60 protein-coding genes and 2 tRNA genes (1 of these 62 running past the window's edge) are annotated in these 57,115 nt (G+C 41.3%); 30 read left to right on the top strand and 32 right to left on the bottom strand.

Annotation, left to right across the window (positions count from 1 at the left end; genetic code table 11):
* Positions 1–178 precede the first annotated feature (178 nt).
* From EHR06_RS12525 to EHR06_RS12485, 9 genes are all read left to right on the top strand, one after another.
* Positions 179–493 carry an STAS domain-containing protein gene (locus EHR06_RS12525; protein ID WP_020768055.1) on the top strand — a complete coding sequence of 105 codons (315 nt, stop codon included), beginning with the start codon at positions 179–181 and terminating at the stop codon, positions 491–493.
* A gap of 30 nt (positions 494–523) precedes the next feature.
* Complete coding sequence (locus EHR06_RS12520) at positions 524–1,339, top strand: hydroxyacylglutathione hydrolase (protein ID WP_135757308.1); 816 nt, start codon at positions 524–526, stop codon at positions 1,337–1,339.
* 221 nt (positions 1,340–1,560) lie between these two features.
* A complete protein-coding gene (locus EHR06_RS12515) occupies positions 1,561–2,940 on the top strand; it encodes a dihydrolipoyl dehydrogenase (protein WP_135757307.1) in 1,380 nt (459 codons plus the stop codon).
* Between the two features lie 62 nt (positions 2,941–3,002).
* Positions 3,003–3,920, top strand: a complete 918-nt coding sequence (locus EHR06_RS12510) for an ABC transporter ATP-binding protein (protein WP_135757306.1) — start codon at positions 3,003–3,005, stop codon at positions 3,918–3,920.
* The gene (locus EHR06_RS12505) at positions 3,917–4,690 is read left to right on the top strand and encodes an ABC transporter permease (protein ID WP_135757305.1); all 774 of its coding nucleotides are present in this window, start codon (positions 3,917–3,919) and stop codon (positions 4,688–4,690) included. Before EHR06_RS12510 ends, EHR06_RS12505 begins: the two co-directional genes overlap by 4 nt.
* A gap of 1 nt (position 4,691) precedes the next feature.
* Positions 4,692–4,964: a BolA family protein gene (locus EHR06_RS12500; protein WP_135757304.1), complete on the top strand. Its 273-nt coding sequence runs from the start codon at positions 4,692–4,694 to the stop codon at positions 4,962–4,964.
* A 65-nt stretch (positions 4,965–5,029) separates the two neighbouring features.
* The gene (locus tag EHR06_RS12495; RefSeq protein ID WP_135757303.1) at positions 5,030–5,254 is read left to right on the top strand and encodes a BolA/IbaG family iron-sulfur metabolism protein; all 225 of its coding nucleotides are present in this window, start codon (positions 5,030–5,032) and stop codon (positions 5,252–5,254) included.
* A gap of 94 nt (positions 5,255–5,348) precedes the next feature.
* On the top strand, positions 5,349–5,660 hold the full coding sequence (grxD, locus tag EHR06_RS12490) for a Grx4 family monothiol glutaredoxin (RefSeq protein ID WP_135757302.1): 312 nt from the start codon (positions 5,349–5,351) through the stop codon (positions 5,658–5,660).
* 1 nt (position 5,661) lies between these two features.
* Positions 5,662–5,922, top strand: coding sequence for a glutathione S-transferase N-terminal domain-containing protein (locus EHR06_RS12485; RefSeq protein ID WP_135757301.1), 261 nt, complete (start codon positions 5,662–5,664; stop codon positions 5,920–5,922).
* Here EHR06_RS12485 and gshAB read toward each other — a convergent pair.
* From gshAB to EHR06_RS12450, 7 genes are read right to left on the bottom strand one after another with little or no spacing between them, the layout of a single operon-like run.
* The gene (gshAB, locus tag EHR06_RS12480; RefSeq protein WP_135757300.1) at positions 5,905–6,936 is read right to left on the bottom strand and encodes a bifunctional glutamate--cysteine ligase GshA/glutathione synthetase GshB; all 1,032 of its coding nucleotides are present in this window, start codon (positions 6,934–6,936) and stop codon (positions 5,905–5,907) included. The two genes, EHR06_RS12485 and gshAB, sit on opposite strands and share 18 nt — an antisense overlap.
* Positions 6,933–8,474, bottom strand: a complete 1,542-nt coding sequence (gene gshA, locus EHR06_RS12475; protein WP_135757299.1) for a glutamate--cysteine ligase — start codon at positions 8,472–8,474, stop codon at positions 6,933–6,935. The genes gshAB and gshA overlap by 4 nt, the downstream gene beginning before the upstream one ends.
* A 28-nt stretch (positions 8,475–8,502) precedes the next feature.
* Complete coding sequence (gene ggt / locus EHR06_RS12470; RefSeq protein WP_135757298.1) at positions 8,503–10,266, bottom strand: gamma-glutamyltransferase; 1,764 nt, start codon at positions 10,264–10,266, stop codon at positions 8,503–8,505.
* On the bottom strand, positions 10,266–12,509 hold the full coding sequence (gene clpA, locus EHR06_RS12465; RefSeq protein WP_135757297.1) for an ATP-dependent Clp protease ATP-binding subunit ClpA: 2,244 nt from the start codon (positions 12,507–12,509) through the stop codon (positions 10,266–10,268). Before clpA ends, ggt begins: the two co-directional genes overlap by 1 nt.
* On the bottom strand, positions 12,506–12,829 hold the full coding sequence (clpS, locus tag EHR06_RS12460; RefSeq protein WP_008590347.1) for an ATP-dependent Clp protease adapter ClpS: 324 nt from the start codon (positions 12,827–12,829) through the stop codon (positions 12,506–12,508). Before clpS ends, clpA begins: the two co-directional genes overlap by 4 nt.
* Positions 12,826–13,998: a GNAT family N-acetyltransferase gene (locus EHR06_RS12455; protein ID WP_135757296.1), complete on the bottom strand. Its 1,173-nt coding sequence runs from the start codon at positions 13,996–13,998 to the stop codon at positions 12,826–12,828. Before EHR06_RS12455 ends, clpS begins: the two co-directional genes overlap by 4 nt.
* A gap of 3 nt (positions 13,999–14,001) precedes the next feature.
* Complete coding sequence (locus EHR06_RS12450) at positions 14,002–14,589, bottom strand: RNA polymerase sigma factor (protein WP_135757295.1); 588 nt, start codon at positions 14,587–14,589, stop codon at positions 14,002–14,004.
* 123 nt (positions 14,590–14,712) lie between these two features.
* On the opposite strand from EHR06_RS12450, the gene EHR06_RS12445 reads away from it, so the two are divergent.
* Entirely contained in the window at positions 14,713–15,339 is a 627-nt protein-coding gene (locus EHR06_RS12445; protein ID WP_244288585.1) for an NrsF family protein, read from the top strand.
* A 3-nt stretch (positions 15,340–15,342) separates the two neighbouring features.
* Here the strand turns inward: EHR06_RS12445 and EHR06_RS12440 are convergent, their stop codons facing one another.
* From EHR06_RS12440 to EHR06_RS12400, 9 genes are all read right to left on the bottom strand, one after another.
* Complete coding sequence (locus EHR06_RS12440) at positions 15,343–17,226, bottom strand: AAA domain-containing protein (RefSeq protein WP_135757293.1); 1,884 nt, start codon at positions 17,224–17,226, stop codon at positions 15,343–15,345.
* 5 nt (positions 17,227–17,231) lie between these two features.
* Positions 17,232–18,233: a PLP-dependent cysteine synthase family protein gene (locus EHR06_RS12435; protein WP_135613478.1), complete on the bottom strand. Its 1,002-nt coding sequence runs from the start codon at positions 18,231–18,233 to the stop codon at positions 17,232–17,234.
* Positions 18,234–18,264: 31 nt separating this feature from the next.
* On the bottom strand, positions 18,265–18,891 hold the full coding sequence (gene leuD / locus EHR06_RS12430) for a 3-isopropylmalate dehydratase small subunit (RefSeq protein ID WP_135757292.1): 627 nt from the start codon (positions 18,889–18,891) through the stop codon (positions 18,265–18,267).
* A gap of 12 nt (positions 18,892–18,903) precedes the next feature.
* Complete coding sequence (gene leuC, locus EHR06_RS12425) at positions 18,904–20,301, bottom strand: 3-isopropylmalate dehydratase large subunit (protein WP_135757505.1); 1,398 nt, start codon at positions 20,299–20,301, stop codon at positions 18,904–18,906.
* A gap of 125 nt (positions 20,302–20,426) precedes the next feature.
* The gene (locus EHR06_RS12420; RefSeq protein WP_135757291.1) at positions 20,427–21,905 is read right to left on the bottom strand and encodes an FHA domain-containing protein; all 1,479 of its coding nucleotides are present in this window, start codon (positions 21,903–21,905) and stop codon (positions 20,427–20,429) included.
* Complete coding sequence (locus EHR06_RS12415) at positions 21,889–22,674, bottom strand: ATP-binding cassette domain-containing protein (protein WP_135757290.1); 786 nt, start codon at positions 22,672–22,674, stop codon at positions 21,889–21,891. Before EHR06_RS12415 ends, EHR06_RS12420 begins: the two co-directional genes overlap by 17 nt.
* A 3-nt stretch (positions 22,675–22,677) precedes the next feature.
* Complete coding sequence (gene gmhA / locus EHR06_RS12410; RefSeq protein ID WP_135757289.1) at positions 22,678–23,265, bottom strand: D-sedoheptulose 7-phosphate isomerase; 588 nt, start codon at positions 23,263–23,265, stop codon at positions 22,678–22,680.
* Between the two features lie 2 nt (positions 23,266–23,267).
* Complete coding sequence (locus EHR06_RS12405) at positions 23,268–24,047, bottom strand: LBBP_01157 family protein (RefSeq protein ID WP_135757288.1); 780 nt, start codon at positions 24,045–24,047, stop codon at positions 23,268–23,270.
* Between the two features lies 1 nt (position 24,048).
* Positions 24,049–24,948 (bottom strand): glycosyltransferase family 2 protein, encoded by a 900-nt coding sequence (locus tag EHR06_RS12400; RefSeq protein ID WP_135757287.1) that lies wholly within the window; start codon positions 24,946–24,948, stop codon positions 24,049–24,051.
* A 106-nt stretch (positions 24,949–25,054) separates the two neighbouring features.
* Here EHR06_RS12400 and EHR06_RS12395 point away from each other — a divergent pair, with 106 nt between their 5' ends.
* Entirely contained in the window at positions 25,055–27,025 is a 1,971-nt protein-coding gene (locus EHR06_RS12395) for an O-antigen ligase family protein (RefSeq protein ID WP_135757286.1), read from the top strand.
* Between the two features lie 2 nt (positions 27,026–27,027).
* Here the strand turns inward: EHR06_RS12395 and EHR06_RS12390 are convergent.
* Positions 27,028–27,114, bottom strand: a tRNA-Leu gene (locus tag EHR06_RS12390).
* A gap of 17 nt (positions 27,115–27,131) precedes the next feature.
* Positions 27,132–27,202: transfer RNA gene (locus EHR06_RS12385), tRNA-Cys, on the bottom strand.
* Positions 27,203–27,261: 59 nt separating this feature from the next.
* Between EHR06_RS12385 and EHR06_RS12380 the strand changes: the two genes are divergently transcribed.
* Positions 27,262–27,711, top strand: a complete 450-nt coding sequence (locus EHR06_RS12380) for a DUF4505 family protein (RefSeq protein ID WP_135757285.1) — start codon at positions 27,262–27,264, stop codon at positions 27,709–27,711.
* Positions 27,712–27,733: 22 nt separating this feature from the next.
* Here EHR06_RS12380 and guaA read toward each other — a convergent pair whose 3' ends face one another.
* Positions 27,734–29,545 carry a glutamine-hydrolyzing GMP synthase gene (guaA, locus tag EHR06_RS12375; RefSeq protein ID WP_135757284.1) on the bottom strand — a complete coding sequence of 604 codons (1,812 nt, stop codon included), beginning with the start codon at positions 29,543–29,545 and terminating at the stop codon, positions 27,734–27,736.
* A 90-nt stretch (positions 29,546–29,635) separates the two neighbouring features.
* Here guaA and queF point away from each other — a divergent pair, with 90 nt between their 5' ends.
* Positions 29,636–30,049 carry a preQ(1) synthase gene (queF, locus tag EHR06_RS12370; protein WP_135757283.1) on the top strand — a complete coding sequence of 138 codons (414 nt, stop codon included), beginning with the start codon at positions 29,636–29,638 and terminating at the stop codon, positions 30,047–30,049.
* Positions 30,049–30,312 (top strand): SemiSWEET transporter, encoded by a 264-nt coding sequence (locus EHR06_RS12365; RefSeq protein ID WP_167492300.1) that lies wholly within the window; start codon positions 30,049–30,051, stop codon positions 30,310–30,312. The genes queF and EHR06_RS12365 overlap by 1 nt, the downstream gene beginning before the upstream one ends.
* Positions 30,313–30,368: 56 nt before the next feature.
* Here the strand turns inward: EHR06_RS12365 and lsa33 are convergent, their stop codons facing one another.
* Positions 30,369–31,298, bottom strand: coding sequence for a surface adhesin Lsa33 (lsa33, locus tag EHR06_RS12360; protein WP_135757281.1), 930 nt, complete (start codon positions 31,296–31,298; stop codon positions 30,369–30,371).
* A 255-nt stretch (positions 31,299–31,553) separates the two neighbouring features.
* On the opposite strand from lsa33, the gene EHR06_RS12355 reads away from it, so the two are divergent.
* Positions 31,554–31,772 (top strand): ferredoxin, encoded by a 219-nt coding sequence (locus EHR06_RS12355; protein WP_086448887.1) that lies wholly within the window; start codon positions 31,554–31,556, stop codon positions 31,770–31,772.
* 114 nt (positions 31,773–31,886) lie between these two features.
* Here EHR06_RS12355 and fliM read toward each other — a convergent pair whose 3' ends face one another.
* The 6 genes from fliM to EHR06_RS12325 all read right to left on the bottom strand — a co-directional run bounded on the left by fliM (position 31,887) and on the right by EHR06_RS12325 (position 37,366).
* Positions 31,887–32,912: a flagellar motor switch protein FliM gene (gene fliM / locus EHR06_RS12350; protein ID WP_020768525.1), complete on the bottom strand. Its 1,026-nt coding sequence runs from the start codon at positions 32,910–32,912 to the stop codon at positions 31,887–31,889.
* Positions 32,909–33,892, bottom strand: coding sequence for a hypothetical protein (locus EHR06_RS12345; protein WP_135757280.1), 984 nt, complete (start codon positions 33,890–33,892; stop codon positions 32,909–32,911). Before EHR06_RS12345 ends, fliM begins: the two co-directional genes overlap by 4 nt.
* 113 nt (positions 33,893–34,005) lie before the next feature.
* Complete coding sequence (locus tag EHR06_RS12340; protein ID WP_135757279.1) at positions 34,006–34,614, bottom strand: hypothetical protein; 609 nt, start codon at positions 34,612–34,614, stop codon at positions 34,006–34,008.
* Positions 34,614–35,492, bottom strand: coding sequence for a peptidylprolyl isomerase (locus tag EHR06_RS12335; RefSeq protein WP_135757278.1), 879 nt, complete (start codon positions 35,490–35,492; stop codon positions 34,614–34,616). The genes EHR06_RS12340 and EHR06_RS12335 overlap by 1 nt, the downstream gene beginning before the upstream one ends.
* Positions 35,489–36,910 (bottom strand): argininosuccinate lyase, encoded by a 1,422-nt coding sequence (argH, locus tag EHR06_RS12330; RefSeq protein ID WP_135757277.1) that lies wholly within the window; start codon positions 36,908–36,910, stop codon positions 35,489–35,491. Before argH ends, EHR06_RS12335 begins: the two co-directional genes overlap by 4 nt.
* An 18-nt stretch (positions 36,911–36,928) precedes the next feature.
* Complete coding sequence (locus EHR06_RS12325; protein WP_135757276.1) at positions 36,929–37,366, bottom strand: heme-binding domain-containing protein; 438 nt, start codon at positions 37,364–37,366, stop codon at positions 36,929–36,931.
* A gap of 71 nt (positions 37,367–37,437) precedes the next feature.
* On the opposite strand from EHR06_RS12325, the gene EHR06_RS12320 reads away from it, so the two are divergent.
* From EHR06_RS12320 to EHR06_RS12310, 3 genes are read left to right on the top strand one after another with little or no spacing between them, the layout of a single operon-like run.
* The gene (locus EHR06_RS12320) at positions 37,438–37,908 is read left to right on the top strand and encodes an NfeD family protein (RefSeq protein ID WP_208757791.1); all 471 of its coding nucleotides are present in this window, start codon (positions 37,438–37,440) and stop codon (positions 37,906–37,908) included.
* Positions 37,909–37,940: 32 nt separating this feature from the next.
* Positions 37,941–38,876, top strand: a complete 936-nt coding sequence (locus tag EHR06_RS12315) for an SPFH domain-containing protein (protein ID WP_135757274.1) — start codon at positions 37,941–37,943, stop codon at positions 38,874–38,876.
* A gap of 7 nt (positions 38,877–38,883) precedes the next feature.
* On the top strand, positions 38,884–39,810 hold the full coding sequence (locus EHR06_RS12310) for an SPFH domain-containing protein (protein ID WP_135757273.1): 927 nt from the start codon (positions 38,884–38,886) through the stop codon (positions 39,808–39,810).
* Between the two features lie 47 nt (positions 39,811–39,857).
* On the opposite strand, the gene fliN is transcribed toward EHR06_RS12310, so the two are convergent.
* Positions 39,858–40,373, bottom strand: a complete 516-nt coding sequence (fliN, locus tag EHR06_RS12305) for a flagellar motor switch protein FliN (protein ID WP_135757272.1) — start codon at positions 40,371–40,373, stop codon at positions 39,858–39,860.
* Between the two features lie 81 nt (positions 40,374–40,454).
* Between fliN and EHR06_RS12300 the strand changes: the two genes are divergently transcribed.
* The 4 genes from EHR06_RS12300 (at position 40,455) to EHR06_RS12285 (ending at position 44,003) form a co-directional block, all read left to right on the top strand.
* A complete protein-coding gene (locus EHR06_RS12300) occupies positions 40,455–41,750 on the top strand; it encodes an AAA family ATPase (protein ID WP_208757786.1) in 1,296 nt (431 codons plus the stop codon).
* A 126-nt stretch (positions 41,751–41,876) separates the two neighbouring features.
* Positions 41,877–42,701, top strand: a complete 825-nt coding sequence (fcpB, locus tag EHR06_RS12295) for a flagellar-coiling protein FcpB (RefSeq protein WP_135757270.1) — start codon at positions 41,877–41,879, stop codon at positions 42,699–42,701.
* A gap of 5 nt (positions 42,702–42,706) precedes the next feature.
* A complete protein-coding gene (locus EHR06_RS12290) occupies positions 42,707–43,222 on the top strand; it encodes a zinc ribbon domain-containing protein (protein ID WP_425269497.1) in 516 nt (171 codons plus the stop codon).
* A gap of 4 nt (positions 43,223–43,226) precedes the next feature.
* Complete coding sequence (locus EHR06_RS12285) at positions 43,227–44,003, top strand: RsmE family RNA methyltransferase (RefSeq protein ID WP_135757269.1); 777 nt, start codon at positions 43,227–43,229, stop codon at positions 44,001–44,003.
* On the opposite strand, the gene impL63 is transcribed toward EHR06_RS12285, so the two are convergent.
* Positions 43,977–45,653, bottom strand: a complete 1,677-nt coding sequence (gene impL63, locus EHR06_RS12280) for a cytoplasmic membrane protein ImpL63 (protein WP_135757268.1) — start codon at positions 45,651–45,653, stop codon at positions 43,977–43,979. The two genes, EHR06_RS12285 and impL63, sit on opposite strands and share 27 nt — an antisense overlap.
* 334 nt (positions 45,654–45,987) lie before the next feature.
* On the opposite strand from impL63, the gene EHR06_RS12275 reads away from it, so the two are divergent.
* From EHR06_RS12275 to metW, 3 genes are all read left to right on the top strand, one after another.
* Entirely contained in the window at positions 45,988–47,292 is a 1,305-nt protein-coding gene (locus EHR06_RS12275; protein WP_135757267.1) for an O-acetylhomoserine aminocarboxypropyltransferase/cysteine synthase family protein, read from the top strand.
* Positions 47,293–47,409: 117 nt separating this feature from the next.
* A complete protein-coding gene (gene metX, locus EHR06_RS12270; protein ID WP_135757266.1) occupies positions 47,410–48,519 on the top strand; it encodes a homoserine O-acetyltransferase MetX in 1,110 nt (369 codons plus the stop codon).
* Entirely contained in the window at positions 48,516–49,127 is a 612-nt protein-coding gene (metW, locus tag EHR06_RS12265; RefSeq protein ID WP_100710025.1) for a methionine biosynthesis protein MetW, read from the top strand. Before metX ends, metW begins: the two co-directional genes overlap by 4 nt.
* Before the next feature lie 176 nt (positions 49,128–49,303).
* Here metW and EHR06_RS12260 read toward each other — a convergent pair whose 3' ends face one another.
* Positions 49,304–50,365 (bottom strand): D-alanine--D-alanine ligase, encoded by a 1,062-nt coding sequence (locus EHR06_RS12260; RefSeq protein WP_135757265.1) that lies wholly within the window; start codon positions 50,363–50,365, stop codon positions 49,304–49,306.
* Positions 50,366–50,403: 38 nt separating this feature from the next.
* Here EHR06_RS12260 and EHR06_RS12255 point away from each other — a divergent pair, with 38 nt between their 5' ends.
* From EHR06_RS12255 to EHR06_RS12235, 5 genes are all read left to right on the top strand, one after another.
* The gene (locus tag EHR06_RS12255; RefSeq protein WP_135757264.1) at positions 50,404–51,804 is read left to right on the top strand and encodes a hypothetical protein; all 1,401 of its coding nucleotides are present in this window, start codon (positions 50,404–50,406) and stop codon (positions 51,802–51,804) included.
* Positions 51,805–51,809: 5 nt separating this feature from the next.
* On the top strand, positions 51,810–52,589 hold the full coding sequence (locus EHR06_RS12250) for an MlaE family ABC transporter permease (protein WP_100723388.1): 780 nt from the start codon (positions 51,810–51,812) through the stop codon (positions 52,587–52,589).
* Positions 52,590–52,591: 2 nt separating this feature from the next.
* Positions 52,592–53,359, top strand: coding sequence for an ABC transporter ATP-binding protein (locus tag EHR06_RS12245; RefSeq protein ID WP_135757263.1), 768 nt, complete (start codon positions 52,592–52,594; stop codon positions 53,357–53,359).
* Between the two features lie 68 nt (positions 53,360–53,427).
* The gene (gene mce, locus EHR06_RS12240; protein ID WP_135757262.1) at positions 53,428–54,177 is read left to right on the top strand and encodes a mammalian cell entry protein Mce; all 750 of its coding nucleotides are present in this window, start codon (positions 53,428–53,430) and stop codon (positions 54,175–54,177) included.
* 45 nt (positions 54,178–54,222) lie between these two features.
* Entirely contained in the window at positions 54,223–55,101 is an 879-nt protein-coding gene (locus tag EHR06_RS12235; protein WP_135757261.1) for an NAD(P)-dependent oxidoreductase, read from the top strand.
* Here EHR06_RS12235 and EHR06_RS12230 read toward each other — a convergent pair.
* The 3 genes from EHR06_RS12230 to EHR06_RS12220 form a co-directional block, all read right to left on the bottom strand.
* Positions 55,073–55,633, bottom strand: coding sequence for a GDYXXLXY domain-containing protein (locus EHR06_RS12230; RefSeq protein WP_135757260.1), 561 nt, complete (start codon positions 55,631–55,633; stop codon positions 55,073–55,075). The two genes, EHR06_RS12235 and EHR06_RS12230, sit on opposite strands and share 29 nt — an antisense overlap.
* Entirely contained in the window at positions 55,630–56,820 is a 1,191-nt protein-coding gene (locus EHR06_RS12225; protein ID WP_135757259.1) for a DUF2157 domain-containing protein, read from the bottom strand. Before EHR06_RS12225 ends, EHR06_RS12230 begins: the two co-directional genes overlap by 4 nt.
* A 90-nt stretch (positions 56,821–56,910) precedes the next feature.
* A protein-coding gene (locus EHR06_RS12220) for a M48 family metalloprotease (protein ID WP_135757258.1) crosses the window boundary here: on the bottom strand, positions 56,911–57,115 show its 3' portion. 659 nt of this gene lie beyond the right edge of the window; the window shows 205 of its 864 coding nt (coding positions 660–864); its start codon lies beyond the right edge, outside the window; it ends in the stop codon at positions 56,911–56,913.

Here is a 57,115-nt window from a genome sequence, read left to right as displayed (position 1 = left end):
TTGAAATAGATTTAGATCAGTTTTTGTTCTAAAAAAGAGTTTACCTCTTCTTTGCCACAAATTAGTCTATTGGATCGGGTTCCCTCCCGGTTTGGAAATTAATTCCGAGATTTCTTTCAGAGATCCGTTGTTTTCTTAACCCGAGGATAGTCAGAGAAATAGAGATCGGAGCCACTCATTGGAAGGTTTTCAAACAGACGTATCCCTAGAACAAGGGTCTTGTGTAGTTAAGATCCAGGGCAATGTAAGCCTAAAAAACGCATTTGCGTTAAAGGAACTCATCATTCGCCAGTTTGACGAAGGTCATAAGGATATCATCTTGGACTTCGAGGGGGACGTATACTTGGACTCTTCCGGGATCGGTGCCATCTTCAATACCCAAAAATACGTCACCGAAAGACACGGACATCTGAAGCTCAGAAATCTTAGCAGAGACGTGATGACCATTTTAAGGATCGCGAATTTAGACAAACATCTGGATATTATCCAATAACGAACCTTCTTCTTAGCCTGTCTAAAATCCATGTTAGATATTCTCAGGATCTATACGGACAGTCCTCTCCGAAATTTTACCTACCTAGTCAGAGAACCGAATTCTAAAAAAACACTTTCTATAGATCCATACGACCCGGACCAGATCTCTCAAGTTTTGAAGAAGAAGTCCTGGAACCTGGATTATATCCTAAACACTCACGAGCATAATGATCATACCTGTGGGAACGACGGTCTTGTTTCCAAATATAAAGCAAAGGTACTGGCCCATCCCGCCGGGATCGGAAAAATTCCGCATGCTTCTCATTCGTTAGAAGAAGGAGAAAAAATTCTCGAAAGTCCTGACGGAAATTCTTATCTAAAAGTCATTTATACTCCGGGACATACATTCGCTCATGTTTGTCTTTTGCAGATAGAGGACGGCTCCCCTTATGCAGTGTTTACAGGAGATACTATCTTTAATTCAGGCGTAGGAAATTGTACAAGAGGTGGAGATCCTAAAACTCTTTACGAAACTGTTCTGAAAGAATTCCAAAATCTTCCCGGAAACGTTAGATTGTATCCGGGACATGATTATCTCAAAAATAATCTAAAATTCAGCCTTTCTATAGATCCAAAAAATGAGGCGGCTACCAAAGCATTAGCAAAAGCGGAAGGTATGAAAGAAGACCAAGAATTTTGGACTACGAACTTCTCCGAAGAAAGGACATTCAATCCATTTTTCCTTATATTTGATCCAAAAGAAAATCTGGTATCCGGCATACGGAACAAGATACAAGATCAATCCTTAGCTTCGGATCCTCAAACTCTGTTTATTGCACTAAGATCTCTAAGGGATAAATGGTAGAAGGAGCCGAATCTTCTTTTTTTATTCCCCCAAAACCAGTACAAACAATATCTAATATTTTATAACAGCTTGTACTAGGAAAAGGACCAGACCTTTGGAGCCAGTGTGGCGGACTATGAGTAAAAGTAAATACTCAGATAAATTTTTGAGATTTATCTGAGGCTCTCTCCAAAAGAATCCTTTTCGTTTAGAAGGTTCTCATTCTCCATTGAATTAACCGCATGAAAAAGTATGATATTCTCGTAATAGGCTCCGGAGGAGGAACTAAGCTAGTCACACCTCCTTCTAAACTTGGTTATAAGGTAGCAATTTTAGAAAAAGATCGTTTAGGAGGGACCTGCTTGAACAGAGGTTGTATTCCTTCTAAGATGCTCATCCATCCCGCGGAAATTTTAGCACAAGCAAAAGATGCCTCTAAATTTCAGTTAGGAATTCCAGGTCCATTCTCCGTAGATTTTAAAACTTTGGTGGAAAGAGTTTCTGCCACGGTGGATGCGGACTCGGATAGCATCATACCCGCTTATGAAAAAAATCCGAATATAGACTTTTATCCTCATGAAGGAAGATTCGTAGAGAATAAGGTAGTAAAAGTAAATGGTGAACTAATCACTGCGGATCGTATCTTTATAGCTGCAGGATGTAGACCTTCTATCCCGAATATTCCAGGTCTTGCAGGAACTCCTTATATGACTAGCAGAGAAGCTCTTAGAAGAACTGAACTTCCTAAAAGGCTTTTAGTCATAGGCGGAGGTTATATTGGTTTGGAACTCGGATTTGCATATTCTGCATTCGGTTCTAAAACTACTTTTATCGTTCGGAACAGAATGCTTTCTCATGAAGACAAGGATATCGTAGACGGTTTCGAAAAAGCATTTTCTAAAAGAGAAGATGTTCGTTTAGGAACGGAAGTGAAGAAGGTAGACTATAAAGACGGTATCTTCCGCTTAGAGTGCAAAAATCCTTCCGAGACTTATATATTAGAAGGAGATGCGCTCCTAGTCGCTACAGGGATCAAACCGAATACCGACTGGCTGGACCTCCAACACACTGATATCCAAACGGATGAAAAAGGTTATATCAAAACAAACGAATACTTTGAAACCACTGCGGACGGTGTGTATGCCTTGGGAGATACTATTGGAAGGTATTTCTTCCGTCATTCTGTAAACTTTGAGGGAGAGTTTTTGTTTAACTCCTTATACGTGGACAAACGTAGAACTCCGGTCGAATATCCGCCGGTTCCCCACTCCGTATTCACCCATCCTCAAGTAGCAGCCGTAGGCAAAACGGAACAACAATTAAAGGAAGAAGGAACGGAATACATCTCTGCAATCAATCCATATTCCAGCAGCGCCACAGGAATGGCTAGACTATCCGAAGACCAATTCGTCAAAATATTAGTAAGTCCAAAAACTAGAAAAGTTCTGGGGGCCCATATTCTGGGGGACGAGGCATCTAACCTAATTCATCTTTTTATACTCCTGATGACCATGGGTGGGACTCTAGATGACTTGCTAAAGATGATTTATGTTCATCCCGCTTTGCCTGAGATCGCGAGAAATGCAGCCAGGAAAGCAAGAGAAATCTTAAGCTCTTCCTGAAGCCAAAAGATTGTCGAAACAGGGCTTGTTCAAAATCATAGAAATGGAGCGATTTTTCGGGAATGAACAAAGCCTTAGAGATAAAAAATTTAGTGAAGACCTATGCCGGAGGGGTGCAGGCCTTAAAAGGAATTGATCTGACTGTGGACGAAGGGGACTTTTTTGCCCTTTTAGGTCCGAACGGTGCGGGGAAGTCCACTACGATCGGTATCTTAAGTTCCTTAGTGAATAAAACTTCCGGAGAAGTGAAAATTTACGGAGCGGACATAGATACGGAACTTACATTAGCAAAATCTTATATTGGTGTAGTTCCCCAGGAATTCAATTTTAATATATTCGAAAGAGTGGAACAAATAGTCGCTAACCAGGGTGGATATTACGGTCTTTCCAGAAAGGTGGCCGTAGAGAGAACTCATAATTATTTAAACCAACTCGGTCTTTACGAAAAAAGAAAGGAAGGTGCAGGCAGACTTTCAGGCGGGATGAAAAGAAGGCTCATGATCGCAAGAGCCCTAGTCCATAATCCTAAAGTTCTCATCCTGGACGAGCCGACTGCCGGAGTAGATATCGAATTCAGACGTTCTCTCTGGGACTTCTTAGTGAAGTTGAACGAATCAGGGATCACTATCATTCTAACTACACATTACTTGGAAGAAGCGGAGAATCTTTGTAAGAAGATAGCGATCATAGACCAAGGAAAGATCGTAGAGAACACTTCCATGAAGGAACTTCTGGTAAAACTAGATACCCAGACTTTTGTTTTGGATCTAAAACAGCCGGTCCCTTCTCCCATTGATCTAAATGGATTTCATTTGAATAAGGTGGATGATCTTACCTTAGAAGTAGATATAGGGAAGAACAATTCATTAAACGAATTATTCCGGCTTTTAGATAAAAGCGGGATCCAAATATCAAGTATGAGAAACAAGTCCAATCGATTGGAGGAATTATTTTTGAAACTAGTGGAGAAAAAACTATGAACTTCCAGGAAAAATTCAACGCATTCTCCACAATCGTTCGAAAAGAAACGGTTCGTATTCTAAGGATTTGGATCCAAACATTGATCCCTCCAGGCATTACAATTTCATTATACTTTTTGATATTCGGAAAACTAGTAGGATCTCAGATCGGGGATGTAGGAGGTCATACTTATATCCAGTTCATCGTCCCTGGGCTTGTGATGATGTCGGTGATATTGAATGCTTACAATAATGTGGTATCCTCTTTTTTCGGAGCAAAATTCGGAAAGAATATAGAAGAGCTGCTTGTTTCCCCTACTCCTGCTTATCTAATCGTTCTTGGATATTCGATCGGCGGAGTGATCCGAGGCGTTTTAGTAGGATTTATAGTAACACTGGTGTCCCTATTCTTCACTGAATTAAAATTATATGATGCAGGAATTGTGATCATCACCGTAGCACTTTCCGCTTTGATGTTCTCTATGGGCGGATTTTTGAATGCACTTTATGCTAAAAAATTCGACGATGTTACCATCATTCCTACATTCATACTGACACCGTTGACCTACTTGGGTGGAGTATTTTATTCTATCAAAATGCTTCCGGATGCATGGCAGATCGTTTCCAGGTTCAATCCTATTCTTTATATGGTGAATGCGTTCCGTTATGGATTTTTAGGGGTAAGCGATATTGATCCGCTGGAGGCGATAGGACTTTTAGTGGTGGGAACAATTTTTCTCTATTCTCTCTCCGTATTTTTACTCAGCCGCGGTTACGGAACAAGGACTTAAAATGCAGGATATATTTATAGAAATGGAAAGACTTTTGAAAAACGGACTTTCTCCTTCGGAATTAAGAATAGAAGACTTTTCGGAACAACATGCAGGACATTCCGGAAATCCTACCCGTAAAAAAAGAGGCACTCATATTCGGATATTTATCACGAGTCCGCAGTTCCGAGGAAAATCACTTTTAGAACAGCATCGTTCCGTTTACCAGATCATGGATCCGTTCCTAAAAGAATGGGGTGTCCATGCCTTGGAATTAAAGACCTCAATTCCTTAGAAAAAAGATTGTCCGGGAAGAGATTCTAAAAAGTGCTGATAGTATTAGAGTCTAAGATATAACAGATGACTGTCCAAGAAATTAGGGAAAAAATCCAAGCGGGACTTCCGGGCTCGGAAGTAGAGATCCAAGATCCGTACAATGATGGGGTACATATCAAAGCGATCGTTAAGTTTTCCGGATTTGCCGGAAAGTCTATCGTAGAACAGCACAGAATGGTGTATGCCACTTTAAAGGACGAACTGAAGGCGGAAGTCCATGCTTTAGGACTGGAAACCACGGTATCATAAGAGCCTGTCCCAGGCTCTTGAAGCCCGAAGTTGGGTGCTAATTGATAATCTTAATTTTAAAACGGACTATAATCAACAGATAGGAATAAATATCATGGATAAAGAATTACAAGGTAAGATCGAAGGATTGATCGCTTCTAAAAAAATATTTCTGTTTATGAAGGGAACTCCTGACGCTCCTATGTGCGGCTTTTCCGCTGGAGTAACCAATGTTCTCAGAAGTTTGGGAGCGGATTATAACTCCTTTAACGTTCTTTCCGACATGTCGGTCAGAGAAGGCATTAAAGAATTCGCGAACTGGCCGACCATCCCTCAGCTATACATTGACGGGGAATTTATAGGTGGTCACGATATAGTCGTGGAAATGGCAAGAAGCGGAGAGCTCCAAAAAAAGATAGGTGTCTAATATGATGAAACTCTTCCAATACGATACCTGTCCTTATTGCGCTTATGTTCGGAGCCAATTTTCCGAAATGGGTCTAAAAGCCGGTAAAGATTACGAATTGGTAGAGGCCAGCAGAGGAACCCCAGGTAGAGAGGAAGTCCTGCAATTAGGGGGACTTTCTCAAGTCCCTTTTCTGGTAGATGGTGATATTAAAATGTACGAGTCCAGAGACATCGTGGACTATGTAAAAAGTAAGATCCAAAAATTAGGAACTGTAACCTAATACATCCAAAATTTTCTCTCCCACTTTTCTATTCTTTCCTGAATAAGGATAATTATGAATATATAATACAGGATTGAAGTTTAGTTCTAAGATCCTATAATCTCCTTCCGATTCCAGGTTCTTTACTATAATATCCACACCGCAAATTTTCGCTTCCACGGCTTTTGCGGCTTGTACTGCCAATATTTTATAAGAAGAATGCGCGATATCCGTTACATCCACTGAATCTCCGCCGGTGCTGATATTTGAATTTTTACGTACAAAAACGGTTTCACCTGCTGCAGGGATCGTATCAGTAGTTCTGCCGGATTCTTTTAGTACATTTAATTCGGTATCATCCAGTCTGATCTTTTCTAGAGGGGTCACATGCCCCACTCCTCTTCTTGGGTCCGAGTTTTTTTCCTCTATTAATTCACGAATATTCTTTTTGCCGTCTCCTGTTACATTCGCGGGAATACGATTGCATACTGCTACACATTCGTCCCCGATCACTAAAAATCGGTATTCATTCCCTTCTGCAAATTCCTCTACGATGGCGGTTTCCGAAAATCCAAGTGCAATTTCCAGTGCCTTCTTCTTTCCTTCTTGGGAAGAAGAAGGTGGAAGAATGCTGATCCCGATCCCGAAATTGGTAGTAACAGGTTTTACCACCATCTTACGATCGGAATTTTGATTTAAGAATTCCAATCCTGCATTTAGATCGGAAACTGCAGTTCCCTTAGGTACAAGTATATTCGATTCTTCTAAAATACGTTTAGTGACGGTCTTATTTTCCATGACCAAAAAGGTCATATAGGAATCCAGTTCCGTTTTGGAAGCCTCTTTTACAAGCCTTGTGACCCCTTGTCCTTTTAATCGTATAAAATGACTGGGTCTATCCAAGACTTCTACTTCCAGTCCTCTATTGAGTGCGTCTCGGATCACGATCTGTGTGGAAATTTCCAGATCCTCGAATCCTTTTAAGATGAATTCGTTCGGATCCAATTTTTGTCCTGCTTCCAGTTTATATTTCAATGGTTACAGATCCTTGCAGTAGGATACTTTTTTACTTTTTCGGATTCTTCTATTTTAGTTTTTTCCGAAAGTGATCTTTGGACTTCTTTTGCAAACATTGCAAATTTACCCGGTGTCAATTCCATCTGGGATTGGTTTCTGTAGTTTTCTTTTGCGAGATGTATTCCCAGATCCCTAAATTCCCAACCCTCGTTTATGATCCGATCCATTAGTTTTCCGGAAGGAGTGCAAGAAGCGTCTTCCCAACGTTTATTCATTATATTTAGAATTTCTTGGTAGAATCTTTTTCCAGTATGACGGTCTAATTCCTCCGCAATCGGCAAAAGACTTTGGGTGAATTCTTTTCCTCTAGTCAGGAAATCCTGTTCTTCTCCAAGATCATCCAAAACCTTTAGGCCGGGTTTTCTGCCTTCCCAAATGACACGTTTTGTATTTTCTCGGATCCTGAGCTTTTCTTTCTGATCAATGGATTTACTTTCCTTCAGTAGTCCATCAATCAGCACCATCTGTATATAACCAAGACTTGGCTTATGGATCCCCGTAGGAGATTCAGGCTGGAGGTCCAAACAACGGATCTCAATGTATTGGATCCCCCTGCTTTGGAGAGCATCCAATGGTCTTTCATCATTTTTAGGGATCTGCTTAGGGCGGATCGGAGAATAAAATTCGTTCTCTATCTGCAAATAATGATCGTTAAGTTGGTTCGGGATCTCACCATAAGATTGGTATTTAGCATAAGGAGTACTTACGGCATAACACATTCCGTTTATATATTCCTTTAAGGAATTATAATTGATAGGAAGCTCGTCTTGGACCTTGCTCGTATATCCGATCTCGCTCATTCTCAAAGAAGTAGCGTAAGGAGCATAGTACGTATGTTCTTTATGTTTTACGAATGGGAAATCGCTCGGAACCGGCAAAAATGTCTCATCAAAAACCGGAGTAGCCCCGGTTAAATATAAAATTTCCGGAACTCTTCTCATAAAATTCCGGGTAACGGATAGATATAATTCCGAAATTTCTTCCTTGGTGAATGCATGGATCTCTTTTCCTAAAATTTGTTTTAAGAACAGATTCGAAAAAGAAAAATTATAATGAACACCTGAGATTGTCTGCATTCTTCTTCCATAACGAAGACCTAAACCGTTTCTATAGACTGTTTTCCATTCTCCCGAAAAAGAATGACCGTATTGTCCTAAAGGAATCTCCTTATCTTCTTTAGGAAGAATGGGAGGCATACTAAAAGGCCAGATCCATTCTTCTTTCAAATGCCTGGAAGTGAAAATATGCAGATCTTGCAATTCCCTTACGATTGCCTCAATCCTAGGCCTAGGATTCGTAGCAAATTCAAGTTGTGGTTCCGAAAAATCAGTCTTGATAAAATGGTTTGTAAGACTGGAACCTAAGGATTCCGGATGAGGAGTAGTCGCAATTTTTCCGTCGAAAAAAATACGCATACTTTCCTTTTCCAAACCGTGTTTTGCTTTTACAGCATGACGCAGATTCGGACATACCGGAGTTTTGGCGGATCGATTCATTTTATATTCCTAATTCTTTTTTTTAATATTATTCGCCCAGAGGGATCCCATCTCCCCTTGGATCCGCAGCACCGTACAATATTCCATTTTCTCTTTTTACACAGAACAGTTTTGCCATATTATTACCGAGCCTTACCTCGTGTTTTTTTGCCTTTAGCTGATTGAAAGTAGCGGTATCGGTCGCAGGCCCTTCGATCGAAAGTGCGTCAGGAAAGAATTGGTGATGGATCCTTCCCCTTGCTACGGATTCATATAAGGTCAAATTTAGATCTAATGTAAATAATATGGATTGTAAAACCGCATTTACTATATAAGAACCGCCTGGGGCACCTGTTACCAAAAATGTCTCCCCATTTTTCAGAACGATGGTAGGGGACATGGAGCTCAAAGGAGTTTTTCCCGGCTGAATAGAATTAGCCTCCGCGCCGATCAAACCATAGACATTAGGCTCTCCAGGAGAACGGCTAAAATCATCCATCGTATCATTTAGAACAAAACCATATCCTTCCAACACAACTGCTGCACCGAATCTATAATTGATGGAATGTGTGGTAGAAACAGCGTTTCCTTCCTCATCCACTACCGATATATGAGTGGTCTGAGGAGACTCCGCCTTTAAATTCAATCTGCTTAAGTAAGTGGAACTAGGTGTCGCCTTACTTGGATTGAAGTCTGAAATTTTTTCCTTTGCATAGTCGGAAGAGATCAAAGTTTCTACAGGTATCTTTGTAAATCCCGGATCTCCTCCCAGGACCGCACGATCCGAGTATCCCCTTCTCATAACTTCCGCCAAGAAATGATAATAATCGCTTTGGGAAAAATCGAACATAGAATGAAGTTCTTTCGTTTCCAGCATCTTTAACATCGTAAAAAGATGAACTCCGGAGGAAGGAGGGAACATTGTCCGAATATTATAATTTCGGTATGTAATCTCTAAAGGTTTTTCTTCTCTTACTTTATAACTTTTGAGATCTGTCCAATGAATAGCTCCACCGTTGGAAGAGACCTCTTGTGAGAGTGCCTTAGCGATCTCGCCGGCATAAAAGTCCTTGTCCCCTGTTTCGGAAATGATCCTAAGAGTTTTTGCCAGATCCTTCTGAACAAACAGCTCTCCCGCTTCAGGTATTTTTCCACCTGGTACAAAGATCTTTTTCATCCCGGGACTCATGTCTTGTTCAGATTCTTGGATTGCCTCGGAAAGATCCGGATACACTACAAATCCTTCTTCTGCCAAACGTATCGCCGGGGCCAAAACATCCTTTAAGGGAAGTTTTCCGAACTTTTTATGGATCTGCACAAGACCGGCCACCATTCCAGGAACGCCTACGGATTTATATCCGAGTAAGGACTCTTCCTTGGGGCGGCCCTTATACATATTACGATTTGCTAAAGAAGGCGCCCTTTCCCTGAAATCAAAAGCATACGACTTTCCGGATTTGGCATGATGATATACTAAAAATCCGCCCCCGCCTATCCCTGTGGAAGAAGGACGAGTAACGGAAACCGCAAAGGAAGAAGCGACGGCCACATCTATCGTATTTCCTCCCTTTTTGTAGATCTCCAGTCCTACTTTAGAGGCGTCTATCGAATCCGTAGAGATCATGATCTTCTTGGATTCCGCAAACAAAGTGTTGGGATCGATCCCGAATTTAGGAGCTACAAGGTTCTGGGTAGAAACTTCTCTGCCTTCGATGAATAGTACATTTTTCTTGCAAGATCCGAAAACAAGAAGAAGTAAAATAGAAAGTATGAAGAAACTTTTGGGATTAGGTCTAACCGTTCTAAAAGACATTATTTTTCTCTAGAACGGAAGACTAATTTCAGTTCCTCGTTTTGTATTTCCAAATTCACATCCCCGCCGTTTTTTAATTCTCCGAACAATATCTCTTCCGAGAGCTTTTTGGAAATATTGGAATCAATCCAGCGTTGGACGGGCCTTGCCCCGAATAATGGATCGTAAGATTTTTTAGCGATCCAAAGTAGAACATCCTCTCCGTAATGAAGTTGGATACTTTTCTCTTTCAATCTTACTTCCAGAAGTTCTAACTGTTTGCGCACAACCTTAGAAACGGTTCCCTCATCCAGAGATGCGAATTCTATCACTGCGGTCAGCCTGTTCCTAAACTCCGGAGAGAATTGTTTTTCGATGGCTTTTAAGCCTCTATCGGTCAAAGCAGTATTATCGAATCCTAATGGATTAGAGGCTCTTTCTCTGGCACCGGTATTTGTGGTCATGATCAGAATGACCTGCTTAAAATCGGCCTTCCTGCCGTTATTATCAGTGAGAGTCGCATGGTCCATGATCTGCAAAAGAATATTGTAAATATCTTCGTGGGCTTTTTCTATCTCATCCAATAGAAGAACACAATGAGGAGTACGAACGATCGCGTCCGTCAATTGACCGCCTTGTTCGAAACCAACATAACCTGGAGGAGAACCGATGAGTCTAGAGACAGTGTGTTTCTCCATATACTCGCTCATATCGAATCGGATGAATTCCACACCTAATATGGCTGCGAGTTGTTTAGATAATTCAGTTTTACCCACACCTGTAGGGCCTGCGAATAAGAATGAACCCACGGGTTTTCCTGGCTCGGAAAGTCCACTTCTGGAAAGTCGGATCGCCTGGACGAGTTCCACGACCGCCTTGTCCTGGCCGTAAATTTTACCTTTTAATTCTTCATCTAAATTCTTGAGCTTTTCTCGATCGTCTGCCTTCACTGTTCGTGGAGGAATTTTAGAAATTTTCGATACTAGTTCTTCTATTTCTTTTACACTCACGATCTTGGACTTGGAACTTTCTCTAAGTTTTACTTTTGCTCCGGCCTCGTCTATCAGGTCGATTGCTTTGTCCGGAAGTTTACGATCTAAGATATACCTCTCTGCAAGTTTTGCCGCTTCTTCTACAGCTTGCTGAGAATATTTTACGGAATGGAATTGTTCGTATTTAGGAAGAAGACCTTTTAAGATCTGGATAGTCTCTTCTACACTCGGCTCGTTTACTTCTAATTTCTGGAATCTTCTAGAAAGTGCATGATCCTTCTCGAAAATCGCCTTATATTCTTTATATGTTGTGGTTCCGATACAACGAAGTTCCCCGTTTGAAAGTGCGGGTTTCAGAAGATTAGAAGCATCTAAAGATCCACCGGAAACAGCGCCGGCACCTATAATAGTATGGATCTCATCCACAAATAATACATTGTCCGGATCGGAAGAAATTGCCTGAACTACATTCTTCAGCCTTTCCTCGAATTCTCCTCTGAACTTGGTTCCTGCGAGTAGAAGCCCCATATCCAAAGAATATACTTTCGTATTTTTTAATACATCCGGGACTTTTCCGTTTACGATCTGTAAAGCCAGACCTTCTACAATTGCGGTTTTTCCTACTCCCGCATCTCCTACAAAGATTGGATTATTTTTCCTTCTTCTTGCAAGAATATGAATGGTCCTTTCGAGCTCTTCTGCTCTTCCGACTAAAGGATCTAATTTACCTTGGCTTGCTTTTTCAGTCAAATTCACACAGAAATCCGCCAAAGCATCTCCACTTTGTTTTTTAGAAGTTTCGTCTGTAGGAGTTCCATCACCTACCTTCTCCCCCGACTTTTTGATCCCGTGAGAAATATAACGCACAACATCGAAGCGGGAAATATCCTGTCTTCCCAAAAAGAAAACCGCATGAGACTGATCTTCCCTGAACAAGGAAGCGAGTACATAACCTCCGTCCAATTTTTTCTTTTCTGTGGACTGCACATGGAACGCGGCCAATTGAAGTACTCTTTGAGCGCCGATCGTGTATTCAGGCTCTATCTCCCCAAAAGATTCCGGAACCGATTCCATTTCAGTATCCAAATATTCTTTTAATTCGGAACGCAACTGATCCAGATCCGCACCGCAGGCAAGAAGAACTTCCGCTGCAACAGGATCATAAGTTAAGGAAAGAAGAATATGCTCAAGAGTGATGTATTCGTTTCTTCTCTTAAGTGCTTCCGTTCTCGCTTGGTTGAGAGATTTTTCTAGTTCTTCGGATAATGTCATGATTCTTCCCCCTCTTCAATTTCCATCTGGCAATGCAAAGGATGGCCATGTTCCTCCGCAAGCATATGGGTCTCGTTCACTTTAGTTCTGGCAACATCATGAGAATAGACTCCACAAAGAGCCTTTCCGGTAGTATGTGCCTGCAGCATAATTTGTTCGCTCTCGACCTGGGTCCGATAAAACACCACGCGAAGTATCCAAACCACAAATTCCATAGGAGTATAATCATCGTTTAAGATCACTACCCTATATTTGGCCGGCTTTTTAAGTTTCAGTTTCTCCTTTGTGAGAACCTGTTCTTCCGTTTTTAGATCGCTCATTTGTCTTCGGATTCTCCCCGGACCGGTTCATCCTTCAATGGAGAAGATTGATTGGTTTCCCTTATCATTTCCTGCATATGCATTCTTTCGCTTTCTAAAAAACGTTCAATCGCATTTCGAGCCTGGTCATGGAAAATAAAATGAGAGCTATATGTAGGAACTGCAGGAAATCCTCGTAAAAACTTCTGCTCTCCCTGCGCTCCTGCTTCAAAGATCTCGAAACCGTTCTTGATCGCATATTCTATAGGAGCATAATAACAACATTCGAAATGTAGAAAAGGATAATGTGCGGAGGAACCCCAGTATCTACCGTACAACTTCTTTCCCTTTTTTAAGTTGAATGTTCCGCCTATCGTGTCTCCGTCCTTCTCCGCTAAAAATAATACCAGATTTTGGGAAAACTTCTCCAAAATGATCTTAAAAAATTTGCGATTTAAATAAGGAGATCCCCATTTTCTGGAATAGGTCTCCGTATAAAAGGAATAGATGGAATCCATATCCTTCTCCGAAATTTCCTTACCTTCTTTGCATAAGATCCGGATCCCGGATCCTTTTACGGTCTCTCTTTCCTTTTTGATCTGCATCCTCTTCTTGGATCTGAAATCTCCCAGAAAATTTTCGAAACTAGTATATCCTCTATTCTTCCAATGGAATTGATGGGTGATCCGAGTGGAAAATCCTCTTTTCTCTAAAGCTTTTGCTTCTTCTTCCTCTAAAAAAAGAAAATGGATGCTGGAGAGTCCTTCTGTCTTTGCATTTTCGAGTAACGGTGGAAGTAGTACATCCAACGCTTCTTCCGCGGATACATTATTTCTTCTGAATATTTTTTTACCGTTCACCGGAGTGAATGGATAGGCTACGAGACCTTTAGGATAATAAGAAAGTCCATTCTGAGAGAAAAAATTTGCCCAGGAATGATCGAAAATATACTCACCATAAGAATCGTATTTATGATAAAAAGGAAGAGAAGAATGGATCCCATCCTCGTCTTCCGCCACCCAATACTCCGGATGCCAACTGGTCCTTCCGCCTACGCAGGAAGAAAGTTCCAGAGAATGTAAAAATTCATGATTTGAAAAAGGATTTTCAGGATCTCCCAAAAGATTCCAATCCTCCGCCGAAATTTCTCGGAGCGACAGTATCCTGGTGATCTTCGTTTTACCGGGCATTTTCTATTTCTTGGACGTTTTTGAGCCTTCTATCGTTCTCTCAGACTCGGAAAAAAATCGTTTTAACTTTTCCAGAGAACGATGAACGATCACTTTTACATTGGATTCGGAAAGTCCGGTTGTTTCGGAAATCTCTCTGACCGATTTTCCCTCCAGCTTTGCCATGGTCAGGATCCTTCTCTGCCTAGGCTCTAAGACGTTTAGCCAGGACTCCAGTCCTTGTTGTACCTCCCACTTGTCCTCTATAGAAGTTTTTTCTTCCTGGGCAAAACCTTCCATCTCTGTAGAGACGATCCTGTCACGAGTCCCTTTCCTGCGAATATAGTCTATGGTCTTATATCTTGCGATGGAGAAAAACCAGGGTGCAAACGGCTTTTCCTTTCGATAGGTGGCCCTGGCCTTATGGATACCGATCAGAATGTCCTGGATCAGGTCCTCCCGATCTTCCTTGTCACGAACCTTAGAGCTCAAATGATTGTTTAAAATTTCCCTGCATTTGGAAAGTAGGAGTTCGTATTCCTTGGAATCTCCTTCTTGGGCTAAGCGCATTCTTTCCGAAAGAATTTGCCAGATATCTTGCTTTTCCGCCATGTAACCTTATGCAGTTTGACTCGAATGAATTAATGAGTCGTATAAAGAATAGCTATTGGACTGGATTTTTTAAGGATGTCCAATCTTTCTTATATTAAAGCGGAAAATCTACCAGGAGGACACATGTCATATTCAGAATCGGACAAAACCAAAAAACTGATCCAAACATTGAGTTCTAGCCTGGAAAAGGGAAGCCTGAACATTTATACACTTTTCCTTTCTTGTTTGGGTTTAGTAGTTTTAGGAATTGCACTTGGGTGGTCCGTTTCCAACTTAATAGGCCGCACGAACGCTTTTCCAGGCTGGTGGCCGGAGCCTGCATTATTATTATTTTGGGGAGTTGTTTCGGCTTATCTATTAAGCAAACTAGCCTTCCCTGAGGAAACTTCCGCTTGGATCTTTTGGACTGCGGGCGCTTTTCTATTCGTCTGGACCGTTTTTATTCTAAGCCGCTTTTTTACGGAAGAAGGTCCGGCCCATGTTCATGTAGGGCTTTGCTCGGTAATCTTAGCAACAACTTCAATTTTATTCGGAGCCGGAGCTTGGTTTATTTTAAGGACCATGGCAAGTTCCAGGCCTGGACTTTCCGGATTTTTATTCTTAAACCTTTTATTAGCAAGTTCTAATCTAGGTCTGAAATTTGTCTGCCCTGTCCAAGATCCTTCACATATTTTGATCTCGCATGTAAGCTTTACATTGGTTTGGATCGCATTATTATATTTTCCGATCCGAAAAAAGTTTAGCTGGTAAGTTTTAGTCTAAAAATTCCCAGGCAGTCCTAAGCTCTCCAGCTAATTCCACAGTCTCGAGTAGATCTTTAAAAAATTCGTTTTGTCCTAAAGTAGAACCGTCTCCAACCATCACTAAAAGTTTTTTAGCTCTGGTCATTCCCACATTCCATCTTCTTGTCTCAGACAAAAATCCGATCTGTCCTTCCGGATTAGAACGGACCAAACTGAAAACCACAGCATCAGATTCTCTTCCTTGGAAAGAATCCACAGTTTCTACTTCTAGCTGAGAAGAATATTCCGGAAGTATTTCTTCCAGTTTTTGTTTGAGTAAATATCTTTGGTATCTGTAAGGAGAAAGAAGGATCAGATTTTTGGGATCCCATCCGGAATTTAGGATCTTCTTCACTATATTTACTGTGAACTCTGCTTCCCAAGGATTTCCTAAACTTCCTTCCGAATTTTCCTCAGCAGTGTCCGTCCCGGAACTATCTAAGAAAACCAAACTGGAACCGAATGGTTCTCCTGAATCAAAGGGCACTTTTTCTCTAAGTTTCTGATCTAATCCTGATTTGAGTCGATTCTCATAAAACTTTAAATTCGGGAAAGTTTGGATCGGATCAGTCATTCTATACTGAGTGTCCAAAAGAAATACCCTTTCCTTGTCCTGGAAAACAGGAAGAAGCCTCTCCATTAAGGAAACCTTAAGCAGTGGATCTTCTGAGATCACCGTCGGAGGAAGTTGGAACGGATCACCTGCGATCACAAACTTATCCGCTTTTAAGATTGGTATCCAAGAAGAAGGTTCAATCGCCTGGCTTCCCTCGTCTAAAATTGCATAATCAAATTCTAAATTATGTAATTGGTAAGAAGAAGCTCCGGTATGTGTGCATACAATCACCGGATGGGACTCCAACAGATATCGGATGAGCACCTTCTGTCTTTCTTTGATACTTTTTCGCAAAGAATCCGCTTCTTTATAGAGACTTCTTCTTTCTTCCGCTTCTTCTTTGCCAAAACTTCTTTTGTATTTGCGTGCCTTTTTCAGTAATTCCTGGATTTCTTTTCTATCTCTTTCTATCAGTTTTGCTTCCGGAGAATGATTCAATTTCATCTCCAAAGAATTTTGGATAATATCAGGATGTATCCTGGCAGGATGACCGATCCTTAGAACTGGAACTTTCAGTTTTTCCAATGATTCTACAAGTAGATCTGAGGCTGAATTCGTAGGAGCGGATGCAAGTATCCTTTTACCGTCGGAGGCCAGTAGTCTGATCGCTTCTACTATCGTTTTAGTTTTACCCGTCCCAGGCGGACCATGGACTAAAATAAAATCTTCCGTCTGTAAGATTGCAGATACTGCTCTCTTTTGGGAATCGTTGAGTGACTCAGGAAGATTAGAAAGAGGTTTAAAATTCGGTTTAGTAACTTCTAATTGATTGGAGAATAGATCCGCAAAATATTTTTCTCTGGAACCTTTTTTAGCGGAGATCACTTTTTCCAAGGCGCGATCCCATTCCTTAAAACTTGTTTCGTCAGGAAGAATTTCCAGAGCAAGTTTACCCTCTTCTACCCAGTCTGGAACTTCTTCCATATAAACTAAATACGAATCTTCGTTTGCTTTGAGTAAAACGGAGATATATTCTTCCGATTCTTTTACGATCCGGACCGGTGTTCCAGGTCTGAATAGTTCAGGAATATTTTTGGATTTAGTGGGTTTGAGTAAAACTTTCCAGTTTCCGTCAGCGCTTAATTCTGCGTCTTCGAATACCAATGGAAATACTGTGAATCCGTCTTGGACTCTTTTGTTTAGATCGGAGGAGGAAATTTCTTCCTTATACTTATCCAGCTCCGCCTTTCTTTCTTTTTTTAAAGATTCACGTAAGGCGGAATAATAAGATCCTTCCATTCCAATTAGAGTCGGTCAGGAGAAAGTACTACGATCTTATAGCTTGGAGTTTTTTGGTCCTCACGAGTAGGAAGACTTTCCGCATAATGGATAGCAGAAGCAAGTGTGGTACCGGTAGTCAGTCCCGCAAAAATACCTTCTTTCTGATAAAGTTCCGATTGATAACGAAGAGCCTCATCCCTATCCACTCCAATGTACTGGTCGGTTACCTTTGGATCGAAAGATTCTGGAAGTCGGATGCTGGAATCACCTTGGATCATTTTGCGGATGAAGCGGGAATTTTTACTCACTCCCATAATCACTCTCAAAGAAGGTTTTTTACTCTTTAAATATCTTCCTACACCGGAAAGAGTTCCACCGGAACCACCTCCCGCAACAAACGCATCCACATTCCCGGCAAGATCTCTCCAAATCTCAGGCCCAGTAAATAAGAAATGTGCATTTGTGTTTGCCATGTCTTTGAACTCGTTCAGGATCACGCTGTTTTTCTCTCTGTCTTTAGCTGCCTTTGCAGTTTCCAAAAGAGAATCGTCCCAGTTACCTTTTGCAAGTTGTACAACTTCGACACTAGCACCGTAAGATTTTAATTCTTTGATCTTCTCCTGATCCGTATCAGGAGCTAAAAATACTTTGAACTTGTATTGACGAAGAGTAGAGATCCAAGCAAGAGAGATTGCGGTAGTATTATAACCGGCTTGGAAAATAGAACCGCCAGGTTTCAGTTCCCCTCTTCTTTCTGCAGCAAGAACCATAGAAAGTGCAGTCCTATCTTTTACACTTCCTGTAGGATTACAGAACTCTGCTTTTAGATAAATTTCCACATTCGGAATATGAGAACCGATCTGATTCAATCGGATCAGAGGAGTATTTCCGATCATTTGGAGAACATTCTCCTTGATCGGTTTAGCTACACTTAGCTCTCTTCCGAAAGCATTTTGAACATTATTCAAAGCCCCCAGAAGGCTATTGCCGAATTCATCTATAGAGCGAGAAATTTCGTCGAACATAGTCTTCTAGAGTCCTGTGTGATTTAGAAAATTACTTATGAGAAGCGTACAACCAAGGAACATCTTTTCGGTTTTTCTCTTCATAAGTAGAGATCTCCGCAGCATGCTGTAGAGTTAAACCGATATCGTCCAAACCATTGAATAAACAATACTTACGGAAAGAGTCCACTTCAAAATTATAAACGTTTCCGGAAGGACTGATCACATTCTGTTTGTCCAGATCGATCTTAATTTTGGCCCCCGGAGTCTTATCCACGATCTTGAAAATTTCGTCCACTTCTTCCGGCTTTAAAACAACCGGAAGCATACCGTTTTTGAAACAATTATTGTAAAAAATATCAGCGTAAGAAGGAGCAATAATCGCTCTAAATCCGAAATCTTCCAATGCCCAAGGAGCATGCTCTCTGGAAGAACCGCATCCGAAATTGTCTCTGGTTACAAGGACGGAAGCGCCTTTATATCTGTCTTGGTTCAGACTGAATTCAGGATTCGGTTTGGTTCCCTCGTCGTCCAGATATCTCCAGTCATGGAATAGATGAACTCCGAAACCGGTACGTTCTATCTTCTTTAAAAATTGTTTAGGGATGATTGCATCCGTATCTATATTTGGGCGATCAATTAGGACCGCTAAACCTTCGTGTTGAGTAAAGGGTTTCATGAGTCAGTATCCTTATTTCCAGTTCCGAATATCTACAAAATGTCCTTCGACTGCGGCAGCGGCAGCCATTGCAGGACCGACTAGGTGAGTTCTTCCGCCTTTTCCCTGTCTTCCTTCGAAGTTACGATTGGAAGTAGAAGCACACCTGTCTCCCGGTTGTAAAACGTCGTCATTCATAGCGAGGCACATGGAACAACCCGGTTGTCTCCATTCGAAGCCCGCTTCTATAAAAATTTTATCCAGTCCTTCCGCTTCTGCTTGGCGTTTCACTCTTCCGGAACCGGGAACTACGATCGCCTGAACCTTGTTGGAAACCTTCTTACCTTTTACGGTAGTCGCAGCCACTCTTAGATCTTCGATCCTAGAGTTTGTGCAGGAACCGATGAATACCTTATTCACAAAGACATCTTGCATCTTTTGTCCAGGTTTCAGGTCCATATATTTGAGTGCGTTTTCGATACTGATCTTTTCTACAGCGTCAGGTGCATCTTTTGGATCAGGAACAATACCGGTTACAGGAACTACTTGGCCTGGAGAAGTTCCCCAAGTCACTTGAGGAGCTATCTCTTCCGCTTTTAATACTATGCTAGTATCAAATTTTGCTCCATCATCTGTCACATAACGTTTCCATCTTTGGACAGCCAGATCCCATTCAGCACCTTTAGGTGCGAAATCTTTTTCTTTTAGATAATCAAAAGTGGTTTGGTCAGGAGCGATCAGTCCCGCTCTTGCACCCGCCTCGATAGACATATTACAAACTGTCATACGAGCTTCCATGCTGAGGGAAGAAATTGCAGATCCTCTATATTCGATTACGTATCCTGTTGCTCCGCCAGTACCGATCTTTCCGATGATCGCAAGAACGATGTCCTTAGCGGTTACATGAGGAGAAAGTTGACCATCTACTCTGATCTCCATTGTCTTTGCTCTTCTTTGTAAAAGAGTCTGGGTGGCAAGCACATGTTCCACTTCGGAAGTTCCGATCCCGAAAGCAAGTGCTCCGAACGCACCATGAGTAGAAGTGTGAGAGTCCCCACAAACAATAGTCATACCCGGATGAGTGAGTCCCATCTCAGGAGCGATCACATGTATGATCCCTTGGTCAGGGTGATTTAGATCATAAAGAGTAATACCGTTCTCATTACAATTCTTGATAAGAGTTTTCATCTGATTGGCAGAGATTGGATCAGCCAATTCCAGGTCACGGATCCGAGTGGATACGTTATGGTCCATGGTAGCAAAAGTAGCTTCCGGACGGCGGACCTTTCTGGCTGCCATACGAATACCATCGAAAGCCTGGGGACTCGTTACCTCATGGATGAGATGTCTATCTATATAAAGAAGATAAGACCCTCCGTCCAATTCACCGACCAAATGGTCTTCCCAGATTTTTTCGAACATCGTTTTCATGGTGCGCAGATCCCCCAGGGGGTAATTCAAGAGTAAAGATTAGACTTCCTTACGGAAGCTCTCTTCCATGCTAAAAATCAGGGGTTTTTCGTAAAGAAGGTTCCGGGAAGAAGGCCGCGAATCTATCATTTGCCTCGGAAAACGAGTAGAGCCTTGCCGATTCCAATCTCGTCAAAATCGTACAAGATCCTTGGTCTCAGAATTTTTTTGCCGTTCAAGAATGTTCCGGATTCGGAAACCAGATCGTATAAAATATAACGATTACGGACCTTTCTGATCCTTGCATGATTTTTACTGACAGATTGTTCGTATAAGACCAAATCACAAAGGTCGGAATTCCCTATATTGGTTTCCGCTCTTGCAAGTGAGTATTGTTTCCCTGGATTTCTTCCTTCTTTAAAAACAAGAGTGGCCTTTTCATACGATTCCCCTTGTTCGAATTCTTTGAGAGCAACAGGAGCTGCCCTTTCCGTTTCGATCCTGTCTTCTTCCGAATACACAAGCTGGTACTGGTTACCGTACATTTTGCGGTAAGCGTCTTGTTCGAACTCAATCGTATGAAGTCTCTCTTCCGGACTTACAGTTCCTTCAGGAGGATACTTTTTTCCTTTTTTCAGAACTACAATTAGAGCCACCAAAGTAAGAATTAATAAGAAAGTAAAACTAGGAAGAAAGATAGAAGGGTGTAATAAGAAAACTGCAAGTCTTGTACGGAAGGGAAGATCATAAGAAAAGCTGAGTCGTCTGGAATTTCTGGTCTCCAGTTCTACTTCCAAATTTCCGCTTCCTTGGAACTGCCATTCGTCTTGGAAAGGAGACTCATACACCAGGGACCATGGTTCTTTTCTGAAATAATCCAGGTCTCCGAAAACTTGGGTCCTAAAATCAGGGCTATTTAATGAATAGAATGTCCCACCGTATCTTTTGGCCAAAAACTTTGCACCATTGGATGGATAAGAAAGAACTTGGATAGGAATATTCGGAGTATATTCCCCATTCTGAGCCTCGTTGGAAGGGATAAGGTCCTGGTCATAAAAGATGGTCAGAATATAATCGGTATCTTTTAGACGAGGAGAGATCTTTTGGAAAACATAGTCCAGGTTGGCAGAAGTATTCCGATTGGATTTCCCGCCTGGGACCTTCGCTTCTTTCAAAGCGTCAGATTTGTTTAAGTCGTCTTTGGAGAAGAATACATCATCCGTAAAAAATACGAAGCTGAACCTATCTGCGGAATCCGCTCTTTCTACAATTGTCTTTAAGATCTCTGTGGCTTGTACATTATGATCGAAGGAGTTCGTCATCTGAGTGATCAGATAAATATGGATCGGTCTTGTGCCTTCAGGTCTATGGATCTTGAGAGGGCCAACCACTCTTCTAGAACGATTTTCTTTTTGTTCGGCGACAGTGAGTATTTCCTGATCCAAGGATACTCCCTTACCTGTCTTCAGTTTCAATTCTACTTTAGGATATCTGGAAATATCATATTCTTCTAAATGTATACTTTCCGCCCCGACAAACGAAGGATATACGAAAGCCGCTAAGATCAGAAAGTGTATGAAGAAGGATCGGATCATAAGGTTTTGCAATTTAAGCGGGATTTTCATCCAAAGTAAACAGTTTTCTGGAATACTCCAAATGCGGCTCCCAAGCCCCATTTGGACTTTTTAGGGTCTCCAATTTTTCTCCGCTTTTCATCACAGTTATAGTATCGGCTAACTCCCTGGCAGAACTAAGATCATGGCTGATAAATAGAAGCCCTGCTCCCAGATCTTTCACTCTGGTCCTTAATAGATCCAGGATCGACTTTCCCGTGGTCGGATCTAGAGCAGACGTGGGCTCGTCTGCCAAAATCAGCTCCGCTCCGGAATACACCGAAAGTAATACTAAAATTCTCTGTCTTTCTCCGCCGGAAAGTTGATGTGGCCTCGCCTTCCAAGACGCCTCCGGATCGGAAAGTCCGAATTCTTTTAGGAGTCGAATTCCAGTTTCCGGGTTTGCAAATTCCGGTTGGATGACAGAAAAATATTCCAGGATCTGAGATCCAATGCTTAAAAATGGATGCAGACCAATCGCTGCAGTTTGAGGGATAAGACTGATCCGTTTTCCCCGCCAATTTTTCCAAAGAGAAAAATCTCCGCTTGGTATATTTTGCGAGAAGATACTAAATTTTTCCCAGGTTACGGAAGCTTCTTCATTTAGAAGTCCGAGTACTGTGCTTGCAAAAGTGGATTTTCCGCTTCCGGATTCTCCCACAAGTGCATGAACTTCTTTTTTAGAAATTTGGAAATCGAAGTTTTTGAGAATAGTAGAAGACCCAATTTTTACATTCAGGCCTTGTATAGAAAGAATAGTCTCGGATGATTCTCTCTCCAAGTTTTATCCTAACTGAAAGAGTTCATATTCTACAATCGAACAAACAATATGACCTATCAGAATATGGGACTCTTGGATACGTGCAGTTTCTTTTCTAGGAATGATCAGATCCAAGTCCGCCATTCCTTTCATCTTTCCACCGTCTCCACCTAAAAAAGAGATCGTTTTCATCCCGATCTTTTTAGCTGATTCCAAGGCCGCGATCACGTTTTTGGAATTTCCGCTGGTGGAAAGTCCTACAAGTAGATCACCCGGTTTTCCAAAAGCTTCTACCTGACGAGAAAATACAAACTCATATCCGTAATCGTTGGAACAAGCGGTGAGAACTGCTGAGTCGGCATTCAATGCCAATGCAGGAAGCGCTCTTCTTTCATTTCCGGATTTATAACGGACCACAAGTTCTGCTGCGATATGAGAAGCATCACAAGAAGAACCACCGTTTCCGCAAAATAGGATCGTATTTCCTTTTTTTAATACTTCAGAAGCAATTTTACCCGCTTCTTCAATCTCCGGAAGAAGTGTATCCAATACTGCTTTTTTAGTCTCAATAGAGTCCTGGATCTGTTTGGATGCGATTTCTTTTAAGTTCATTCTCATTTATCCTTTTTAGACCGAATTTTAGAGAGCACTGACTCAAAATCCTTTTTGGCCGAATCAAATTCATACAGTGTCAAATTTTCGGAATGCGGAGAATTCCTATTCCCGCTTACGTTTAAAAAATACAGTTCTTTAGAAACGATCTGCTTCACTCTTTCAGAAGAATTTGCTTGGAAAACATCTTCGAATTCTTTTCCTAAAAAGACGAGTAACACTGCGATTGTGCTCGGCCTGAGATTAATCAATATTTGCTGCTTCCAAATTGGATCCCAAGTTAAGATCTCTTTCCAGGAATCTACAGAACGTTTTAGGTCAGGCTCTTCTTGTAAAACGGCCCAAGACTCTTCATCCCAATTCGGGGTATTGATCCCTGATAAGATGCTTTTTAGACTCTTATGGTCCCCACTCAAAAGTCGGTTTAGATCAGCCTCTCCTAAAAAAATCACTCCGCTGATCTTATCACCTTGCTCCGTTAGATAGTTTCCGGTTGAAACAACCAAAGAATACTCTCTACCTGATTTTTCCTTACCTTCTAGACGGAACAGATTGCGGTTGTTTTTGGTAAGCTTAAGAGATGGATTTTCAAAAATAACTCCGGAAGATTTTTTACGGGTCACAAAAAAGCGGTCCGCCTTTTCTCTTAGGTCTTTTAATTCCCAGGTATAACCTCGGCTATCTCTAACTGCTTCCTTTTCGGTTTCGGCTGAGACATTCTTTTTCTTTCTCCAGAAAAAGAACTTACTCCAAAACCTTGATTTTTGTTTGCCCTTGGCCATCTTAGTTCCCGTAATCTTTTCGGAGATTGGAAGGGCGTTCTATCAATTTTTTCCCCATTTCGTAGACCTTTGCTTCTTTTAGAAAAGTGGAATATGCAGAAGAGATTGCGATCGTAAATCCGGGGAATCCATCCAAAAAACCTAATTTGAAAAAATAAATTTCTACAAATTTTCCGAATGGTTTTGTGATCGTGCGGGCCAGGGAGAATTTTTTATTCTTCTTCCAACGGGTCCAGGAAACGATAGATGAGAATTTATTGATCGTATCTACTTGTTGGGAAAGGTCCGCAAAACTATAATGTAATATATCCCCTTTTATCTTTTTGCCCTTCCCCTCTACCACTAGATAGTCATGAGGATTTTCACCCATCCATTTGGACTTTGACTTTCGAATGATTCGATACTTGGTTTGAGGATACCATCCCGAAAAACGGATAAACCTTCCCATATGGAAAGTCAGTCTGGAAACTTTAAGTCCGTTCAAAGAAGGATCTTCAGGGCTTTCTAAAAAAGTACGAAGAGAATTTTGGAGTTCTTCACTTAGACGTTCATCCGCATCCAAAGACAGGATCCATTCGTTCTTACAGAGAGAGATCGCGTCATTCTTCTGTTCCACATGTCCCTTAAAATTCTGGGAAGAGAATTTTACCTCGGGAAAGGACTCGCTGATCTCTTTGGTTTTGTCAGTGCTATTGGAGTCTAAAACGATGATCTCGTCCGCAATATCCCTGCAGGATTTGATACAATCCCCGATATTCGCCTCTTCATTATAAGTGATGATCGCAACTGAAAGTTTTTTTAGAAATCTTTCCCGGACCTCGTTTCTGCTGAGAGGTGCCTTAGTCTTAGATTTCTTTTTTTTAGGGGAAGAAGATTCCTTGGTTTTAACGGATTCTGCCATAAGTTAGAATTCGCGGAAGCGAATGAATTCCTAAAATAGTAGGTTTTCCTTCTTTGTCAGCGGTTTTTTCTGGAAATCTGAGAGGAAAAGGAAAGTCTGGGGCCTTGTGAAAGATACCTTCTTTTCTAGGATTTCCGAGACCTCCGGAAAGATCTCCTTTTATTCCTTATTATTATTTTTAGCAGCGTTTCCACTTTCCGTTTCCGCGTCTCAAATCTTGGCGGGCCTAAGCATTTTCTGTTTTATATTCTCCCCAAAGGAGAATTTCCAAAAGGTCAAAAATTATCTTCTGCCCTGGGGATTTATTTTAGGAGCGTACTCTCTTGTATTCATTTCATCTTTGTATCATTGGGTAGAATATTCCAATTTCTGGAAAACATTTGCAAGACAGTCGGAAGCAGGAGATTTCTGGCTCTCGATCTTATTTCCGATCGCCGCCGTACATTCTTCAGAAGAAAAAAATAGAAATCTGATCTATAAATATCTTTGGATCTCTTTTATTCTAGTTTTGATCTCAGGCATCGCATCCGTTTTCAGCGAATATAGACTTGGAAAATATATCTCCAACGGTTTTACTCCGGCTCCAGGAGATAGAAGACAACATCCTGCAGGGCCACTTTTCGGCTTAGAAACTTATCTTCCGATCGGGTTAATGAACACTCATTTGACCTATGGTGGATTAATTTCTTTTTATATTCCGGGACTTGCACTTCTTGTTTTACAAAAGATAAAGAAGAAGGATCTAAAACTCGCAGCGGTTTTTAGCATTCTACTTTTATTTGCATTCTGGGTATTTTTACTCAACCAAAGCAAGTCCGCATGGCTTGGAGTTCTTGCAGTAACAGTTTATTTTATTCTGAGCAAATGGAAAGATTTCTCCGGTAAATTTCCTAGGATTACTATGGCGCGAGCCTCAATTGTAATCGCAGTTTTGATCGTACTCGGAGTGACTATTCGATTCTTCTACCAAAGGAATTGGTTATTACAGAGAACACTCGCCCAACTCACAGAGATACAAACACCCGAAAACCAAAGATATTGGATCTATAAACTCAGCCTTCCTCTACTTACAGAAAATCCAATTTTGGGAACAGGAGGAGGAAGATTCAAAGAAGCAAGTTCGGAGGTTTCTAAATCATTTATAGAAAAGAATGAACAACTTTGGTATGAGTTATTCATTACTCCGAATAAACATGCACATAATGATATTTTAGAATTTGCGATCGTAGGAGGATGGTTTTCCGGAATTCTATGGATCGGATTCTTCTACCTTTTATTTAGAAAAATCGCAGGTTCCAGTTTGGAAGAAGGGAACTTTCCCTTAATAGGAGTTGGATTTATCTGGGTGGCCGGATTTTTCCAATGTTATCTTTTGGATGATGAGGTTGCGCTTCCATTCTTCGCTTTGGCCGGACTTTTATGGGGAAGGGAAAAGGAAACTTCTTCTAAATCCTATTCTGCTCCTACTATCTTCTTAAGCATTACCTTACTTTTGAACGTATCCTTTTGGATTTGGAGACTTTCTATCCCTCCGGAACTTGCGTATGGAAGACAGGTTTTTGCCTCTTCTCCTGCTCTTGCTAAAAAAATAGAAAGGAGTATCCTTCCTTTCAGGAATCAAATCGAGGAAAGAAAAAAAAGAATTTCAGATAGTATACGAGTCTCCGCGGCAGATGCAGGATCTGAATTTTCAGTCGAAGGTTGTCTCACTCATAGATATCCAAATCCTGCAAAACTAAGAGAAGAAGAATATTCTTTCGGGATCTATATTTCTACTGAATGGAAAAATCCGCCGCACAAGATTGGCGTTACGGTTTTTTCGGAAGAATCTTTTGATGAGGACAAACTCTATTGGTCTCATAGAAAATATGATTTAGGAACTAAAGAAATAGATCTGAAACCCGGTTGGAATTCCTTCATTTGGAAAGAAACCATGGGACTTTCTAAAATTACGATCTTTCCGGATATCGTATATTTTAGGAGTTTTAAGATCCGTTATGGAGGTTTTGATCGGGAGAAGCAGATGGATCTGCCGGTCTTAGACTTAGGAGATCTCTGCGATTTTAAATTGAATTAAGTTGGTACCTGGAGCGGGACTTGAACCCGCACGAGCGTGAACTCACAGGATTTTAAGTCCTGGGTGTCTACCTATTCCACCATCCAGGCGTTTGAGAGACTCTGCCAGGCGTCGCCCGGATTCGAACCGGGGATCAAGCTTTTGCAGAGCCATGCCTTACCACTTGGCCACGACGCCGATATGAGGTATGATTTTGTGTATGGGCAAGGTGTCAATAGAAAAGTGGAGGAAAGACTTTGAGGATCTATTTCTATCGAATTGACGCAAGCGGCAGACTTTTCCACGAGGATTCCGAGCTGACGGACAAAAAGTTTCTAGACTTCTTTTTCACTCATCTAGAAAAAAACCGGACAGACAAATATCCTGAATGCGCCTATATCTCTCCCTGCGGAAAAGAAATGAATTTTGTGAGAACGGAACATTACCCGCTGCTCTTCAAACATAGGATTGGAGATAAACTTTATTACGGAGGAGAAAAAGGGATCCAATTCCAGCCGGAAAATTTAAAATTCGATCCTTTTGGAAATCTACTCCACCCTTTCCAAAAAGAGATCTGGGGAAGAGTTTCCACGGAAATATTAGTAGATCCTGAGTTAGAATGGAGAGAAAATCCTGAAAATTGGGATCTGATCTGGAATGGGAAAAATTTCCTGATCCCAAAACTCAGGTCCGATCTTTCAGATTAGGCTTAAACTCGGAGTGGAGAATTTATTCCCACTCGATCGTGCCTGGCGGTTTGTTAGTGAGATCGAAAAACAGATACTCTATCCCGGGAACTTTCAAAACTTCAGAAACGAGTTCCTCCAAAACATCTTTTTCCAATCGAAAAAAACTAGCAGTCATCGCTTCTTGAGAATCCACCGGTCTAAGAACGATACTTCTTTTTCCGGATTCAGATCCCAAAGGAAGAAGTACCACAGGCATTTGCCAAATTTGATCGTAGATCTTTCTTTTTTGGAGAACCTTTTCGACTGCAGCGTCAGCCTCTCTCAAAATATCGGAATCTTTTTTGTCCAAGTCGATCGACTGGAATTTGAAGTTTGCTTTGGAGAAGGATCCGGACTTTCCTAAAAATAGAACGACTCGGTTTACGGAAGAGATTTGGTTTGTGATCGCTGTTGAAATTTTATCCAGCTCGTCCCAGGTCTTATCTCCAGAAATCGCAGCACAATGTGCGTAAGATCTCTGGTCCCCTTTTACTCCCACGGAAGCCACAGGAAGAAGTTTTGCTTGAAGTGAATTGTCTGAACCTACTAGCTCATCCAGCTTTTTCTGAACGGATCCTTCGACAGGTTTTTCTTGTGCGATCATTCGGACCACAAGCCCAGGTCCCGGGAAAGGATGTCTTCCCGTCCATTCTTTAGGAAGTCCCAAATAGTTTCCAAGTTCTCGGACCTCGTCTTTGTAAAGGTCTTTGATCGGTTCTACTACCTTACCTTCTTCCATTAATTTTTGGATGGCTTCTACCCTATTATGATGTGTCTTGATCGTATGAGAATGTTTAGTTCCGCCGCTTTCTATGGTGTCCGGATAGATGGTTCCTTGTCCGAGTAACCATTCGTCCGCATTCAGTCCTAAACTTTTCGCACAGTCTGCCTGTGCTTGTAAGAATAAATTTCCTACAATTTTACGTTTTTCTTCCGGATCTTTTTTACCTTTTAGAGCGGAATAAAAAAGTTCGGAAGCGTCGTGGACATGCAACTGGATGCCTTGTGGAGAAAGTTTTTCCTGAAGACTTGCAACCTCGTCCTTTCTCATAAATCCGGTATCTATCAGAACACCCTTCACTCTGTCTTTTCCTAAAGCTCTGGAAAGAAGAAGGTACGAAACAGTGGAATCCACTCCTCCGGACACGAGTAAAAAAATCTTTTTGTCTGCAGGAACTATAGAATGTAACTCTTCTTCTTTTAGATCTAAGAATTGTTTTAGATTCCAGGTGCCTTCTGCCCCTGAAATTTTTACGAAGTTTTCTAGAAGTACGGAACCTTTTTCCGTATGGGTTACTTCCGGATGGAGTTGTATCCCGAACCATTTCTGGGTTGGATTTTCAACCACTGCGTATTCGCAGTCTTGGCTGGATGCAGTTCGAGTAAAGCCTGCCGGCAAACGAGTCACCTCGTCTCCATGGCTCATCCAGGCGACTTCTCCGCCTTGGAAACCTTTGAGTAGTTGTGTTTTGGATGTATCAATAAAATCTAAAGCAGCTCTTCCGTATTCCGCTATTCCCGCTTTTTTAACTTCTCCACCTAAAAGTTTCATCATGAGTTGGTGGCCGTAGCAGATCCCTAAAACTGGAATTCCTAGTTGTAAGACTTCGACCGGCAAGGAAGGAGAATCCGGTTCGTATACACTTTCAGGTCCCCCGGATAGGATGATCCCTGAAAGTTTGGAATATGTTTCAATAGGTTCGTCGTTCCCTAAAATTTCGGAATAAGCCCCTAAACGACGAATTCTGGACGCGATCAAATGGGCGTACTGCCCTCCAAAATCCACGATCCCAATTACATTTTGGTGCTTCATTCCAAGGTATCCTTAACGTTTCCTTTATGTGAGTTGTAAAAAGATTCCCAGAGACAAAGTCCGGAAAACTCTGGTTTTAAAGAGGGAATCATGAGTAATCAACAAGAGTCGATCGGAATTTCCGCTTATGAGGGAAGACAGGACCATATCCCCAGCCTAAAACTTCCCGAGATAGAATCTTTCGCCAATGTGTACGAAGGTAAGGATTACACAATCGATTTTACCATTCCGGAATTCACCGCGGTTTGCCCAAAGACCGGACTGCCGGATTTTGGAGTGATAGAGATCAGTTATATACCAAAGGCAAAATGTATAGAATTAAAATCCCTGAAAGAGTACATTCTCGCCTACAGAAACCTGGGCATCTTTCATGAGAATGTGGTAAATCATATCTTAGAAGATCTGGTCCAATCTGTGGATCCAAAATATATCAAGGTCAAGGGCGATTATAATCTAAGAGGCGGGATCAAAACGATAGTCACAAGAGAGTACACAAGCAAATGATAGATCCGATTTCTTTACTTGGATTTATCGCTTGCACTTTGACTACTCTGGCATTTCTTCCCCAGCTCATCAAAGTGATCCTGGAAAAAAGGACCAGGGATATTTCCAGGAACATGTATCTTGTTCTTTCAGTGGGAGTATTTTTCTGGCTTTGTTACGGGGTATTAAAGAATGATTTTCCGATCATTCTCGCAAATGCATTCACCTTAATTTTCACCACCACAATTCTTTGGTACAAACTTCGTTCCAAAGAAGAAGTATAAAAAAAGCCGCTTCCTTACGGAAACGGCCCTTTGTTTTTTCAGAATGAAAATCGGAATTATTTAGGAGCCGCCTGGTCCTTTAAAGACTTACGCTGGTTTTCCAATTCTTTCTTGGCATCGTCCATAGAAGATTTTACTTTTTCTTTCTCTTCTTTGCCTGCCTTTTGGATGGCTTCTTTTTCCTCTTTTCCGGCACTCTTAGCTTCTTCTAGAAGTTTACGGTTCTCTTCTTTAGCACCTTCGATCAATTCTCTATTTCTTTGTTTTTGCTCTTCTAATCCTTGGAGAATTCTCGCCTTATTCTCTTGGAAATCTTTTAGGATCTCTTGGATACGAGCTCTTTGTTCTTCCGTAATGGATTGGATGGTAGCGGAATCATCTTTTAATTCTTGGGCTTCATCCTCTGTTAAAGGTTGTTCTTTGAATGTATCTCCGTTAGAACTAACATTCTCCCCTGCGTCCGCAATCGCCTGGCTTTCAGGATTATCCGCATCTGCTACTTCGACCGAACCGTCTGAAACTCTGGTGCTTGTTCCTTTACCGGATTCTTCTACTATGAACTCTGTTCCTCGAACGGAAGCCACGACTGTCGGAGTTGAAACGATGAACTTGGAAGTTTTGCTGAGTTTGCCCCCAACCTTGGTGAAAATTTTCCCCTTTGTCAGACCCAGATCCGCGAAGGTTTCTCCATTTGCGGAATCTATAAAAATTTTCTTCAAAGTGAGACTCGTGTTTTCTTTGATCCTAACAAGAAGTCCCTCGGTCAACTGAAGGTCCGCATAAGAATCCTTTCCAGTCTCTATCTTATCTTCCGGTAAAAGGAAAGTATCAAGAGATACCGCTTTTTCTTTTCCGGCCTTATCGAAAATTTTTACAGTTCCCTTGGTAAATGTGATCACTCCACCTTGGAGATCTTCTTTGGCTTTCTTACAATCTACAAATACAATGCTTAGGGCCAGAAAGAAGGTTATGGCAATCCGTTTCATTTAGTTCTGATTCTCCCTTGAAATAGGTTTAGGAAGAATATCGATGAAAGAAATTTCCGTCCACATTTTTACTCGGACCTTTTGAATTATTCGGGATGGGACTTGTCTAATTCATATAAGGCCTCAAATCCCATTGAGACTGGCAATCAGCGGCGGAATCTGAAAGGAAAAGGTATTGCGCCATAGCCCCAGTCTAGAAATTGTAGCCCTAGACCGCCAAATAGAAGAACTAAAAAGTTCCAAAGGAGTGACAGAATGAGCAAAATAGCCTATGTGGATAAGGACAACTGTACTTCTTGCAACCAGTGTGCAGACAATCTACCTAAGTACTTTCAAATGGACGATAATGATACTTCCGAAACTCATATCGGAGGAGAGAGTGTAAACCAAGCTCAGATCCCTGAGGAAGATTGGAAAACAGTTCAGAAAGAAATGGATGAATGTCCCGGTGAATGTATTCACTGGAGAAAGTAATCGTTTTCCGATTTCTATATTCTATAAAAGAAAAAGCGGGAATCTTTTCCCGCTTTTTTTGTGTCTTGATAGGCTCTTGATCTAGATCAAAAGTTTCTGTTAAGGCCAACTAGATCAATATTCTTGTTCTGATCTAGTAGAACCAAGTAATTCGTCCGGAATATCTTCTACCCTATCTCCTATCTGGATAGCGAGTCTATTTCCAACGCGTCCAGGAAGACATTTGAACTTCTTCCTTTCTCCTACTTTTACGAGCATATCGGATCTAGTAGTTGTGTTCTCTAATTTTACGACATCGCCCACAGTTAGATTCATAAAGTCCAAAATGGAAATATCTACCGAACCTACTTCCGCGATCACAGGGATTTGCACCTGATCCAAACGTTCTTGGATAATAGCTCTGTTCTCGTCCAACTCACCCTTACGAATGGAGGAATACCAATACTGAGCGGAAAGTTTATTAATGATCGGCTCTATCGTGATATACGGAATACAAAGGTTGGTTAGACCCTCTACCTCTCCGATCTTGGTCTCTAAGTTGATCAATACCACCATGTCATTCGGAGGTACAACCTGAGCGAACTGAGGGTTTGTTTCGATGTTTCCCAAACGGGGTCTAAGATCGATCACAGTCGACCAGGCCTCCCTCATATTCCCTAAGATACGAACGATAATCCCTTCCATTACGCTCATCTCTATCTCGGAAAGTTCTCGAGAGATCTTTGCAGTCTCTCCCTTACCGCCGAATAGACGGTCAATGATCGTAAATGAAATAGAAGGATCTATTTCTAAAATTGCGGAACCCCTAAGCGGGTCCATATTGATCACAGCGAGTGTGGTCGGGTTCGGAATGGAACGAATGAATTCTTCGTAAGTCAACTGATCCACAGCGGCAACGTGAACGTGGACTAAAGCTCGTAACTGAGCGGAAAGCCCGGTTGTCGCCAAACGAGCAAATGTCTCGTGCATCATCTGTAGAGTACGGATCTGGTCTTTAGAAAATTTATCAGGACGTTTGAAGTCGTAAATTTTGACCTTCTTCTGTTCCCCTACGGAAGAATACTCATCCTCCGCCACCTCTCCGCTGGAGATCGCGTTTAATAATGCGTCTATCTCGTCTTGGGATAATATCTCGGTCATTTTCTTACCTTCGCTAATAGATTAGCCACTTTCCAGAACATTCCGTTTTCTTCCGGCATTCTTCTTAAAGTAAATTCGTATTCGTATCGGACAGGGACCTTATTCACTCTTCTTTCCACTGCAACTCTAACTTTGGAAAGATTGGAATTCACCTTTTCCATTCCCAGGATCTTATAATATTGTAACACGCCGGATCTGTTTTCCGCCAGATAATTTCTGAATTCTTCCAGAACAAAATCTTTTTCGGCTTCTTCCGATTGCTGCCAATCTCTGGCAAATCTGTCATAGGCTTGTATGTATTCAGGGAAATGGATCCATTTAAAATGGAGTTTCCAGTTTTTCTTTTTTTCGGCGCCTAAGAATAGATGGATCACTTCTTCAGGTTCCAGTCCGTCTGTTGCAGGATCTTGGTAAGGAACTCCAGGCAGCACCCAGTCTTTTTTACGTTCTTCCACGCTGAAATAAGGATGGTTTTCCGATCTTACAAAATGGTCCCCATATTCGGAGATATTAGGATAGAAGTAAGCGGTTACGAAATATTTTTTACCAGGCTCTAACTCGTATAGATGGTCTATACGGATCTCTTTGGAGAATGTCTCGTCCTTGTGAAGAATGATCTCTTTGACCTCGTCACCAACCAGGTTCTCTACTTTATTCCTTCTTCTTAAGACAGGATCCTGTTTTCTTTCTTCTTCAATTCTTGTGACTGTTCTTCCGTCTTCATCTCTTACGATTACTTGGAAAGAACGAAGATCTTTTCCATACGGAAAAATTCTTAAAACCTCGTTTCCAGTATTCCGAACGGAAAGTACAGCGGAGATAGGTTCCTTTTCTCGGAACTGCATTTTAGGAAGTTTGATATCCACTATGCCTTGGGCTTGGATATAATTTTCGGAAACTTCTCCCCTTGCATTTCTGTTGGGATATGATCCCAATCCGAATGTGCTGAGAAGAATTAGTATGATCAGAATTCGTTTCATTCTAAAATTTCAGTCCGTGTGGACGCAAAATCTATGGTCCTCTTTTAGATTTCGGCAAAAAGAGACAAAACCTACTAAAAAATACGGGAAATTATGTAGGAAACTAAGGCCTTTCAGCCTTCTGCGTCTTCTATAATATAGTCTGCGATCCGGATCAGTCTCCCGAGTACAGGTTTAAGTTTACTGTATTCCTGGTAACATTCCTCGTATTTTTCCAGAATTGGGCCGATTTGGGCCACGGACTTAGGAGAAAGATTCAAACTGGCAATATTGGATTCGGAGAGTTTTTCCGCGGATTCCAAACTATCAAAAAAACGGGTGATCTCCTTTAGGATGGACTCATCTGCCCTATCGTTCCTTTCAAAATTGGATTCGATTTTTAAGATATAATCCGTAAGAGTTTGTTTCAGCCTTACTTCTTCTTCGTTTGCTTTTCGTTTTGCAGTCAGGTTGTTTACCTTACTGTAACGTGCCATTGCTTCTTCGTAAGAATGGCTGACTGATTGCCTGTTTTGTTGGATGAGACGCACGAGTAAAATCACTGAACGAAAATCCCATGCGGTGTCTTTTTTGCTCCGGATCTCAGGGAACATTTCGCCACCTCGTGAGTCATCCACCTGCAATCCGGAAAGTTTTTCTAATATTCTTCCCGTGGACCCGGAGCCCTGTATCTCTCGGGCCACCGAAAGAAAAATAGGATTTTGGTCCAGGGAAGTACTCATTATTTTGCCCTCTTATCGTAGATGGACAATTTGCGAATGGTAGTTTTACCGTTTCCGGAAGCGATTATTTTATCTACTACATCAGCACCTTGGATGATCTGTCCGAAAACAGTATGTAACCCGTCCAAATGAGGGGTGTCTACTTGGTTAATGAAGAATTGAGACCCGTTTGTATTCGGTCCTGCATTTGCCATCGCAAGAGCACCTTTGATCGCCTTCTTACTTTTAACTACATTATTATAACGATACCCTAATCTGTAGAGGATTTCCATAACGGAAAGATTTTTGGCCTTCTCCAAATTACTTTCCAACTCTTCTCTTCTTTCGTCGGCTTCTCTTTGGCTGCGAATTCCAAGTTCTCCACCGATATATCTGTATAAATAACCTGTGTAATATTGGGACTGGCCTACTTTAACTTGGTCTAGACCTAAACTTGCAGCATTGATCTCGTCCGCAAATCTGTATCCTGGAGTTCCGGATCCGTCTCCATAAGGACATCCACCTTGGATCATAAAACCTTCGATCACTCTATGAAATGTTAATCCATCATAGAATGGCCTTTTTTGGGGTTGGCCGTTACGAAGTGTGAATTCCTTCTCTCCTTGCGCGAGATCTATAAAATTTTGGACCGTTTTAGAAGCATCCTTATCGTACAATTCGAAAAGCATGTTTCCTTGGGTGGTCTCTATCAGAGCATAGATTGCAGGTTTTTCGGGAAGAACAACGCGAGGTTTTTCTTCCTTTCTAACTACAACGTCGACCGGGCTATATGCTTCCGGAACATATCTTTGTTCCGCATACGGATTTGCCTTACAGGCAAAGGAAAATAATAAAATCGTAAACCATGCTAAATTCGATTTTATATTCTTATAATTCATTTCGTATTCCTTTGGATTGATTTGATAGATTGTTTCGCGAGTTCCAATTGTTCTAACTGTCTAGTTCTGGAAGTTCCGCCATAACTGGATTTTTTATCCGTAGAAAGTTCCAGACTTACCGCCTTGGAATATTCTTCTCCGATAAAATATGGGGAAATTCCTTTTCTGATATCTTCTGAAATTGTGAATAAATTCTCTTTTCTTTCCACACATTCGGAGACAAGTCTTCCTACCAGTTCATGAGCCGTTCTGAATGGGACTTTTTTCTCTCCAACCAGGAAGTCTGCCAGGTCTGTTGCTGTTGCAAATCCTTCCTTCAAGGATCTTTCTCCCCTTTCCGGTCTGAATTGCATTTCGGAAACCATGGCTTCTAAACCTTCCAGGCTCAATAGGACGGTTTCCACAGCATCAAAAACGGCTAACTTGTCTTCTTGTAAATCACGATTGTAGGTAAGAGGCAATCCCTTTAAAAGCCCGATGAGATGATTTAAGTTACCCGCCACCCTAGCTGATTTTCCGCGGATGAGCTCCGCAATATCCGGATTCTTTTTTTGGGGCATGATAGAAGATCCGGTGGTGAGTGAATCCGGCAATTTTACCAAACCGAATTCCTGGGAAGAATATAGAACGATATCCTCACAAAAACGAGACGCATGGGACATTGTTTGGACTGCGGCAAATAAGAACTGCAAAAGATGATCTCTATTAGAAACACCATCCATACTATTCGGAGAGATTGAATCCACTTTTAACTCAGAAGCCAAAAACTCTCTGTCGTTTTGGTAATTCACTCCAGCCATTGCACCGGAACCGAGGACCAGAATGTTTGCAGTCTTCTTTGCAAATTCAAAAAACTCCAAGTCTCGAGTGAACATCCAAAAATAGGCCAATAAAAAATGAGAAGCACGGATCGGTTGCGCAACTTGTAAATGAGTATAACCTGGAATGATCGTATCTATATTTTTAGAGGCCTGTTCGTATAGAGCGCCTCTCAAGGAATCGAGCCGGATTAGAATTTCTTGGATTCGATTTCTTACATAGAGCCTCGTATCTTGGGCGACTTGGTCGTTTCTGGATCTGGCAGTATGTAATTTTTTCCCGACTTCTCCTTTCAGTTCAGTAAGTCTGGATTCCACATGCATATGAATATCTTCCAGCTCTCTACTAAATTTGAAATTTCCGGATCCTATTTCTTCTTCTACTTGGTCTAATCCATCTAGTAGTTCTTTTAATTCCGGATAGTTTAGGATGCCGATCCTTTCCAGCATCCGTGCGTGAGCCCTGCTTCCTTCTAGATCTTCTTTGTACAATTTTTGGTCGAAGGAAATGGATTCTCCGATCCTTTCCATGATGGAAGAAGCTTTTTCTTTAAATCTTCCCCCCCAAAGTTTTTCGCTCTTGTCCTCAGGTGTGTTCATTAAAATGATTTCGATGCCTTATTGATTTTCCGCAAAAGTTTGGAGCCAGTCTTTTAGGATCTCTATTTCTTCCTGATCCAGTTTAGAATTAGAATGTAAGAAAATATAATCCTTGGGAGGCATATGACCTTCTTCCACTTCTTCTAAGATTTCTTCCGCAAGATCCGCCTTTTTTTCCGGTTTTAAACTTTCCCATTCGGAAAAATTTAATTCTTCCCTGCCTTCTTCTACATGATGGGAGATATATAAAGAAACCGGAAAAACCTTGGAATACCAGGGCCATTGAACTAAATCAGAATGGCAGTCATAACAAGACTTTCGAAAAATCTTTTTGACGCGTTCTTCCGTTTTGATTTCATTAGCATTCTTTCCCAACGGAGGTTGGACGGGGATTAACTGAAGAGCAAGGAATATGACTAACAGTCCAATTCCGAGACGAATCCAAATTTTTCTCATCACTCCCGCTAAGAATATGGACGGGAATGTTTTTGAAAATAGAATTTTTCCCCCTTCTTCTACCTAAAACCATGGACTTTTTGCAAGACGGACATAACCTCTCTTATCTTTGGATCGCCTCCGGGATCTTACTCATGCTTCTCGAACTTTTTGTCCCTGGAACCTTCGTATTCTTTTTAGGACTCTCTGCGGCAATTATAGGAAGTATTTCCTATTTTTTTGAAATCGGATTTTGGACCCAGGCAATCGTCTGGGCGGCACTTTCAGGAATTCTGATCTGGATAGGAGGGAGTTTCCTTCGAAAATTTTTCCCTTCTTCTTCCGAAAGAGCGACTCTCAATCCGGAAGAAGGTCCGGGAAGGATCGTTTTAGTTTCCAAAGATATTCTTGTAGAACGGAAAGGTGGAAGGGTCGTATTCCAAGGAACTGAATGGGATGCGATCAGCAAATCCAAACGTATCCCTGCCGGAAAAAGAGCCAGAATATTGGAGAGAGAAAATCTTACATTTGTCGTGGAGCCGATCGAGCTTCCTGAAATTTAATCATTAATAAATAGGAGTTAGAAACTTACAAAATGGACCCATTTCTATTTTTTACGCTGATCTTTATAGCAGCAATCTATCTCATAATGAAGACTTGTATTGTAGTTCCCCAAAACTATTGTTTTGTTGTGGAAAGACTTGGAGTGTTCCGTGGAGCACTCGGTGCAGGGTTTCATTTTTTGATCCCGATCATTGACCAGATCAGATACAAACAACTTCTGAAAGAGATCGCAATCGATATTCCTCCTCAGACTTGTATCACTAAGGACAACGTTTCCATTTTGGTGGATGGTATTCTGTACATCAAAGTTATGGACCCCTACAAAGCTTCTTACGAGATCGAGAACTTTAGAAGTGCAACCATTCAGTTGGCCCAAACTACTCTTCGTTCCGAGATAGGTAAATTGGTATTGGATCATACATTCTCCGAAAGAGATGATATCAATGCAAACGTGGTTCGAGCATTGGACGAGGCAACAGATCCTTGGGGAATCAAGGTAACTCGTTACGAGATCAAAAACATTTCCCCGCCTAAAGAAATTCTTCATGAAATGGAAGAACAAGTAAAAGCGGAACGTGTAAAACGTGCCGAGATTACTATCTCTGAAGGTGAGAAAGCTTCTAGGATCAATCGTTCCATGGGAGAAAGACAGGAAGCGATCAACTTGTCCGAAGGTGAAAAGATCAAAAAGGTAAACGAGGCGGAAGGTAAAGCCAAAGAGATCGAATTTATCGCCCAAGCAAAAGCAAAAGGGATCAAACTTATCTCCGATGCGACTGCAAATGAAGGCGGAACAGAAGCAGTGAATCTTCAGATCACTGAGGATTATTTGGCTGGTTTAGGTATTATCCTAGAAAAATCAAAAACCACAGTTCTTCCTACAGAGATGGCAAACGTGGTCGGTTTCTTTGAAGGTATCTCTAAGGTGACCAACAAATTCCCAGGACTGGATTCGGAGAAGGAGTAATACCAATATGTTTGTTTCAGTATTTTTATCGATATTCTGGCTCGGGTTTTTACTCTACTTCGCATATAAACTGTATCGTTCTTTGAGAATTGTTTCCGCTCAGGAATGTATCATTGTAGAAAGACTCGGAAAATACAGCAGAACCTTGCACGCAGGGTTTCATATTCTAATCCCTTTTATAGATTATGATGCTTATTATCATACTCTAAAAGAGCAAGCGATAGACGTTCCTCCCCAAACTTGTATCACTAAAGACAACGTTAAGGTAGAGATGGACGGGATACTTTATCTGAGAGTTTTGGATCCCCAAAAAGCAAGTTACGGGATAGAAGATTATAGATTCGCAGTTACACAACTTGTGCAAACTACTATGAGAGCGATCATCGGGACAATGGATCTGGATACAACTTTTGAGACCAGAGAAGTGATCAATAGTAAGATCCTAGAAGTTTTAGACCAAGCAGGTGAACCTTGGGGAGTTCGAGTCAATCGTTATGAGATTGTGAACATCGCACCTCCTAAATCCGTGATCGAAGCGATGGAAAGAGAGAAAAAAGCTCAGATCTCCAAAAAGGCACAGATATCCCTTTCAGAAGGAGATAGAGATTCTAGGATCAACCGCTCCTTAGGTATTAAAGAAGAAGCGATCAATAAGTCCGAGGGTGAAAAACAAAAAAGGATCAATGAGGCGGAAGGACAAGCCGCTGAGATTGAATCCATTGCAACTGCTACCGCAAAAGGTATCGAGTTACTGGCAGCATCCATCAAAACAAAAGGTGGAAAGGAAGCGGTAAAACTCAGGATCGCCCAGAGATTTATTAAAGAAGTGGAAAAATTAGGAAAGGATGGAACAGAACTTGTTCTTCCGCTAAACCTATCTAATTTTAAATCTGTGATGAAGTCAGTACTCGGAAGCGAGGACAAAAAGGTTTAAAGATCAAAATCGTATCCGGAATGGATTTCCGGATACGAACATTCACCTTAGAGCATTCTTCTAGAAGGATCCACTATCTCGGTGATCCGAATCCCGTAATAATCATCCAATAAAACCAGTTTTCCTTTTCCAACCAGTTTGCCGTTTGCTAAAATATCCAGATCTTCGCCTACAGCATTGTCTAATTCTACAACTGCACCTTCGTTCAGACCTAGAACATCTTTAATGTACATATTGGTCCTACCTAATTCCACAGTAAGAGCGACGTTTACATCTAGTAATAGATTTAGGTTCGCGGTATTGGAAGAAACAGAACTAGAACGAGCACTTGCTTTTGGAGGAGCCGGGGTAGAAGAAGGTCCCAAGGCCGCAGCAATATCTGCGAATGATGGAGCGCCTCCAGATGCCGGAGAAGTAGAAGCGCCTGCCCCACCGGAATCTCCTAATAGTGAATCCAATTCTCCGCTCAGGTTAAAATCAGCCGAGCCACCGCCGCCGCCCCCAGGACTGGACCCGGTTAGTAATGCGTCTATATCGTCTTGTGAAAGGGAGCCTTCACCCATTAGGACTTGCCTCCAAAGGTTCTTTCTAAATTCTTCGACAGAACCGAAAGATTATACAAGAGAAATTCTAGGGAAGAAAGAATGAAACCTGAAGATTTGACCAGTCCCCTCCCCCGAAATTCCGGAAATATCCTGGATTTCACCCAGGCAAAAAACCTGCTCTATTCGGAACTAAAGGGTTTAGGAGTCAAGGACCCCGAACTTCCCGCATTTGTACCTGATAAAAAAGATCTAAGGATAGAATTCCCGATCCCAGGTGCGGACAAAAGCCAACTTTTGGACTGCCTCCAGATCGTTCGCAATCATATAGAAAATCTAAGGATCCATACATTCGAGCCCGGATATGTTTGTCTCCAAGCATTGAATGAGAATTTATTCGAAACCAAAAATATTCTAGACAATGCAAAGTTCCGTTTTTATGCGGGAAGGAACCAAAGCAAAATTGAGATCACTAAAAAGGGAGATTTCCATAGAGAGGAAATTTTTTCCGCAATCGATCTATTCAAATATCTCAGACTTTCCAAACAAGAATCAGTCCAGAATCCGAAAGAACTTTTACTTAGACTAGGGATCGATGTATTCGATCCAATAGAAGCAAAGAAGAAGGGAGACTGGATGACATTCGAGACCATCGCAGGTTATGAAGATGTCAAAAGACAAATATTAGAATCCATTATACTTCCTCTCAAATCTCCTGAGACCCTAGAGGAACTTTCCAAACTCACACGAAAATTCCCAGGTAGAACAAAACCTAGGGCAATTCTTTTAGAAGGAGAACCTGGGGTGGGAAAAACCACGATGGCAAAGGTGATTTCCTGTATGACTGAAATCCCTCTCATCTATGTTCCAGTGGAATCTATTTTAAGTAAATATTATGGGGAAAGCGCCCAGAATATGGCTTATGTCTTCGACGTGGCTTCCCTATTTCCTTCCTGTCTTTTATTTTTGGATGAAATAGATTCCTTGGCCGGGTCCAGGGATGACGGCTTATTCGAGGCAACCCGGAACATTCTATCCGTATTATTACGAAAACTGGACGGTTTCGAAGGGGGACAAAAATCAATCACCCTGGGTGCCACCAACAGAAAACAGGACCTGGACAAGGCCTTGGTTTCCAGATTCGACAGATCCGTATTCTTCCCACTGCCTAACGAAAAAGAAAGAGCTGCGATATTAGGAAATTATGCTAAACATTTACAGGATTCAGAGCGTTTAACAATTTCGCAACGATTAGGATCGTATTCCGGCCGGGATTTAAGGGATTTCTGCGATTTTGTGGAAAGGAGATGGGCGGCCAACCTGATTGAAAAAGGATTGAAACCGACTCCTCCCCCCTATGAACTGTATCTGGAAACCAGTTCAAAATCCGGAAAATAAACGTTTTCCGTGCGAAAATGTAAGTCTTGGATTTAATCGGGAGTCTATTTTACCGATACTAGAGACAGGGTATTCCCGACTTTCGGGGAAACCTAAACGCAGAAGAGACCAAGGAAATAGGGTACAATGAAACGCAAAATCGCATTTTGCCTGGCAATTTTTTCAATCGCAGGCTTACTCAACGCTCAAGACAACCAAGGCCAAAAGAAGGAAGACCAACAAGTTGGTGCGGCCATTTTGGATACTGAAAAAGGTCTGGATCAGAGAGCTTCCGCTCTAAACGAAAGACTAAAACGTCATACCGTACTCATGAAAATGAAAGTACGTATTCTTCCGTTCAGAACCGTTCTTTTCAAAGGAAAAGCAAACAACGACGAATGTGTGCCTGCTAACAGCAACGCGCAAGAAGATGTAGCAAACAACTGTATCCGTGTAGAAGTTTACGATTTCATTAAGGACGAAGAAAGAGGACAAGGTAAGATCGTTCAAGGTGGACTTTCCAAATATATGGAAATCTACTTCGAAGGACCGAACACTAACGATCCGGATCCTAGAATGGAACCTCCTCGTAAGATCAGCAAAATTATCAGCAAAGTTTATAAGAATAACTTCCTAATCGAAGATAAATCGGTTTCCGAGATCATCGACAGGGCTCCAAACGATCAACCAGGTCATAACGACAAGATCGAACTTTTCTATCAAAAGAACGGTTATCCTGAAGGCGGTCGTCCAGAAACTCCTAGCGAAAAAGGTGTCGGTAAATATGTTCTTGCTAACGTAGAGAACACTAAGACCCACCCTATCCGTAACTCTTTCAAAAAGACTTTCTACATTAAACATTTGGATTCGTTCGACAGATTATTTACCAAAATTTTCGATTATAACGACCAATTGGGTAATGAGAACTACAAAGAGAACGTAAACACGCTCAAGGAATCCCTGAAATACTAAGCTAAGTGCGGTATATTCTTCCTTGTTCTTCCTGCGGCACCGAACTCAGGATTCCCATGGATTTGGGAAAACTGACTGTTCGGTGTCCTAGATGTTATCATTCTTTCGTTTTTGATCCGGAAGACCCGGCCAGTTTTAGAGGCGGAAGATACGATCTCCCCGGAGGAGACTCCGGTTCTAAGAGTCCCCGTTCCGTACGGGGATTTTTTCGTTTTTTAGAAGATAAATTCGAATACATCAAATCCAGATTTAGCCGCAATAGATCCTATGGCTGGCAAAATCCGGGAGAACGTACTCAATCATTCGAAAATTATAATGATCCGAACCGCACCGGTTTCGGCCCGCTACTCGCAAAATATATTCTATTCATTTTGATCCTGATCGGGATCGCAAGAGCCTGTTTCTTTTCTTCCCAAAACTGGAATGATTCCGTTCCCAATTGGAATACTCCAGAGACACAAGAACCTTCCGTTCCCACTCCTAATGAAGAAGATGATAAGGCTCCCCAAGTAGAAATTTAAACGTATGAATTATCTAATATTGGATCCCTCTCAGAAAACAAATTCTGGGGAATTCAAGATCTCTAATCAAGATAGGATCGTTCATATTCTAAAAGTTTTACAAAAGAAAGAAGGAGATAAGATCAAATCTGGTCTCCTAAATGACAGCTTAGGAATTTTCAAAATTCTAAAAATAACTCCTCAGGAAATTTTAGGATCTTATACTCCGATCATTAAACCTAAAAGAAGAAGTCCCGGTATCAATCTGATCGTTTCCGTCCAAAGACCTCCCACTGTGGAAAAAATCTTAGAATTAGCAGGTGTCTGGGGAGTACAATCCCTGGAATTCAGACTTGCCACACTTTCGAGAACCGAATATCTCACCTCCCCCGTTTGGAAAGAAGAGAATATAAAAGAAAAACTGATCCTTGGAATGGAACAAGGTGGTAATGTTTTTCTTCCTAAGTTAGATCTCGGATTTGTTCCTCCTGGCAAAAACATACCTTTTGAAAAGAAGCAGTCTATTTCAGAGCGAGTGTCTTCTCCCCAGACGTTTTTATATTTAGATAAGAAGGGAAAATTTATCCAAGAGTTCCTTCCCTTGGAAGAAAAAGAATATTCTATTTTGGTTGGGCCGGAACCTGGTTGGACAAAAACAGAACTGGAAATATTCAGAAAATACAATATTCCAGGAGTCAGGCTTTCCTCTTCCGTTTTGAGATCGGAACAAGCTGTGTCCTTCTTCCTTTCCCAATGGGAAAACTCCGTATCTCGATTAGAAGGACAAAGAATTAGAAAATAACACTTTCTGCTCGTCTTGGGCTACGAAACTATTAGATGTGCTATCGTAAACCCATCTACGAATATCCTGCACTCTGATCGAAATGAATCCGAGGTTGAGAGCAGCTTCTATTGCTCCGACTGAATTATCATCCACCTTGAATGCGTCCTTATTCTGATCAAAATTTTTACGTGTATAGTACCCGGAGATCATGAATAAGGAACCGATCGGGAAATATAAACCCACGAATATCCTAGAATTATTCGGCCCGGAATAATTCTCATAGTTAGCTTCCAGGGACACCCTGTAAAAACTAAATACGACCGAAGTGAAATAACCTTTCAGCTTTGCAGCATCCGGATCCATAAGTTTAGCAGCTTCCAATTTTGTCATAGGAAGCTGGGAATTCACGTTAGCCTGGTATCTTTCCAACTCATAAAAGCTGTCGAAATACATAGGAATATAGTTCGCATCCATATTCCTATATTCAGGTTTGATCTTAGCGTAGATATCCTTTCCACCGAAGCGGAACATCGCTCCCGTATGAGTTCCTTTTGAATTCAATATTTTGATCGTGTTCACATCGTAATATGGAGTAACTTCTATATATTTTGTGCTGATTAATTTGTATTCCGCATCCATACCTTGGATGACCAATTTTTCGGATTGTTCAACAAGTGGGTTATTATTAGAATCTAAACGTAAACGACCGGTAGTATCGAATGAAAGTTGCGTAGGCGCTTTTGTATCGAAAGCCGTTGTATATCCTATAGAGAATCTATTTGCAAAATTGTCCTGATTGAAGAACTCTTTTAGTTTTTCCTTACGAGATTCGGGTTTTTTCTCTATAGGGATCATTTCTTCTCTCATCTGGTGAGTCTTTTGATCTTCTACCAAAGCCCTGTATTTCTCTCTGTCTTCCGGATCTACTCCTGCTTCTTCGTAGACTTTTTTTCTGCCTGCTTCGTCCGCTACGTTTCCCTGCCCAAGCTGCAACATCCCGAATAGCTGGGATCTTCCAGTGAATAGATCAAATAATTTGAATGCGATAGCGAATGGACGAACATATCCCCTGGCAGCACCTATCTCATGTGTGTAAACTGAATTTGTGAATACCTGCACTCCGCCGTAATCATTATTAAAATCAGCCATCAGACCCACATTATAAATGTCTATCCTTTGGTTATTCACATAACGGTTTACGATCGTTCCGTGCCCTATATATCCATCAAAAAGTTTTCCTGCATAAAAGGAGAATGTAGTCTCTCCAGGTTTATACAATCCGTAGGTCCCGTACCAAATATTATTAATAAGCCTTAAATAATCACTCTTTTGGTCGTAGTCAATTTTACGAATGCTTCCTACTTTTAAGGTTGGGTCCTTTGGATCCTGGTCATACGCGAGAAAGTTCATCGGAGCGGTAAGTGATAGTCCGAATTCTCCTCCAAAATTCAAATTTAAGGTAGGAGCGAGATATAGATAATAATCGTTATTAAATTTGTTCACCCCTGCATCAAACGTGAATGGATCAGGAGGCTGCATGAACTGTCTTCCTGGAGGCATCCAGAGCTGGGCTTCAAGCTCCTCCCCCGGTACTAGATAAAGGGAAAGAAGGATAATTCCCGGAAGCATTAGAGATCTTTTACATAAGTTCAAAAAGTTAAATTTCATATTTGAGCCGGAATTTCTCCGGGGACCGTATTTCAATTCATCCAAAAATAGTACCACTAGTATCGTATTACATACGTGGAATCTAAATGACTTACCGATTCTATCAGAACCTTGCGTTGAAAAACCAATAAAACAGGAACATTTCTCGTATTTTAGAAAATATTTTCCAGAATTTAGCGAATTTCACTTCTTAAGGGATGGATTTTGGAAAATATTTTGGATTTGGTTCTGGAATCTAATTTGTTCGCTATAGCGATTATTTTATCTTATTTATTAAATTTTAGATAGACATTGTAGAATAATTTTCTACTTTCAGTAAAAAGGAGCCTTAAGCGTGGCAAGAAACTATAAACCAGAAACAATCGTTCTTCACGGAGGACAAGCCCCGGATCCAACAACCACATCCAGGGCAGTCCCTATCTACCAAACTACGTCCTATGTTTTTAAGGACACAGATCATGCTGCGAGGCTATTCGGTCTCCAGGAATTCGGTAATATTTATACCAGGATCGGTAACCCAACTACTGATGTTTTAGAGCAAAGAGTTGCCGCATTAGAAGGTGGAGTTGCGGCCCTCGCGACTGCTTCCGGTCAATCCGCAGAAACATTAGCACTTTTGAATATAGTAGAAGCAGGACAGGAGATCGTGGCATCTTCTTCCCTTTATGGAGGAACTTATAACCTTCTTCACTATACTTTCCCAAAACTCGGGATCAAAGTCCATTTTGTGGACCAGTCCAATCCGGAAAATTTCAAAAAAGCGATTAACGACAAGACTAGAGCCATCTTTGCCGAAACCTTAGGAAATCCTAAGTTGGATACTCTGGACATTGAAGCGGTTGCTAAAGTTGCTCATGATGCCGGAATTCCTCTGGTAATCGACAATACCCTACCTTCTCCTTATCTTGTTCGTCCTATCGATTTTGGTGCGGACATTGTGGTCCATTCACTCACCAAGTTTTTGGGAGGCCACGGAACTTCCATAGGTGGTATCATCGTGGATTCTGGTAAATTCAACTGGGGCAACGGTAAATTTAAGAATTTCACAGAGCCGGATCCAAGTTATCACGGCCTGAAATTCTGGGATGTTTTCGGTAAGTTCGAACCGTTTGGCGGAGTGAATATCGCTTTCATCATCAAGGCCCGCGTCCAAGGTTTAAGAGATTTAGGTCCTGCAATTTCTCCTTTTAATGCGTTTAATATCCTACAAGGTATTGAAACTCTTCATTTGAGAGTCACCCAACATTCTCAAAATGCCCAAAAGGTTGCGGAGTTTCTTTCTAAACATCCGAAGGTAACCTGGGTGAACTATCCTGGTCTTTCTTCCGATAAAAACTATGCTCTGGCTAAAAAATACCATACCAGAGGATTGTTCGGAGCCATCATTGGATTCGGAGTGAAAGGTGGAATTCCGGAAGCGAAGAAGTTGATAGACGGTCTGGAATTATTCTCCTTGCTCGCAAACGTAGGAGATGCAAAATCACTTGCGATCCATCCTGCTTCTACCACTCACCAACAGTTGAGTCCGGAAGAACAATTGGCGGCAGGTGTGACTCCTGAGTTTATCAGACTTTCCGTTGGTCTGGAACATATAGACGATATTATTACGGATCTGGACGAAGCATTGAAAAAGGTGTGACTTCCGACTCCGTCCAAAAAATCGTCTAAAAACCGGCCACTTTCTCTTTTTACTTTCCTAAGCTTGCTTGGGATCGTCTGAAAAAGGAAAGTGGCTTAGTTATTTGGAACTTAAATCATGGGATCGAATCAATCCGTAGGCATAGTAGAACCGAAAACCGCAGTGCTGGGAGATCTACGCCTGGACAACGGATCTGTTCTTTCCCCTACCGTAGTTGCATACGAAACTTACGGAGTTCTTTCTCCCAACAAAGACAATGCAATACTGATCTGCCACGCACTCTCTGGAGACGCTCATGCGGCAGGCTTTCATTCCGGATCCGATAAACGTCCCGGTTGGTGGGATGAATATGTCGGTCCAGGCAAAGCATTTGATACAAATCAATATTTTGTAATATCTTCTAATGTGATCGGTGGATGTAAGGGTTCTTCCGGACCGATGAGCATCAATCCTGTAAGCGGAAAACCTTACGGTTCCAGTTTTCCTTTCGTTTCCATCAAGGATATGGTGGCTGCCCAAAAACTTTTGGTAGAATCTTTCGGGATCCAGAGACTACTTTGTGTGGCAGGTGGTTCCATGGGAGGAATGCAGGCATTACAATGGAGCATTTCTTATCCGGATGCTTTAGAGAATTGTATTATTCTCGCCTCTTCTGCGGAACATTCCGCAATGCAGATCGCTTTTAATGAGGTAGGAAGACAGGCAATTCTTTCAGATCCAAACTGGAATAACGGATTGTATGAAGACAGTGCGACTCCTAGAAAAGGTCTTGCACTCGCTCGAATGATGGGTCATATCACTTATCTTTCAGACCATAAAATGAGAGAAAAATTCGGCAGGAAACCTCCTATAGGGAACCTTCTAAATTCCGATTTTGCGGTCGGAAGTTATTTAATCTATCAGGGAGAAAGTTTCGTAGATCGTTTTGATGCAAATTCTTATATCTATGTGACCAAAGCTTTGGATCATTTCAGTTTAGGAAAAGGACAGGAACTTACCAAAGCTCTTAGTCCTGCTCAATGTAGATTTTTAGTCGTATCTTATAGTTCCGATTGGCTCTACCCTCCTTCTCAATCTAGAGAGATCGTAAAAAGTTTAGAAGCCTCCGATAAAAGGGTCTTTTATGTAGAGCTTACTACGAACGAAGGTCATGATAGTTTTCTTCTTCCCAACCAAAGACAAGAGGATGTGATCCGAGGTTTTCTAAATATGCCGGTGAATGAATGATAGATTCTAAAATCTTAAGTAGCACTACTTTGAGAGAAAGACCGGACTTCGCTTATATTCTGGATACGATCTCACCGGGTTCCAGGGTCTTGGACCTTGGCTGCGGTAATGGGGATCTTCTTTATCTTCTAAAACAAAAAGGAATTAGAGGACAAGGGATAGAGAAGGACGAAGATGCAATCGTAGAATGTATCCGCAAAGGTGTATATGTTCACCACGGAGATATTGACGAAGGCCTAAGCCATCATGAAGACAAACGTTTTGATTATGTGATCTTGAACCAGACCATCCAGGAGACCAGACATCCAGGCGATATTATCAAAGAATGTTTGCGGATCGCTAAACGTGTGATCATCGTATTTCCGAATTTCGGGTATTGGGAAGTTCGTTTTAGAATTCTATTCCAAGGAAAAACTCCAGTTACGGATCTTCTTCCTTATCGTTGGTTCAATACTCCTAACCTACATTTTCTTTCCGTTCTGGATTTTCAGGAGTTCTGTGATATTCGTGGTTTCACTGTAGAAGACAGAGCATTCTTCACAGATCTAAAACAGGTGAAATTTAGTCCGAACTTTTTTGCGAAATTGGCGTTATTTCAGATTAGATAGAAAGTCGCAGAGTTTAAAGAGACTCGGAGATTTTCTCACGCAGAGACTCGAAGCCGCAGAGATTGGAAAGGAATTGCAATGTTGGAATTCCTACAACGCGAGTATAAAGTGGAATGTTGGAGTTCCTACATACGAAATCAATTCCCCCTCCGCGGCTCTGCGTGGTAATTGCAGTTCTAAACTCTCTGAGCCGGAGCTACCCCTGCTCTTTCTAAAGCCTGGTCGATCAAAGACTGGTATAATGTTTGGATAGGTATCCCAGCCGCTTTTGCTTGTTGAGGGATCAAACTAGTCTCGGTCATTCCGGGTAACGTGTTTGTTTCCAAAACGAATGGAGTTTCTCCTACGACAATAAAATCCGTTCTAGAATAACCTTCGCAACCGAGTGTTTTGTGAGCCAAAATGGATTGTTCTTGGATCTTGGAGATGATCTTTTCCGGTAAACGAGCAGGAGTGATCTCTTGGGAAAGTCCAGGTTTGTATTTGGATTCTACGTCGAAAAATTCTCCGCCAGGAATGATCTCTGTAGGAGGAAGTGCCTCTAATATTCTTTTAGTGCCTTCTTTCTTTTCCCAGACTCCGCAGGAAACTTCCGTTCCTTTTAGGAATTTTTGTAAGATCGCATGTTCTTCTGCATCGAAAAATTCGGGGAGTCTTTTACGTAGATCTTCGGGTCCTTCTATCCTAAATGTATGAAAACTAGAACCGCCTTCTACCGGTTTTAGAAAAAGTGGATATTCTAATCCTGAACTTTCGACCGAAGTCGGATTTTCGGAATATTCTTTTTTTCTCAATTCCCAAAACGGAGCAACGGACATTCCGGCAAGTTGGAATAATCGATTTGCTCTGATCTTGTCCATTGCAAGTGCGGATGCTTTTACATCGGAACCAGTGAATGGAATTCCAAGTACCTTTAAAAATCCTTGGATAGAACCGTCTTCTCCGCTGGTTCCATGTAATCCTAAAAATGCAATATCACAATCCAGAGAAGAGAATGCTCCGGCAACAGTAGAATGAAGTTCTTCGAATTCTTTTAAATACTCTTCCGGATTTTTGGAATTTCCTTCCGGGAACTCGGGTCGATACTCTCTAGGGATGACCCATCTGCCGTCTCTGGAAATCAGAATGGGTTTGACCGAATGTCCCATGGAAGACAAAGTTTTACTTATGAAAGTGCCTGTGCGCAGGGAAATTTCGTGTTCTGTGGAAGTTCCGCCGAATAAAACTGCAATTTTCAATGATCTAATCCCCTGTTGCTTAGGATTTTCCGGGAAGAATGATAAATAAGAATCTAGTACTGATCCTTTTCTTCCTAGTTTGTACGGAAAGTCTATTTTCGGAATACCCTTTCAAACCGGTTTCTCCTTATCCTTCCGAATACAAACAATTTTGGTTCTTGTACCAATCCGAAAAAAGATTGGGAGAAGAAGAGCAGATCTTCAGACCATTCTTCTCCACTTATAAAGAAACCAAATCCAATTATAGATACGATACATTTTTATTCCCGATCTATTATTCCGAAAAGACTGATTATTGGAGAGTCTGGAGTTTTCTATTTTTCGTCAGTGGAACGGAAACCTACCACGACGATCTAGGCTGGGACGAGGACACTCTTTCTCCACTTTTGATCTGGGGAAAAGGAGAAACTGCCAGGGAGTCCTATTTCGGATTTTTTCCCTTATTCGGAAGACTTAGAGGTAAGGCAAGTTATTCGGAACTGAACTTTACTCTCTTCCCTTTGTATTCCAACTGGAAATATAAAAACTATAATGCTCATGGGATCTTATGGCCGCTCGTTATGTGGGGAGGTTCAGAAGTCAGAAACGATCTCAGGATCTTGCCATTTTATTCTCATAAGATCCATAAAGGAAAATACGAACGTTATTCTATCCTCTGGCCGTTTATTCAATGGGGAAGTATCAACGAAGATAAAAGAGAACCTTTTACTTATAAAATGTTTTGGCCTTTATACCTTGCTAAGGATTCCGAATTCGGGAATATGAAGGCCAGAGCATTTCTTTGGTTCCCTATTTTTGGTTCCCTATTTTCGTATGGATATGATAAAAGGACTCACGAAAAAGACCTGAATATCCTATTTTTCATTTTTCAATACGGCCAGAACGACGACGAAGATTACAGAAAATTAATCTTATTTCCTTTTTACGGTTATTATAGATTCGCATATAAGGAGACTAGATTTTTCACTCCATTCTATTTCAGATTGAGCACCGATAGTTATCATTTGAAATCTTCCGAGACTTATTTTATCCCATTTTGGTGGAGAACGAATCGTACTTATGTTCAGTGGGGAAGAGAAGAAAATTATTATAAACTCTGGCCTCTATTCCGTTGGCATGAGGACAGAGAAGGTAACCTGACTTGGAATCTTCTTTCTTTATTTCCTATAAAATCCGAACTTGTGGAAAGGATCTGGGATCCGGTCTGGTCCATTATCGAGTATCAAAAATTATCCAATGGAGAAAAAAGGCTCTCTTTTTTAATGAGGCTTTATACTCAGAGATGGAACGAAGAAGAACTGCATATCCATGTGCCATTGCTTGTGGAATACAGCTCCACTCCGGAAAAAACATCTTATCAATTCTTATACGGTCTATTCGGATTAGAAAAAAACAAGGATAAGACAACGGTGCAGATTTTTTGGTGGATTAGGCTCTAATCGAAATGTTGGATACCTTTAAAGAAAAAGCGAACGATACTTTATATGCCGCGGGTTATACGATCGTTCTAATTGCGGAAACTTTTTTAAACCTAAGATTTACCGTCGAAAAGCGGAAAGAAATTTTAGATCAAATGTTTATCGCAGGTGTAGGGAGTTTATTCGTAGTCTCAGTAGTTGCCGTTTTTACAGGGATGCTTCTTACATTAAACACTGGACTTGGTCTTAAAGATTTCGGGGCAGAAGGTCAAATCGGACTTCTTCTTACAATCACTCTCACTAGAGAGATGTCTCCTTTTATGACTGCATTGATCTTAGCTGCATCTATTGGTTCTGCGATCGCTGCAGAGATCGGGACAATGAAAGTTTCCGAAGAAATCGATGCACTCGAAGTAATGTCCATCGATCCTGTTAGATTTTTAGTTTTTCCGAGAGTATTAGGTTTTTCTTTAATGGTCCCTGTTCTCTGCGTATATTCCAGTATATTAGGAATTTTAGGCGGAGCAATCGTAGGTCATTTCCAATTGGGAATCGAATATATAGTATATTTCCAGGACGTAAATGAAAGGATCACTTCTATCCCGGGTCTCAAGGATTTATACACCGGTTTATTCAAAGGTTATGTTTTCGGTCTGATCATCTCAGCAATTTCATGCTCTCACGGTCTTAGAACTTCCGGTGGAGCGATCGGGGTCGGTAGAGCCACAAGAGAGTCGGTGGTAACTTCTTTCTTAATGGTGATCTTTTTCGGCTATGTGATCACAGCGATCTTTTATAGGCAATAGTCATGGAAGAATACGCAATAGAACTAATCAATCTACACAAGGCTTTCGGACAAAGAAAGATCCTGAAAGGAATGAATCTCCAAGTAAAGAAAGGAGAGACAATGGTGGTGCTTGGACCTTCCGGAACCGGAAAGTCAGTCACCTTAAAACATATTACCGGTCTATTAGATCCGGATGCAGGAGAATGTAAGATCTTCGGAGAAAAAATCTCAGGCGCAGAAATTCCGGAAAGAGAAAGGATCCGTTCTAAAATGGGAGTCCTATTCCAGTCAGGAGCACTCATCAACTGGATGACTGTTTTTGATAATGTTGCACTCCCCTTACGTGAACACAAATTATATCCTGAAGAGGATATCCAAAGGATCGTCGCCGAAAAACTCAGATTAGTGGATATGACAGTCGCAAAGGATAATTTTCCGAATGATATCTCGGGAGGTATGAAGAAGAGAGCTGGACTTGCAAGAGCGATCGCCGCCAATCCGAAAATCATTTTATATGATGAACCTACATCCGGTTTAGATCCTGTTATGTCGAACGTGATCAACGAGCTGATTATTCGGATCAAAAAGGAAACCGGTGCGGCTCAAGTGGTAGTCACCCATGATATGTCCAGTGCGTATATGATAGCCGACCGCATTTCATTTTTTTACGGGGGGCAGGTCTTATTTACGGGAACCCCGGAAGAAGTGCAGAATTCTCCGAACGAATTCATCCGTCAATTTATCAATGGACATACCAAGGGACCGATGATTCTGGAAACTAAGAATTGAAACCTGGGTCCTAAGATAATATTCTGGATAAAAAGTCCGATATATATAGTAAGAGTTTTGGATCCTAAATGAAATCCTTTCGTTATCTTTTAGTTGGTGCTATCTTTTCCGTAGCTTTGGTCGTAGTCGGTTACTTTACCGTTATGACTGAAGGTGGACCCGTTCAAAAACGTGGTGAATTCCTAAAGATCAATTTCAAAAACTCGGAAGGGATCAAAGTAGGAAATAAGGTCACCGTCCAAGGTGTTCCATTCGGTTATGTTTCCAATATTCGACTCATACAAATAGACGAGAATGGAGCGGTTCTTCCCGCAGGAGAAGTAGGAGTCGCCACCAGGGTAGAAGTCACCATTCTTCTAAAAGAACCTGTACGTATGTACGAAAATTATGATATTGCAATACGTAATGAAAGTTTACTTTCCGGGCGTGTAATTTCTATAGACCCTGGAACTTCCGAATCCACGGAAGAAGGTAAAGGTGCACCTAGGACATTCCAAGTCGTGGATTATAAATCCGGAGCGTCTTCCTTAAAAGGAAGAGTATTGCAGGATCCGCTTGTTTCTCTTTCAGAATTGATCGCTGAAAACAGAGGAGATATCCGAAAAACTTTCTCCAACGTAGCTGATATCACTACTAAGATCAATACGGGAGATGGAACCTTAGGAAGGCTCATTAATAGAGACGATCTTCATACGAATGTGAATACCGTTTTAACGGATGCGCAGATCGTTCTTAGAGAACTGAGAGAAGGTCTGGAAGATACAAGGGAGCAGGCTCCGGTTACGAGCTTTATCCGCGCGGCACTCAGCTCTTTCTAAAACCTTTTTCTTGCCAAATCAGGTTCCATACGGGAGACTTTCCCTATGTCTTCTCGTAAAATTGCAATCATCGGAACTGGTATCATGGGTAGAGGGATCGCAAACAATCTCTCTAAAGAAGGTCATTCTCTCCAATTATATGCTCGTAATCCGGAAAAGATCCAAGACCTAAAATCGGCGAAAGTTTCGATCCATGGAAATATAAAAGAAGCAGTAAAAGATTCTGAAATTATAATACTCTGCCTTACGGAGGATCATGTGGTAGAAGAGTCGGTATTCTCCTCCGGACTTTTAGAAACAAATGCAAAGGTTGTGATAGATATGGGAACCACCTCCCCTTCTCTCACTCTTAAACTGGATCATACATTCCAAAAACAGAATATTCAATTCTTAGACGCTCCAATGACAGGTTCCAAAAATGCTGCCAGAGACGGCCAGATCCTATTTATGGTAGGAGCAAAATCACAAGATAGTATCAAAAACTTCTCATTTATATTCGAGATCTGCGGAAAGAACACAGTATATTGCGGAGAAGTAGGAGACGGGCAGAAAGCGAAGATCGCTCTCAATATGGTCCAAGCAGGTATCTTCCAAGTCTATATGGAAGGGTTTTCTCTGGCAAAAAGCCAAGGTATAGATCCTTCTATCTTGAAATCTATCTTAGAACAATCCGCTGCCAAGTCGGGAATTTCAGAGTTTAAGTTCCCATTCGTATTCTCGGGAAATTACGAAACTCATTTCGCTTTGAAGAATATGTACAAGGATCTCAAACATGCACTCTCTTTAGGAAAAGTATCCGGAACAAAGCTGCCACTCTGCTCCGGATTGGATGAGATCTATCGCTCCGGTATGGAAGCGAATTTGGGTGAGAAGGATTACTGCAGCCTAAACGAGGTTACTGCGAAGATAACTCCGGCCAAATGATCTTTTCGATCAGGCCATTCCCGTTTTCATCTATTCTCAACTGGATTTTGGCACCGGGCTCTCTTAGTTTTTCTTCTAGCTCTTTCGCGCTCTCTTCCGGGATAAAATATTTGCGGAAAGGATAATTAAAGTTTCCGTAATTACATTCTCCCTTTACGTAATTCCAACAAGTTGTATCGTTTTTAAGTTCGTTACAATCGGAGTAAAAACGTATTTCATATTCGGAAGGTTCTCTGGAATCAAAACAAACGCATGTTTCCTTTTTGCTAAGCTTGCTTCCATCCACACTTGCAACTGCAGATTCCACTGCAGAAGAAACGTAATCTCCCTTTTGACAAATATCATCCGAATATTTACGATCTATCTGAAATCTAAGATATTGTCCGGAGAGTAGATCTCTGGGATCGTATCCGGTAATCGGAAGTATCAGAATTTTTCCATTCCTAAGATCGAACTCCCTTTCTAAGGCAAGGGAGGCTAAAACGATGATTGGTAAAAATACCGCAAGAACTGAGATAGAAAACTTTTTCATATTCCTAATTCCTCTTCTTGAAAGAGCTGGTTCGCGGCATTTCGGATCTTCTCTCTCATCCTAAACACCAAAATGCTGAATCCTAAAATAAATGCTCCGGAGATGATCAGCCCGATTCCTGTAGCGAGTAAACTTCCGAATACTTCCAGATAAACAGACACGAATCGTAAACCTAAAATTAACAAAGACAGATCGAACCATCTTCTGGATTCGAAAAATAAGAATGTGAATGGGATCCAGGCCAAAAAGAAAAATATCATCGCTGGAAATTTTCCATACCAATCGGAGATCTGAGGATAATTTAAAAATCCCAGAAATATTCCGGAAATGGAAAGAAGAATGATCTTTCTACGAGAAAAACGATTTCTGAAAATTTGAGAAACTGCGATTAACAAAATCGGAAGAAGCAGAGGCCAATACCAAGAGAAAGGAAGATCGTATCTTCTCGCAAACTCAGGATCCTGGTCCAAGTTCGGAATATCATGTGTCTCGAAACTTCCCCAAATAGAAGAAGTTAAGAAGAAACCGAAAGCCCAAAGTAAAAACGGATTCACTAAGATAGAAGTTTTACTCTCTTTAGTTTCCAGCCTTCTCTCCGTGAAAATTGCAATTCCTGCAAATATCCAGAAAGCGACAAAGAAGAAGAGAGAAAAATAATGACTTCTATCCTTCCAACCTATATCAGGATGATTGTCTATCCAGCTCAAAAAAGAAGAACTGAATACAGCGATCCAAAGATGTTGGAGAACTCTACCTGGATACATGATCACAAGTAAGATTGTAATTCCAGACCAAAGCAAAAGTGCTTGGTATAATTTTCCCTGGGTATGATAGATCTGGGAAACCAGACCGATATTCGCAAAAAATAATACACAAAGAAGTAAAACTAAAAGATAACGAATTGTATCGTTCCAGATCTCTTTACTTTGAGAGTATAGGATCGTTATCCCAATTCCGGAAAGTAGAGTAAAACTCGCGATCAATTTTACGGAATAATGGATCTTATCCCAATTTGCAGCCACCATTGCGATGACTCCAAGACCGATCACTACGATCCCTAACGCTAAAAAGGAATAGAATACGTACGGAATTTTTTTAGAATCTTCGAATTTGAAAATGGACTCTGCCTGGGTCTGGCTAATGAGTCCGGAATCCACCCAAGTTTTTAATTTTTTCTTCCAATTCATGACCCGAAAGTTATCTGAATGGAATCGAAATCAGTCAATCTTTCTTTCTATAATTAGACCCACATTGCGGGAGATTCTCAATAGAACCGATTAATCTTCTTCTTTGGTTCCCAAAGATTTTTCTATATTACTACGGTATCTTTCTCTAAAATATGACTTTGCATTCGGAGCACCGATCCCCGCGTCTTTCAGTCTTTTTTCGTTGGAAGAAATCCTGTCCTCATCTAGAGGGTGAGTGCTCAAATATTTTTCCAAAGGAATATCCGCGCCCTTTAACTCAGGATTTACCTTCTTC

The sequence above is a fragment of the Leptospira dzoumogneensis genome (assembly GCF_004770895.1).
In the GTDB taxonomy this organism is placed as follows: domain Bacteria; phylum Spirochaetota; class Leptospiria; order Leptospirales; family Leptospiraceae; genus Leptospira_B; species Leptospira_B dzoumogneensis.
Note: the sequence above shows the minus strand (reverse complement) of the source record. Positions and strands in the feature narration are given on the sequence as shown.

Coding starts and splice junctions, on each gene's coding strand:
- EHR06_RS12250 (WP_100723388.1), top strand. CDS start 51,810: ATGTTGGATACCTTTAAAGAAAAAGCGAACGATACTTTATATGCCGCG.
- EHR06_RS12340 (WP_135757279.1), bottom strand. CDS start 34,614: ATGAGTACTTCCCTGGACCAAAATCCTATTTTTCTTTCGGTGGCCCGA.
- fliM (WP_020768525.1), bottom strand. CDS start 32,912: ATGACCGAGATATTATCCCAAGACGAGATAGACGCATTATTAAACGCG.
- EHR06_RS12450 (WP_135757295.1), bottom strand. CDS start 14,589: ATGGCGGAAAAGCAAGATATCTGGCAAATTCTTTCGGAAAGAATGCGC.
- EHR06_RS12230 (WP_135757260.1), bottom strand. CDS start 55,633: ATGAAAAAGTTTTCTATCTCAGTTCTTGCGGTATTTTTACCAATCATC.
- EHR06_RS12485 (WP_135757301.1), top strand. CDS start 5,662: ATGATGAAACTCTTCCAATACGATACCTGTCCTTATTGCGCTTATGTT.
- EHR06_RS12355 (WP_086448887.1), top strand. CDS start 31,554: ATGAGCAAAATAGCCTATGTGGATAAGGACAACTGTACTTCTTGCAAC.
- impL63 (WP_135757268.1), bottom strand. CDS start 45,653: ATGAAATTTAACTTTTTGAACTTATGTAAAAGATCTCTAATGCTTCCG.
- EHR06_RS12285 (WP_135757269.1), top strand. CDS start 43,227: ATGAATTATCTAATATTGGATCCCTCTCAGAAAACAAATTCTGGGGAA.
- EHR06_RS12520 (WP_135757308.1), top strand. CDS start 524: ATGTTAGATATTCTCAGGATCTATACGGACAGTCCTCTCCGAAATTTT.
- fcpB (WP_135757270.1), top strand. CDS start 41,877: ATGAAACGCAAAATCGCATTTTGCCTGGCAATTTTTTCAATCGCAGGC.
- EHR06_RS12325 (WP_135757276.1), bottom strand. CDS start 37,366: ATGAGAAAAATTTGGATTCGTCTCGGAATTGGACTGTTAGTCATATTC.
- lsa33 (WP_135757281.1), bottom strand. CDS start 31,298: ATGAAACGGATTGCCATAACCTTCTTTCTGGCCCTAAGCATTGTATTT.
- metW (WP_100710025.1), top strand. CDS start 48,516: ATGATAGATTCTAAAATCTTAAGTAGCACTACTTTGAGAGAAAGACCG.
- gmhA (WP_135757289.1), bottom strand. CDS start 23,265: ATGAACTTAAAAGAAATCGCATCCAAACAGATCCAGGACTCTATTGAG.
- clpS (WP_008590347.1), bottom strand. CDS start 12,829: ATGAGCGATCTAAAAACGGAAGAACAGGTTCTCACAAAGGAGAAACTG.
- mce (WP_135757262.1), top strand. CDS start 53,428: ATGAAATCCTTTCGTTATCTTTTAGTTGGTGCTATCTTTTCCGTAGCT.
- EHR06_RS12510 (WP_135757306.1), top strand. CDS start 3,003: ATGAACAAAGCCTTAGAGATAAAAAATTTAGTGAAGACCTATGCCGGA.
- EHR06_RS12405 (WP_135757288.1), bottom strand. CDS start 24,047: ATGGCCAAGGGCAAACAAAAATCAAGGTTTTGGAGTAAGTTCTTTTTC.
- EHR06_RS12235 (WP_135757261.1), top strand. CDS start 54,223: ATGTCTTCTCGTAAAATTGCAATCATCGGAACTGGTATCATGGGTAGA.
- EHR06_RS12400 (WP_135757287.1), bottom strand. CDS start 24,948: ATGGCAGAATCCGTTAAAACCAAGGAATCTTCTTCCCCTAAAAAAAAG.
- queF (WP_135757283.1), top strand. CDS start 29,636: ATGAGTAATCAACAAGAGTCGATCGGAATTTCCGCTTATGAGGGAAGA.
- EHR06_RS12310 (WP_135757273.1), top strand. CDS start 38,884: ATGTTTGTTTCAGTATTTTTATCGATATTCTGGCTCGGGTTTTTACTC.
- EHR06_RS12225 (WP_135757259.1), bottom strand. CDS start 56,820: ATGAATTGGAAGAAAAAATTAAAAACTTGGGTGGATTCCGGACTCATT.
- EHR06_RS12515 (WP_135757307.1), top strand. CDS start 1,561: ATGAAAAAGTATGATATTCTCGTAATAGGCTCCGGAGGAGGAACTAAG.
- ggt (WP_135757298.1), bottom strand. CDS start 10,266: ATGTCTTTTAGAACGGTTAGACCTAATCCCAAAAGTTTCTTCATACTT.
- argH (WP_135757277.1), bottom strand. CDS start 36,910: ATGAACACACCTGAGGACAAGAGCGAAAAACTTTGGGGGGGAAGATTT.
- clpA (WP_135757297.1), bottom strand. CDS start 12,509: ATGACATTATCCGAAGAACTAGAAAAATCTCTCAACCAAGCGAGAACG.
- EHR06_RS12245 (WP_135757263.1), top strand. CDS start 52,592: ATGGAAGAATACGCAATAGAACTAATCAATCTACACAAGGCTTTCGGA.
- EHR06_RS12440 (WP_135757293.1), bottom strand. CDS start 17,226: ATGGAAGGATCTTATTATTCCGCCTTACGTGAATCTTTAAAAAAAGAA.
- EHR06_RS12445 (WP_244288585.1), top strand. CDS start 14,713: ATGTCATATTCAGAATCGGACAAAACCAAAAAACTGATCCAAACATTG.
- EHR06_RS12320 (WP_208757791.1), top strand. CDS start 37,438: ATGGACTTTTTGCAAGACGGACATAACCTCTCTTATCTTTGGATCGCC.
- EHR06_RS12335 (WP_135757278.1), bottom strand. CDS start 35,492: ATGAATTATAAGAATATAAAATCGAATTTAGCATGGTTTACGATTTTA.
- EHR06_RS12455 (WP_135757296.1), bottom strand. CDS start 13,998: ATGCCCGGTAAAACGAAGATCACCAGGATACTGTCGCTCCGAGAAATT.
- guaA (WP_135757284.1), bottom strand. CDS start 29,545: ATGAAGCACCAAAATGTAATTGGGATCGTGGATTTTGGAGGGCAGTAC.
- metX (WP_135757266.1), top strand. CDS start 47,410: ATGGGATCGAATCAATCCGTAGGCATAGTAGAACCGAAAACCGCAGTG.
- leuC (WP_135757505.1), bottom strand. CDS start 20,301: ATGAAAACGATGTTCGAAAAAATCTGGGAAGACCATTTGGTCGGTGAA.
- EHR06_RS12420 (WP_135757291.1), bottom strand. CDS start 21,905: ATGAAAATCCCGCTTAAATTGCAAAACCTTATGATCCGATCCTTCTTC.
- EHR06_RS12495 (WP_135757303.1), top strand. CDS start 5,030: ATGACTGTCCAAGAAATTAGGGAAAAAATCCAAGCGGGACTTCCGGGC.
- EHR06_RS12505 (WP_135757305.1), top strand. CDS start 3,917: ATGAACTTCCAGGAAAAATTCAACGCATTCTCCACAATCGTTCGAAAA.
- EHR06_RS12300 (WP_208757786.1), top strand. CDS start 40,455: ATGAAACCTGAAGATTTGACCAGTCCCCTCCCCCGAAATTCCGGAAAT.
- EHR06_RS12255 (WP_135757264.1), top strand. CDS start 50,404: ATGATAAATAAGAATCTAGTACTGATCCTTTTCTTCCTAGTTTGTACG.
- leuD (WP_135757292.1), bottom strand. CDS start 18,891: ATGAAACCCTTTACTCAACACGAAGGTTTAGCGGTCCTAATTGATCGC.
- grxD (WP_135757302.1), top strand. CDS start 5,349: ATGGATAAAGAATTACAAGGTAAGATCGAAGGATTGATCGCTTCTAAA.
- EHR06_RS12500 (WP_135757304.1), top strand. CDS start 4,692: ATGCAGGATATATTTATAGAAATGGAAAGACTTTTGAAAAACGGACTT.
- fliN (WP_135757272.1), bottom strand. CDS start 40,373: ATGGGTGAAGGCTCCCTTTCACAAGACGATATAGACGCATTACTAACC.
- gshA (WP_135757299.1), bottom strand. CDS start 8,474: ATGAATCGATCCGCCAAAACTCCGGTATGTCCGAATCTGCGTCATGCT.
- EHR06_RS12315 (WP_135757274.1), top strand. CDS start 37,941: ATGGACCCATTTCTATTTTTTACGCTGATCTTTATAGCAGCAATCTAT.
- EHR06_RS12345 (WP_135757280.1), bottom strand. CDS start 33,892: ATGAAACGAATTCTGATCATACTAATTCTTCTCAGCACATTCGGATTG.
- EHR06_RS12435 (WP_135613478.1), bottom strand. CDS start 18,233: ATGTTCGACGAAATTTCTCGCTCTATAGATGAATTCGGCAATAGCCTT.